40 protein-coding genes and 7 pseudogenes are annotated in these 45,943 nt (G+C 69.6%); 22 read left to right on the top strand and 25 right to left on the bottom strand.

The genetic code is table 11. From position 1 onward, the window contains the following. The first annotated feature begins 1,023 nt into the window (after positions 1–1,023). From ACIRPX_RS42100 to ACIRPX_RS42045, 12 genes are all read left to right on the top strand, one after another. Positions 1,024–1,302 carry a TetR family transcriptional regulator gene (locus ACIRPX_RS42100; protein WP_404205396.1) on the top strand — a complete coding sequence of 93 codons (279 nt, stop codon included), beginning with the start codon at positions 1,024–1,026 and terminating at the stop codon, positions 1,300–1,302. After that, positions 1,187–2,881 carry an FAD-dependent oxidoreductase gene (locus ACIRPX_RS42095; RefSeq protein ID WP_404205395.1) on the top strand — a complete coding sequence of 565 codons (1,695 nt, stop codon included), beginning with the start codon at positions 1,187–1,189 and terminating at the stop codon, positions 2,879–2,881. Before ACIRPX_RS42100 ends, ACIRPX_RS42095 begins: the two co-directional genes overlap by 116 nt. 108 nt (positions 2,882–2,989) lie before the next feature. Continuing rightward, positions 2,990–5,308: a CoA transferase gene (locus ACIRPX_RS42090; RefSeq protein ID WP_404205390.1), complete on the top strand. Its 2,319-nt coding sequence runs from the start codon at positions 2,990–2,992 to the stop codon at positions 5,306–5,308. Further along, complete coding sequence (locus ACIRPX_RS42085; RefSeq protein WP_404205389.1) at positions 5,308–6,876, top strand: class I adenylate-forming enzyme family protein; 1,569 nt, start codon at positions 5,308–5,310, stop codon at positions 6,874–6,876. The genes ACIRPX_RS42090 and ACIRPX_RS42085 overlap by 1 nt, the downstream gene beginning before the upstream one ends. A gap of 302 nt (positions 6,877–7,178) precedes the next feature. Beyond that, a complete protein-coding gene (locus tag ACIRPX_RS42080) occupies positions 7,179–8,444 on the top strand; it encodes an SRPBCC family protein (RefSeq protein WP_404205388.1) in 1,266 nt (421 codons plus the stop codon). A 73-nt stretch (positions 8,445–8,517) separates the two neighbouring features. Next, a complete protein-coding gene (locus ACIRPX_RS42075) occupies positions 8,518–9,624 on the top strand; it encodes an acyl-CoA dehydrogenase family protein (protein ID WP_404205387.1) in 1,107 nt (368 codons plus the stop codon). 47 nt (positions 9,625–9,671) lie between these two features. Continuing rightward, positions 9,672–10,868 (top strand): acyl-CoA dehydrogenase family protein, encoded by a 1,197-nt coding sequence (locus ACIRPX_RS42070; protein WP_404205386.1) that lies wholly within the window; start codon positions 9,672–9,674, stop codon positions 10,866–10,868. 28 nt (positions 10,869–10,896) lie between these two features. Then, on the top strand, positions 10,897–11,424 hold the full coding sequence (locus ACIRPX_RS42065; RefSeq protein ID WP_404205385.1) for an aromatic-ring-hydroxylating dioxygenase subunit beta: 528 nt from the start codon (positions 10,897–10,899) through the stop codon (positions 11,422–11,424). After that, a complete protein-coding gene (locus tag ACIRPX_RS42060) occupies positions 11,421–12,245 on the top strand; it encodes an SDR family NAD(P)-dependent oxidoreductase (RefSeq protein WP_404205384.1) in 825 nt (274 codons plus the stop codon). The genes ACIRPX_RS42065 and ACIRPX_RS42060 overlap by 4 nt, the downstream gene beginning before the upstream one ends. Positions 12,246–12,248: 3 nt before the next feature. Continuing rightward, on the top strand, positions 12,249–12,563 hold the full coding sequence (locus ACIRPX_RS42055) for a non-heme iron oxygenase ferredoxin subunit (protein ID WP_404205383.1): 315 nt from the start codon (positions 12,249–12,251) through the stop codon (positions 12,561–12,563). Between the two features lie 487 nt (positions 12,564–13,050). Then, positions 13,051–13,830 carry an IclR family transcriptional regulator gene (locus ACIRPX_RS42050; protein WP_404205382.1) on the top strand — a complete coding sequence of 260 codons (780 nt, stop codon included), beginning with the start codon at positions 13,051–13,053 and terminating at the stop codon, positions 13,828–13,830. 498 nt (positions 13,831–14,328) lie between these two features. After that, positions 14,329–15,366 (top strand): amidohydrolase family protein, encoded by a 1,038-nt coding sequence (locus tag ACIRPX_RS42045; RefSeq protein WP_404205381.1) that lies wholly within the window; start codon positions 14,329–14,331, stop codon positions 15,364–15,366. A gap of 240 nt (positions 15,367–15,606) precedes the next feature. On the opposite strand, the gene ACIRPX_RS42040 is transcribed toward ACIRPX_RS42045, so the two are convergent. From ACIRPX_RS42040 to ACIRPX_RS42030, 3 genes and pseudogenes are all read right to left on the bottom strand, one after another. Next, complete coding sequence (locus ACIRPX_RS42040) at positions 15,607–15,906, bottom strand: hypothetical protein (protein ID WP_404205380.1); 300 nt, start codon at positions 15,904–15,906, stop codon at positions 15,607–15,609. A 31-nt stretch (positions 15,907–15,937) separates the two neighbouring features. Then, positions 15,938–16,012, bottom strand: a pseudogene (locus tag ACIRPX_RS42035) (hypothetical protein); the annotation flags it as partial. Positions 16,013–16,029: 17 nt separating this feature from the next. Next, positions 16,030–16,269, bottom strand: a complete 240-nt coding sequence (locus ACIRPX_RS42030) for a hypothetical protein (RefSeq protein ID WP_404205379.1) — start codon at positions 16,267–16,269, stop codon at positions 16,030–16,032. Between ACIRPX_RS42030 and ACIRPX_RS42025 the strand changes: the two are divergent. From ACIRPX_RS42025 to ACIRPX_RS42015, 3 genes and pseudogenes are all read left to right on the top strand, one after another. Next, positions 16,251–16,644, top strand: a pseudogene (locus ACIRPX_RS42025) (aldehyde dehydrogenase family protein); the annotation flags it as partial. The gene ACIRPX_RS42030 and the pseudogene ACIRPX_RS42025 overlap by 19 nt on opposite strands. A gap of 222 nt (positions 16,645–16,866) precedes the next feature. Further along, a pseudogene (locus tag ACIRPX_RS42020) lies at positions 16,867–18,204 on the top strand (jacalin-like lectin); the annotation flags it as partial. A gap of 12 nt (positions 18,205–18,216) precedes the next feature. After that, complete coding sequence (locus ACIRPX_RS42015; RefSeq protein ID WP_404205394.1) at positions 18,217–18,624, top strand: RICIN domain-containing protein; 408 nt, start codon at positions 18,217–18,219, stop codon at positions 18,622–18,624. Between the two features lie 210 nt (positions 18,625–18,834). On the opposite strand, the gene ACIRPX_RS42010 is transcribed toward ACIRPX_RS42015, so the two are convergent. The 13 genes from ACIRPX_RS42010 to ACIRPX_RS41950 form a co-directional block, all read right to left on the bottom strand. Next, entirely contained in the window at positions 18,835–19,542 is a 708-nt protein-coding gene (locus ACIRPX_RS42010) for a FadR/GntR family transcriptional regulator (RefSeq protein ID WP_404205378.1), read from the bottom strand. Next, on the bottom strand, positions 19,533–20,588 hold the full coding sequence (locus tag ACIRPX_RS42005) for an aldo/keto reductase (RefSeq protein ID WP_404205377.1): 1,056 nt from the start codon (positions 20,586–20,588) through the stop codon (positions 19,533–19,535). The genes ACIRPX_RS42010 and ACIRPX_RS42005 overlap by 10 nt, the downstream gene beginning before the upstream one ends. Before the next feature lie 40 nt (positions 20,589–20,628). Beyond that, positions 20,629–21,678, bottom strand: coding sequence for a PfkB family carbohydrate kinase (locus tag ACIRPX_RS42000; RefSeq protein WP_404205376.1), 1,050 nt, complete (start codon positions 21,676–21,678; stop codon positions 20,629–20,631). Next, positions 21,675–22,304 (bottom strand): bifunctional 4-hydroxy-2-oxoglutarate aldolase/2-dehydro-3-deoxy-phosphogluconate aldolase, encoded by a 630-nt coding sequence (locus ACIRPX_RS41995; protein WP_404205375.1) that lies wholly within the window; start codon positions 22,302–22,304, stop codon positions 21,675–21,677. The genes ACIRPX_RS42000 and ACIRPX_RS41995 overlap by 4 nt, the downstream gene beginning before the upstream one ends. Beyond that, positions 22,301–23,071, bottom strand: a complete 771-nt coding sequence (locus ACIRPX_RS41990) for an SDR family oxidoreductase (protein ID WP_404205374.1) — start codon at positions 23,069–23,071, stop codon at positions 22,301–22,303. The genes ACIRPX_RS41995 and ACIRPX_RS41990 overlap by 4 nt, the downstream gene beginning before the upstream one ends. Then, a complete protein-coding gene (locus ACIRPX_RS41985; RefSeq protein WP_404205373.1) occupies positions 23,068–24,111 on the bottom strand; it encodes a zinc-binding dehydrogenase in 1,044 nt (347 codons plus the stop codon). Before ACIRPX_RS41985 ends, ACIRPX_RS41990 begins: the two co-directional genes overlap by 4 nt. Next, positions 24,108–24,326 (bottom strand): RbsD/FucU domain-containing protein, encoded by a 219-nt coding sequence (locus ACIRPX_RS41980; protein WP_404205393.1) that lies wholly within the window; start codon positions 24,324–24,326, stop codon positions 24,108–24,110. The genes ACIRPX_RS41985 and ACIRPX_RS41980 overlap by 4 nt, the downstream gene beginning before the upstream one ends. Beyond that, positions 24,326–24,544: an RbsD/FucU domain-containing protein gene (locus tag ACIRPX_RS41975; RefSeq protein ID WP_404205372.1), complete on the bottom strand. Its 219-nt coding sequence runs from the start codon at positions 24,542–24,544 to the stop codon at positions 24,326–24,328. Before ACIRPX_RS41975 ends, ACIRPX_RS41980 begins: the two co-directional genes overlap by 1 nt. Further along, entirely contained in the window at positions 24,535–25,440 is a 906-nt protein-coding gene (locus ACIRPX_RS41970) for an amidohydrolase family protein (RefSeq protein ID WP_404205370.1), read from the bottom strand. The genes ACIRPX_RS41975 and ACIRPX_RS41970 overlap by 10 nt, the downstream gene beginning before the upstream one ends. Continuing rightward, the gene (locus ACIRPX_RS41965) at positions 25,433–26,758 is read right to left on the bottom strand and encodes an L-fuconate dehydratase (protein ID WP_404205369.1); all 1,326 of its coding nucleotides are present in this window, start codon (positions 26,756–26,758) and stop codon (positions 25,433–25,435) included. The genes ACIRPX_RS41970 and ACIRPX_RS41965 overlap by 8 nt, the downstream gene beginning before the upstream one ends. Before the next feature lie 153 nt (positions 26,759–26,911). Then, positions 26,912–27,955, bottom strand: a complete 1,044-nt coding sequence (locus ACIRPX_RS41960; protein WP_404205368.1) for an ABC transporter permease — start codon at positions 27,953–27,955, stop codon at positions 26,912–26,914. Next, the gene (locus tag ACIRPX_RS41955; RefSeq protein WP_404205367.1) at positions 27,948–29,513 is read right to left on the bottom strand and encodes a sugar ABC transporter ATP-binding protein; all 1,566 of its coding nucleotides are present in this window, start codon (positions 29,511–29,513) and stop codon (positions 27,948–27,950) included. The genes ACIRPX_RS41960 and ACIRPX_RS41955 overlap by 8 nt, the downstream gene beginning before the upstream one ends. A 46-nt stretch (positions 29,514–29,559) precedes the next feature. Next, on the bottom strand, positions 29,560–30,621 hold the full coding sequence (locus tag ACIRPX_RS41950) for a sugar ABC transporter substrate-binding protein (protein WP_404205366.1): 1,062 nt from the start codon (positions 30,619–30,621) through the stop codon (positions 29,560–29,562). 598 nt (positions 30,622–31,219) lie between these two features. Here ACIRPX_RS41950 and ACIRPX_RS41945 point away from each other — a divergent pair. Beyond that, positions 31,220–33,157: an alpha-L-fucosidase gene (locus ACIRPX_RS41945; RefSeq protein WP_404205365.1), complete on the top strand. Its 1,938-nt coding sequence runs from the start codon at positions 31,220–31,222 to the stop codon at positions 33,155–33,157. Between the two features lie 689 nt (positions 33,158–33,846). On the opposite strand, the pseudogene ACIRPX_RS41940 reads toward ACIRPX_RS41945, so the two are convergent. From ACIRPX_RS41940 to ACIRPX_RS41920, 5 genes and pseudogenes are all read right to left on the bottom strand, one after another. After that, positions 33,847–34,108: pseudogene (locus ACIRPX_RS41940) on the bottom strand (nucleoside/nucleotide kinase family protein); the annotation flags it as partial. A gap of 113 nt (positions 34,109–34,221) precedes the next feature. Further along, on the bottom strand, positions 34,222–34,491 hold the full coding sequence (locus ACIRPX_RS41935) for a multiprotein-bridging factor 1 family protein (protein ID WP_404205364.1): 270 nt from the start codon (positions 34,489–34,491) through the stop codon (positions 34,222–34,224). 234 nt (positions 34,492–34,725) lie between these two features. Then, positions 34,726–35,241 (bottom strand): annotated as a pseudogene (locus ACIRPX_RS41930) (transposase); the annotation flags it as partial. A gap of 45 nt (positions 35,242–35,286) precedes the next feature. Continuing rightward, entirely contained in the window at positions 35,287–35,772 is a 486-nt protein-coding gene (locus ACIRPX_RS41925; protein WP_404205363.1) for a transposase, read from the bottom strand. Positions 35,773–35,874: 102 nt separating this feature from the next. Then, positions 35,875–36,849 (bottom strand): amidohydrolase family protein, encoded by a 975-nt coding sequence (locus ACIRPX_RS41920; protein WP_404205362.1) that lies wholly within the window; start codon positions 36,847–36,849, stop codon positions 35,875–35,877. Between the two features lie 143 nt (positions 36,850–36,992). On the opposite strand from ACIRPX_RS41920, the gene ACIRPX_RS41915 reads away from it, so the two are divergent. From ACIRPX_RS41915 to ACIRPX_RS41890, 6 genes and pseudogenes are all read left to right on the top strand, one after another. Then, complete coding sequence (locus tag ACIRPX_RS41915) at positions 36,993–37,439, top strand: MarR family winged helix-turn-helix transcriptional regulator (protein WP_404205361.1); 447 nt, start codon at positions 36,993–36,995, stop codon at positions 37,437–37,439. A gap of 491 nt (positions 37,440–37,930) precedes the next feature. After that, positions 37,931–38,134, top strand: a complete 204-nt coding sequence (locus tag ACIRPX_RS41910) for a hypothetical protein (protein ID WP_404205360.1) — start codon at positions 37,931–37,933, stop codon at positions 38,132–38,134. A 132-nt stretch (positions 38,135–38,266) separates the two neighbouring features. Beyond that, positions 38,267–39,198, top strand: a pseudogene (dapA, locus tag ACIRPX_RS41905) (4-hydroxy-tetrahydrodipicolinate synthase). A 39-nt stretch (positions 39,199–39,237) separates the two neighbouring features. Continuing rightward, entirely contained in the window at positions 39,238–40,731 is a 1,494-nt protein-coding gene (gene hpaE, locus ACIRPX_RS41900; RefSeq protein ID WP_404205359.1) for a 5-carboxymethyl-2-hydroxymuconate semialdehyde dehydrogenase, read from the top strand. Positions 40,732–40,820: 89 nt separating this feature from the next. After that, a pseudogene (locus tag ACIRPX_RS41895) lies at positions 40,821–40,961 on the top strand (3,4-dihydroxyphenylacetate 2,3-dioxygenase); the annotation flags it as partial. A gap of 179 nt (positions 40,962–41,140) precedes the next feature. Continuing rightward, positions 41,141–41,731, top strand: a complete 591-nt coding sequence (locus tag ACIRPX_RS41890) for a VOC family protein (RefSeq protein ID WP_404205358.1) — start codon at positions 41,141–41,143, stop codon at positions 41,729–41,731. 1,047 nt (positions 41,732–42,778) lie between these two features. Here ACIRPX_RS41890 and ACIRPX_RS41885 read toward each other — a convergent pair. The 4 genes from ACIRPX_RS41885 to ACIRPX_RS41870 all read right to left on the bottom strand — a co-directional run bounded on the left by ACIRPX_RS41885 (position 42,779) and on the right by ACIRPX_RS41870 (position 45,425). Next, a complete protein-coding gene (locus ACIRPX_RS41885; RefSeq protein WP_404205357.1) occupies positions 42,779–43,153 on the bottom strand; it encodes a toxin Doc in 375 nt (124 codons plus the stop codon). After that, a complete protein-coding gene (locus ACIRPX_RS41880; protein WP_404205355.1) occupies positions 43,153–43,392 on the bottom strand; it encodes a hypothetical protein in 240 nt (79 codons plus the stop codon). Before ACIRPX_RS41880 ends, ACIRPX_RS41885 begins: the two co-directional genes overlap by 1 nt. Before the next feature lie 95 nt (positions 43,393–43,487). Continuing rightward, positions 43,488–44,069 (bottom strand): Uma2 family endonuclease, encoded by a 582-nt coding sequence (locus tag ACIRPX_RS41875; RefSeq protein WP_404205354.1) that lies wholly within the window; start codon positions 44,067–44,069, stop codon positions 43,488–43,490. Between the two features lie 519 nt (positions 44,070–44,588). Continuing rightward, complete coding sequence (locus ACIRPX_RS41870) at positions 44,589–45,425, bottom strand: NAD(P)H-binding protein (RefSeq protein WP_404205391.1); 837 nt, start codon at positions 45,423–45,425, stop codon at positions 44,589–44,591. Positions 45,426–45,943: the final 518 nt, after the last annotated feature.

Here is a 45,943-nt window from a genome sequence, read left to right as displayed (position 1 = left end):
GGATGGTTCCCGATGTGCATCCGGAGGCGTTCGTGGCGCCCACGGCGGTTCTCGTCGGGGATGTCGTCGTCGAGGCGGGCGCGTCGGTGTGGTACCAGGGACCGGTCCGGCGAAAGCCGGTCCCGGAACAACTGCTGTGCAGGCGGACCGGGTTCGCGGCGGCCGCCGCACGAGGTCGGCCGATGGGATGTGGGCCGGCCTGCAGCCCTTCCACGAGCAGTTCGGTAGGCGGTCAGCGTCCACCGCGCGCTTGAGTGACCTTCCCGTGGAGCCTGCCGGGAGTTCGTCCACGATGGCGACGATCTGCGGACACGCGAAGGCGGCGAGCCGCCCGCGGGTGGACGCGCTGAAGACGCCGGGGAAGTGGGCGCGTCGGCCGCAGCCTCACCGCTGCGGCGACCTCCTCAACGTGCCTGGTACCGGGCATACCGATAACGGCTACCGGCCTTGTGTATGTGACGAGTCCGTCGTCGGAGCGCGGCAGCGGACGATCCGGCTGACGACGCGCGGCGTCCGTCAGTGAAGCGACCAGGGGCAGCCTCATGTCGTCTCCCCTTCTGCGTAGAGTCCTTCTGACAGGTCAGTCCTGCCAGAAGGACTTCGACAACTGCCGCCGCCCCGTCCGGGTCGCGACGTTGGCGAAGTCGCCGACCTGGGAGTCGAGTTCCTCCGGTGTGACGATCCGGTTGATCAGGTCGTGGGGCTGGGCCGTCTGGGCATCGAACAGCTGCCCGGTCAGGTTCCATTCCTTCGTCTTGCGTCGTCCCGTGAAACGCGCAAGACGTGTGCCCCGGCCCTAACGACGTGTGCCCCGGCCCCAACCCGGTGTGATCTTCCAGTCGATCTCGGGTATGCCCCACCGGCTGCGGTCGGTCGCCACGAAGTCACAGGTCAACGTGAGATCGAGTCCGCCGCCGGTGCAGACTGCGTCGACCGCGGCGATCGTGATCTGACCTGGTGACCTCCGCTCGCTCCGCCTCGTCACCCGTCGGCCCCCGCCGCCGGTCCCGTCCGTAGAACCAACTGGCCGACGTACGTGCGGCCGCGCTGTCGCCGTTCGCCGAAAACGGCTACCGGGCCACCGGCGTGCGGGACATCGCCGATGCGCCGGGCATCGGGCCACCAGCGTGTACAGCCATGTCAAGGGCAAGGGCGAGTTGCTGCGGGACATCGTCCCCCCCCGACGCTGGACGCCGCGATCGCAGGCCAACGGGATGCCATCGCCCGTACTCGCGCCCCCGTCGAACAGCTACGGCGTACAACCGAGGCGCTGGTGCGCTACTTCCTCGATCACCGTCGTGAATCCCTTGTCACCATCAGGGACTCCGCCGCGGCCGACGACGCCGACCTGCCTCGGATCCTGGAGCGCCGCCACCCCTACCGAGCGGGGATCGAGGACATCGTCGAGCGTGGTCTGGACATGGCTGTCTTCGCGGTCGACAACAGCAAACGGGCGTCGCTCGTCATCGTCGAGATGTGCGAGGCAGCCGTCGGTCGGTTCTATCCCGACGGCGAAGTCTTCGGGGACCGAGTCGCCTTCACCTACGGCGAGTACGCCGTGCGCATCGCCGGCGTGGTCCCCCGCCGCGGACGGCCGGACCCACGGTGGCCCCCGGAGTTCCGGCCACTGGCACTCGGCATTGTGGCGGCGGCCGTCACTTCCGACAGTGCCTGCATGACGGTTCTGATCATTGGCGCCTCGGTGGCCGGGGTGAGTACGGCGCAGGCCCTGCGCAAGAGGGGATTCCAGGAGCGCATCACGCTGCTGGGCGAGGAACGGCACCAGCCGTACGACAAACCGGCCCTGTCCAAGGATGTGCTGGCCGAGAACCTCCCTGGCAACCCCCCCACCTTGTTGACGAAGCAGCGGGCCGACGAACTCGATATCGATCTCATGCTCGGGGTGCGGGCGGAAGACCTTGACCTGCGCCGGCGCCGCGTGCAGACGGACAGGGGGGAGCGGCTGACGTTCGACCGGCTGGTTCTCGCGACGGGCGTGACCCCGCGCACCCTGCCCACCTCCCGGGAGCTGACCGGCGTATACACGCTTCGTACGCTCGACGATGCTCTGGCGCTCCGCGCCGAATTCGACCGCGGCCCACGAGTCGTGGTCATCGGGGCCGGTTTCATCGGGGCCGAGTTCGCTTCCGCCGCCCGGGCACGCGGGTTGGACGTGTCCGTCGTCGAAGCCCAACGCGTCCCGATGGCCCACCTGTTCGGCGAGCGGGTGGGCCGGATACTCGCGGGATTGCACCCCGACAACGGCGTCGCACTCGAGACCGGTGTGGGGTTCGACCGCTTCGCCGACGACGGACAGGGGCATGTGAGCGGCGTCGTCCTGGCCGACGGCCGGACGCTCCCCGCCGACCTGGTCGTCGTCGGCATCGGCGCGCGCCCCGCCACCGACTGGCTGGAATCCTCCGGACTCGAACTCGGCGACGGCGTGTCGTGCGACGCCGGCCTACGGGCCATGGGTGTCGGCGGATCCCGGGTCTACGCCGCCGGTGACATCGCGCGTCGGCACCATCCGCTGTACGGGAAACCCCTGCGCATCGAGCACTGGACCAACGCCGGGGAGCACGCGGAGATCGTCGCCGCCGACATCCTCGGGCAGCAGACGCCCCGAGCCCAGGTCCCCTACGTCTGGTCGGACCAGTACGGACGACGCATCCAGATCGCGGGCCGGCCCGCCGAAGGCAGGCTGAGCGCGCTTCGGGGCGGCATCGCCAACGGCACGATGACCGCCGTCTACGCCGATCCGGCGGGTACAGCGGTGGGCGCTCTGGTCGTCGACGATCCCCGCACCTTCATGTCCTGTCGCAAGGCGATCGCTTCCGGTGCGGACGTCGGTGGTCTCGATCTGGGGCCGGTGGCCGTGTGACCGATGGCCCCAGTGGGCCGCGGCTTCGTTCCGACCGGCGGAACCGCCGCTGCCCCGCGGCGGTCGGCCACGACATGGTGCAGGACACCATTGACGGGAGGATGGGACATGCTTCAGGACGTCACCGTGGTCGAGGTCGGGAGCCGCGTGTCGACCATGTACTGCGGAAGGCTGCTTGCCGATGCCGGCGCGGCCGTGATCAGGATCGAACCGCGCGACGCGGCCAGGGCTGCGGAACAGGAGCCGGGGTACGCGGCCTATCTGCGGCACCTGCGCCAGGGCAAGCGAGTGGTGCGGCTCGACGAGGAGGACCTGTGTGAGCAAGCCGGGGTGCGGGCCGCGCTGACCCAGGCGGTGCCGGATCTGGTCGAAGGAGCGGCGGTCGTGGTCTGTGACGACGACGTGCCGGACTTCCGGACGCTGATCAGTGTCCTGCGCCGGGAGAACCCGCGGCTGGTCGCGGTCACGGTGTCCGACTACGGTCTGGACGGGCCGCTCGCGGGAACACCGGCGACCGAGTTCACTCTCCAGGCCGAAGCCGGTGTCACGGTGCTGCATCCCAGGGGCGATCAGGCCCCGGTCGCCACGGCGGTTGAACTCGGCGAACTGACCGGCGGCGCCTGCGCGGCCGTGGGCGCCGTCACCGCGCTGCTGGGCGGCGAGACCGCGGAGGCGGGCGAGACCCCGGCGATCGACGTGGACGTCTCGCGGTTCGAGGCGTTGATCGGGCTGCTGCAGTTTCCCTGGCTGTTCCCCCAGCTCACTCCGCACATCGGTTACCCCATCCCGCAGAACACGGTTCCGGGCGTGGAGCGGGCCAAGGACGGCTGGGCCTGCGTCGTCGCCATCACCGACCCGCAGTGGAAAGCCTTCAAGAAGATGGCCGACGTACCCGAACTGGACGATCCCCGGTTCGACCTGTACGGCGACCGGCTTCACCTCGGCGCCGAGATCACCCCGCTGGTCCGCCGGTTCACCGAGCGGTACACGGTCGCCGAGCTCACCGAACTCGGTGTCCTCAACCGGGTGCCGGTCGTCCCGCTGACCGACCCAGACACGGTCGCCGACCTGCCGCCGTATGCCGAGCGGGAGACCTTCGTACGTCATGACGAAGCGGGTTTCGTCCACCCTGTACCGCCGTTCCGGATCACGCATCCGGCGCAGGCGACCGCTCCTGCGTGTGAGGGGGCCGATGCCACGCAGCCTCTGAAGGGCCTGCGTATCGTGGAGTTCGGCACCTTCCAGGCCGGACCGATGGCCACGGCCTACCTCGGCAGCCTCGGCGCCGAGGTGATCAAAGTCGAGGCGGTGAACCGCCCGGACGTGCTGCGTCTCACGGGCAATCCCATGACCGTGAACCGGATGTGGGAGCGCTCGGCCGCCTACCTCGGGGCCAACATCGCCAAACGGGACCTCACCCTCGATCTCAACGACCCGTCAGGCCTGGACCTGGCGAAACGGCTGATCGCCACCGCGGACGTGGTGCTGGAGAACTTCACGCCACACGTTCTCGACGAGCGGGGACTCGACTTCACCGGCATGCGCGACCTCAATCCGGGCCTCATCGTCGTGCGCATGCCCGCCTGGGGGCTCACGGGCAGCTGGCGCGACCGCCCCGGCTTCACCTTCACCGCGGAGGCGGCCGCCGGGCTCACCGAGATGGCGGGACACGCGGACGGCGAGCCGGTGCTCACCGGTACCGTCACCGACCCGTTCGCCGCACACCTCGCCTCCTTCGTCATGCTCGCGGGGGTTTGGCGACGCCGTGCCACCGGGCAGGCGGTCTGCGCCGAACTTGCGCTGGGCGACGTGGCCGCGCAGCTGACCGCCCGACCCGTCGTCGAGGCCTCGGCCACAGGCCGGCGCCGCACCCGTACCGGTAATCGCTCCCCGCTCGTGGCGCCGCAGGGCATGTACTCCTGCGACGACGGCGAGTGGATCGCGATCTCCGTCACGACCGACGAGCAGTGGTCGGCCCTGTGCCAGGTCCTGGGGCGCGCCGAGTGGACCGATGACACGGATCTCGCGACGCGCGAGGGACGGCAGGCGTGCCATGGGCGACTCGACGACGGCCTGGCGCGGGCCTGCTCCGAGCGGTCTGCCGACGAACTGGCGACGGCCCTGCGCGCGGCGGGGGTGCCCGCCGCCGTCATGGCGATCGGAACGGACTTCGCCGACCACCCCCAACTCGTCCACCGGGAAAGGGTCTTCACGGTGAACCACCCCGTCGTCGGCAGTGTGCGACACCTCGCCCCGCCCATGCGCTTCTCCCACGCGCCGCGGACGCCGGAGTTGCGACACGCCCCGCTCTTCGGTCAGGACAACCACGCCCTGCTGGCCGAGCTCGGCTGCACTGCCGACGAGATACGAGAGCTCAGCGACAAGGGGCTGGTCGGCGACAGCCCGTATGGAATTGCGTACCAGTGATGTCCGGCTCTGAACCCCGACAGGGCCGCTCCGGCAAACCGTCCGCCCTCGCGGCCGTCCCGCGGACCTGGGCGGCTCGAGCGCCCGAGGCCCCCTGCCTCACATACGGCGCCACGACCCGTGGCTGGCGCGAGGTGTACGAGCGCAGCTGCCGAGTCGCTCACGGGCTCACCGGCTTCGGTCACCCGGTCGGCGAGCGTGCGCTGTATCTGGGCCGCAACAGGCCCGAGTTCTTCGAGATCCTGTTCGGCGCGTCGATGGCCGGCTGGGTGAGCGTTGCCGCCAACTGGCGGCTCGCGCCGCCGGAGCTGCTGTTCGTCCTCAACAACGCCCGACCGAGAACGCTGTTCGTCTCCAGCGAGGTCCTGGAGAAACTCGAGTCGATACGCGACGAGTTGACGAGTGTGGAGTCCGTCGTGGTGATCGGCGGTGAGTGTGACGAGTACGAGAAGTGGCTGAGCTGCCGGCCCTCGCAGGAGCCCCCGGCCGTGACCGCGGACGCCGATCCCGCCTTCATGATGTACACCTCCGGAACGACCGGCGTGCCAAAGGCGGCGCTGTTCACCGGCCGGGCCCTGTACGCCACCTTCGGCGGCGCCGACGTCATGGGCATGACGCGGAACTCCGTCGTGCTGGCCGTCCTGCCGCTGTTCCACGCCGCGGGATTGAACACGGCCCTCGCGGCGCTCGCAGCCGGGGCGCACTGCGTCCTCGCCGAGGATACGAGCCCCCGCTCGATACTGGAGCTGGCTGAGCGTCACCGTGTGACCACGACCATGGTGGTACCCGCGCTCCTGAAAGCCATCGAGGCCGAGGACACCGACCGGTACGACCTCTCCGCTCTCGACACCATCGGCTACGCCGGCTCGCCCATCGACCCGGAACTGCTGCGGACCTGCCTGCGCCGCTTCGGTTCCAAGTTCGTCCAGCTCTACGGAATGACGGAGACCATCGGCATCACGGCGCTGCCTCCCGAGGACCACGACATGGCGGACGTGGGTGAAGGGCCGCTGTCGGCCGGGCGCCCGCTGCCGGACGTGACCGTACGCGTGGTCGATCCGGTGACCTGGGAGGATGTCGCCGAAGGAGTCGTGGGTGAGGTCTGGGCGAAGACCCCGACGGCCATGTGCCGGTACTGGGAGGCCCCGGAGGAGACGGCACACGTCCTGACCGCCGACGGGTTCGTGCGCACCGGCGACGCCGGCTTCCTCAGGGACGGCAACCTCTATCTGCGAGACCGGCTGAAGGACGTCATCATCACCGGCGGGGAGAACGTGTACCCGGCCGAGGTCGAGGGAATCCTCGCCGCCCACCCGGGGATCGCCGACGTCGCCGTGGTCGGGACACCGTCCGAGAGGTGGGGCGAGACGGTACGGGCCCTGGTCGTACGGACCGTCTCGTGTCCTTCTCTCGGGAAGGACGAGGTCATCTCGTACGCCAAGGAACACCTCGCAGGCTACAAGTGCCCGACCGTCGTGGAATTCGTGGCGGAATTGCCGAGGAATGCCTCGGGGAAAGTCCTCAGGCACAAGTTGCGACAGCCGCTCCGGATGGGGCGAGGCAGCTGATTCCCCGGTGCGAGTTCCGGTGCCTGGGACATTCCGTTCCGGGTCACTCGGTGTGGCGGGACAGTGCCCACGGAAACCGGCCGTGACGGAGGTGGGCACGTACGTCGCGAATGCGGTCGCGGATTTGAATCCAGTTTCCCTCTGCCGAATGCGACGAAACGGTTCCAGCCGCCGGAACCGCGGAAGCGGGCCGCGCGCCGAGCACGGCACGGTGGCTTTGTACAGGAAAGGACGGAACGCAGGTGTCTGAATACATCGAAGTCGACCAGGAGATGCCCCGATTCCGGGTGAACCGGAGGGTCATGACGGATCAGGACGTGTTCGCTGCGGAGCGTGAGCAGATCTTCGACCACAGCTGGCTCTACATCGGTCATGAGACGGAACTCGTCAAGCCCAACGACTATGCCACGCGCACCGTGGCCGGGCGCCCGCTGATCTTCGCCCGGGACGCCAAGGGGAAGACCAGGGTCTGGGTCAACTCCTGCCCGCACCGCGGTGCGATGCTGTGCCGCGACCCGAAGGGCAACGCGCGCTTCCTGACCTGCTTCTACCACGGCTGGACCTTCAACACCTCGGGTGAACCGGTGTCGATCCCGAGCGAGGAGGGCTACAGCCCCGACTTCGAGCGGATCGGGCTGGCTGCCCCGGCGAAGGTGGACTCCTACCGAGGTTTTGTCTTCGTCAGTTTCGACCCGGACATCGTGGACCTGCCCACCTATCTGGCGGGGGCGACCGAGTACCTGGACCTGGTGTCCGACCAGTCCGAGGTCGGCATGCGGGTGCTCCCGGGAACGCACGAGTACTCCGTCAAGGCCAACTGGAAACTGCTGGCGGAGAACAGCTACGACGGTTACCACCTGGTCTCCACCCACCAGCGCTACCTGGAGATGATCACCGCTGCCCACGGCAAGATCGACGTCTCGGCCGGCAGCGCCGGGGCGAGGGCGATCAACCTGGGAGGCGGTCACGCGGTCATCGCCGCCACTCCTGCCAGCGGCGCGCTGTTCGGGCGGCCTCTGTCGGAGGCCGCGAAGAGCGAGAAGGCGGAGCGCTTCCAGCGGTTCCGCGAGATGTACGGCGATGCGTGGGTGGACCGTATGGGCGGTTCCCGCAACATGGTGATCTTCCCCAACCTGGTCGTCATCGACCTGGTGATGGGCGTGGTGATCCGCAGGATCGAGCCGGTCTCGCCCGACTACATGGAGGTCAGCGCCTGGCACCTGGCGCCGCCCGAGGAGGGGGAGGAACTGCACAAGCAACGGCTGGACAACTTCCTCACCTTCTGGGGGCCGGGCGGGCTGGCCTCTCCCGACGACGTCGAGGCGCTTGAGACGTGCCAGCGGTCGTACGCGGCCCGGGGCGAGTTGCCCTGGTCCGACATCTCCCGCGGGATGCACACGCCGCTCAAGTCGGTCGGTGGCGAGTACCAGATGCGCACGTGGTGGGGCCGCTGGCACGAGCTGATCACAGGTGAGGCACTCCCCGAGGAGCCGCAGGCCCCGCTGGAGGACTTCTTCGCGGGCCAGCGGTCGCCGAAGCAGACCTCCGAGACCGTTCAGGCGAAGTAGCCGGGCGGGGCCGCCCGCCCTGACCGCCACACGGCGAGCTGAATGACCGAGAAGCCGAAGAGAAGAGAAGAGCATGGATCTGCAGCCCACCGAAGAGCACCTCGCCGTCGCGGAACTCACTCGCGCCATCGGGCTCGACGTCCTGGCTCCCGCGGCACGGAAGGCGGAGGAGGAGCGAGCCGTACCGGACGCCGTGTGGCGGACCCTGGCGGAGACGGGGCTGACCGTGCCCCTGCCCGAAGCGGTCGGCGGAGGCGGGATTCCCGACACCGCGACGCAGATGATCGCGGTCGAGAACCTGGCGTACGGTGATCCCGGCATCGCGATCGCGGCCGTATGGGGTGGCGCTCCTGCACTGCTTCTGTCCCGGCACGGCTCGCCGGAGCAGATCGCGAACCTGGCCCGCCTCGTGGACGATCCGAAGGCACGTGGTGCCGTGGCCCTCTACGAGGGGTACGGACGAGGCCCCGAGGAGTTCACCACCACCATCAGCGCCGAGCCCGGCGGAACCGTGCGGGTCAAGGGGCGCAAGGTCGCCGTACCGTTCGCGGAGACCGCCGACCCGCTGGTCGTGGTGGGCCGCGACGCGGAGAGCGGTGCGCTGCGCGCCGTACACGTGCCGGTCCCGGCCCGCGGGGTGACGGTGCGGGGCACCGGACCCGGCCTCGCGCTGGACGCCGCGGCGCCCGCCACCGTGGTGCTCGACGTGAGCCTGCCCGCTTCCTGCGCGATCGCGGATGGCGACGGGCTCGCCGGCACGGTGGACAGGCTTCGTCTGGCCGTGGCCGCCGCTCAGGTGGGTACGGCCACGCGGGCGGTGGAGTACGCCTCGGAGTACGCGACCGAGCGGGTGGCCTTCGGTCGGCCGATCGCCGGCTTCCAGGGCGTCGCCTTCCCGTTGGCCGAGGCACTGATGCAGATCCACGAGGTGCGCCTGGAGGTGACCGAGGCGGCCGTACTGCTGGACGAGGACCGGTACGCGGAGGCCGCGTCGGCTGTCACCCGGGCCGTCAACTACGCGGGAGAGGTGGCCGCCGAGGCCACCCGGACCGCCGTGCAGACCCTCGGCGGCCATGGCTTCATCCAGGAGCACCCGGTCGAGATGTGGTATCGGGCGGCGGCCGCGCTGTCCGCGCTCGACTTCGACCCGCTGCGCTCGGCCTTCACCCCCGCGCTCTGAGCGCCCCCCACACAACCCCGCACACGGATGACAGAGATCGAGGAGCCATGAGTCTGTCCTTCGAGATCAGCAAGGAACTGGCCGACTACGCCGAGACGGTGCGCGCGTGGTCGCTCGCCGAGTGCCGCCCCTACGCGCGTGAGGCCGACGAGAAGCATGCCCCGCCGGCGAACTGGGCGCAGATCCTGGACACCAGTCCGGTCCCGCTGGGCCGGGTCGACAAGCCCCAAGAGGACCCCTTGCCGGACTTCGCGGAGGGCCAGTACGTCTCCAAGGCGGTGATCACCGAGGCCCTCACCTACGGCGACGTCTGGGTCCCGCCTGTGCTGGGCGGCGGCATCGGCGAACTCGTCGTCGAAGCCATGGGGACTCCCGAGCAGATCGCCCGGTGGTACGACCCGATCGCGGCGACCGGTGGCACCACGGGCTTCGCGCTCACCGAGCCGGGCTTCGGCTCCGACACCTCGCTGGTCGCCACCACCGCGACCCGCGAGGGCGACACCTGGGTGCTCAACGGCACCAAGATCTTCTGCACCGGCGGTGCCACCGGCGAGTACGTCACCGTCTTCGCCACGGTCGACAAGTCCCAGGGGGCGAAGGGGATCAACTGCTTCGTCGTGCCCAGGGGAACTCCCGGATTCACCGTCCCCAAGGCGACCGAGAGCAAGCTCGGCATCCGCAGCTGGGTCACCTCCGAACTGCTCTTCGACAACTGCGCGGTCCCACTGGAGAACCGGCTCGGCTGGACCGCCGACGGGGCCGCCGAGGCGCGCCGCAGTGGCCGCAGCGGGGCGCTGGCCGCCTTGGTCCACAACCGCCCCCGGATGTCCTCCATGGCCATGGCTCTGGCCCGGGCCGCTCTGGACGTCACCAAGGAGCAGCTGGCCGGGCAGAAGACCGGGTTCGCTCCGCAGCGGTGGGCTCTGGTCGAGAACGAACTGGAGAACATGGGGCACGCGTTGGAGCGGGGCCGCAGGCTCGTGCTGCGCGCCCAGTACCTCGTCGACATCGGCAAGGAGGGTACGGACGTAGCTGCCGCCGCCGCGGCCAAGGCCTACGCGCCGCAGACCTGCGAGCGGATGATCCGGCGCTGCATCCAGCTGCTGGGTCCCGAGGGCTGGAGCAGGGAACTGCTGTTGGAGAAGTGGTACCGGGACGTCAAGATCATGGACATCTTCGAGGGCTCGGGCCAGATCCAGCGGATCATCGCGGGCCGCACGCTCATGGGCCGACTGGTCGGCTGAGCCGACCGCACACACGTAACAAGGAGTCATGATGGCCACCCAAGCCCCGAACCCGCCGTTCGCACCGGCGGACGTCCCCGACAGTCTGGTCCGCTCGGTGGAACGGTTCCTCTACGAGGAGGCCGAACTGCTCGACACCTGGCGGCTGCACGAGTGGCTGGAGCTCTTCGCCCCGCACGGTCAGTACCTGGTGCCCTCCACCGACCGGCCCGACGGCGATCCCACCCGGGACCTGTTCCTGATCCAGGACGACCGCTTCCTGCTGGAGCAGCGGGTGAACTCGCTGCTCACCAGGGCCGCGCACGCGGAGTACCCGCACTCTCGTACCCGCCACCTGGTCTCGAACGTACGGGTCACCGAGGCCGAATGCGACCGGCTGGCCGTGACCGCCAACTTCGCGGTGTTCCGAGTGCGGGCGGGGAGTGTCGACACCTACGTCGGTCAGTACCGGCACGTCCTGGTCACGGACGGCGGCGCGTTCCGCTACGAGATCCGCAAGGCGGTGCTCGACCTCGACGCGCTGCGCCCGCACGGCAAGGTGAGCGTGATCCTGTGAACCGCCTGCGGGACAAGGTCGCGATCGTGACCGGCACCGGCCCGCTCATCGGCGGGGCGATCGCGGCCGGCCTGGCCGCCGAGGGCGCCCGGGTGGTGTGCACGGGGCTGGACGAGGACGCGGTCAAGCCGTGTGTCGCGGCGATCGAGGAGGCGGGCGGCGATGCCTTCGCCGTCCTGGGCGATGTGACCGACGCCATACACGTCCAGGAGGTCGTGGAGCGGGCGGTGGACCGGTGGGGCCGGGTGGACGTCCTGGTCAACAGCGCCGTGTGGTTCCGCAAGCAGGGACTGCTGACGATGGCCGTGGAGGACTACCGCCGGCAGCTCGACGTCATCCTCGGCGGCGCGTTCCTCTTCACCCGAGAGGTTGCCCAGCACATGATCGGCGCCGGCACCGGGGGGAGCGTCATCAACGTGCTCTCCACCGCGGCCTGGCAGGGCGAGCCGGGCAACATCGGCTACTCCACCGGCAAGAGCGGCCTCATCAACTTCACCCGCTCGGCGGCGATGGAACTCGCCCGCCACGGCATCCGGGTCAACGGCTTCACTCCCACCGCGACCCTGCCCGACGACCCGGAACGGGCCCGTGCCCTGGCGGAGCTGATGGCCGCTCCGGGCGAGTATCAGATGGACTTCCAGGGGCTGTTCCCGCTGGGCCGGTTGCCCACGCCCGGGGACTACGTGCCGGCGGTGGTGTTCCTCGCCTCCGACGAGTCGTCGATGATCACCGGCAGCAACATCACGGTGGACGGCGGCGCCACCGCGAAGTACTGGCCGTGGCTGCCGGGAAACGGCGCTCGGCAGGAGAGGACGGCCTGAACCATGACGACCGAGCGCCGGTTCGCCTGCCTGGCCGAGGACCTGTCGCCGGGCGCGGCCATGACCGTCCCCGGCGACCCGCCGATCGCCGTGTACCGCACCGAAGCGGGGGATTTCCACGCGACCGCGGACACGTGCACCCACGAGAAGTGGTCACTCGGTTCCGACAGCGACCTGGAGGGCTGTGAGGTGACCTGCCCATTGCACATGGCCCGCTTCGACATCCGTACCGGTGAGGCGCTCTGCTTCCCGGCGACGGTCGCGCTGCGGACGTATGGGATCGAGATCGACGACGGAAAGGTCTTCGTCCTCGGTTGAGGGGTCGGGCCCACGGCATCGTGCCGTGGGCCCGACGGCTGTCGTGACAGCGCCTTCTCTCAGGTCCTCGACGCCACCCAGGACCTGCTGAACTGCTGGACCGGCACCTGCACCACCTGCCACCAACCCCTGCCCAGAACGTCCGGCACCAGCCAGAACCCAAGAGTCAGAGCAACCTGACGGAGTCCTACTGGTGCTGGATCATGGTGCTGAGGGCACGTCCGGGCCGTGACGAGGGCGAGCAGGCGATGATCCACCGCGTGGCGTCGGCCAGAAAGGTGCCGATTCCTCTTCCGGGCTCGTCGGCTGCTCACGAGCAGAACAGGCCGTTCTCCGTACGGTACGGGTCGGTGGCCAGTGCTGACACGGAATGTTCCGGTGGCCGGAACCTGGACCGTGGGGTGTCGGCAGCGGTTTCATACTGCTGGCATGCGGGCGAAACGTGGGCGTGTGGTCCGCTGTGTGCGCCGCGCCGAACGGAGGGCTCATGCTCATCGTCGAGACACCACCGTCGATCCTGTCCAAGGCGTTCGATCTGCTGCGTGCGTTCAACACTCATGAACGAGTGATGACGCTGAGCGAGTTGTCGGAGGCCTCGGGGCTGCCCAAGTCGACCGTGCACCGCCTGCTGGCCCGTCTGATCGAGCTGGGGGCGATCGAACACCACGGCGGCGGGTACCGGATCGGCATCGAGCTGTTCCAACTCGGCAGCACGACGCCTGCCGGCGCCATGCGCGACCTCGCCATGCCGCACATGGCGGCCCTGCACCGGTGGACGGGGCACACCGTCCACCTGGGGGTGCTCCGCCAGTTCGACGTCGTGTATCTGGAGAAGATGGCGCGCAACGGCAGACCGTCCGACCCGTCCGGTGTGGGTGCGCGGCTGCCGGCCTGCTGCACGGCCGTCGGCAAGGCGATGCTCGCCCACGAGAGCCTGGACGACCTGAAGCACTTCCTGCCCGCCCCCCTGCCCACGCTCACACCCCACACGATCACGGGAGTCGACCGGTTGATCGCTGAGCTCAGGCTGATTCGCCAGGGCGACCTGGCGCGTGAACACCAGGAGGCCAGGCTGGGCCTTGCCTGCGTCGCGTCGCCGATCGTTGTGAGGGGTTTCGCCGTGGGGGCCCTCTCGGTGGCCTATCCGGCCGACGCGGAGCTGGACCCCAGGACCGGGACCGCCGTCCGGGACACCACGGCCCAACTCGCCTCGGAGATCACACAGCGGCTCTCGGAGCACGGCGACTGGTTCCCGCACGAGGTGTGACCGAGCGGCCCTCGTGCCGGGGCGGTGTCACTGGTCAGACGGCGAAGACCTTGTCGGAGGTGTGGTCTTGGTCTGGACGAAGTCGCTCCATTCGAGGTCGAGATCAGGTTCCGAGGCGACACGGAGAGCAGAGCCAGTTTGAGCCTCTCGTACGGGTCGTCGCCCTCACTTCCGCTGGGTGGGTTCACTGTCAGTCGCGGATCTCCCTCCGGCCGACGGGGACGTCGAGGTCTTCGAGCGTGCTCTTGAGCAAATTCGTCACACGCGTGTCGGCACCCGCCGACGTCGGACACTGCGTGATGCCGAGGCCTGACATCCCGGCCATGGTCGTTTCCCCCGCGGTTCCGTACAAGGGGAGCCCGCGGCGCTTTCCTCTCGGCGGCCGTGGTCAGTGGCCCCGACTCCTGTGTACCTGTCCGAGGACCATGCGGCCATGGGGCGTTCTACTGCCCGGAACCCCCAGTTGGCCGGACGCCGGGCGGTCGACAGGCTGGCGGTATGTCTGATCTTCCCGCCACTCAAGGCCAACCGGTCGTGGACATCCACGCGCATCACCTTCCCGCAGCTCTGAGCCCGCCGGCCCGCGCGGCGGACGACCCCCGGTGGCCGCACCTGGTCATAGACGACGAGGGGGGCGCGGGACGGATCATGCGTGGGCCGGAGGTCTTCCGGCGAGTGAAACCCGCGTTGTGGGACGTGCCGACGCGGCTCGCCGAACTCGACAGGGCGGGGGTGGACGTCCAGGTGATCTCGCCCGTCCCTGTGACGCTGTCGATGTGGGCTGACGGCAAGGACGCGGCCGAGTACCTGCGTCGGCAGAACGACCTGTTCGCGGAAGCCGTGGCGGCGTCCGGGGGCCGACTGCGCGGCCTGGGTGCCGTACCCCTTCAGGACGTCGATGCCGCGATCGGTGAACTGCTGCGTGTCAAAATGGAGTTGCGCCTGGACGGTGTGGAGATCGGCACCCGGATCGGCGACCTGGAACTGGACGATCCGCGCCTGCGGCCGTTCTTCGCGGCGGCCGAGGAGGCGGGCGTTCCCCTCTTCGTCCACCCCACGGACGGTCCGCGGGTGATCCGCCGTGCCGAGCCCGGCTATACGTTCGGCGTGGGCATGCTGACGGACACCGCTCTGGCGGCCACCGCGCTGGTCTTCGGCGGCGTTCTGGACGACTTCCCCGGCCTGCGGGTCGCCCTGGCCCACGGCTGCGGCTCGTTCGCGTGGACGTATCCGCGCACCGCCTACGGCGACGCGCTGCTGCGCGGCGGCCCCGATCCGGAACGCACCGCGCGGCTCAAGCGCGTGGTCGGCTCGTTGTGGGCCGACACACTGGTCTTCGATCCGGAGCATCTGCGACTGGTCGCGGCTCGCCTCGGTGCCGGACATCTGATGCTCGGCACCGATCACCCGTTCCTGCACGCACCCCTGGAGACCGCCCTCGCCACCGTGACCGAGGCCGGCGACCAGAACATCCTCGGGCAATCGCAGGTGTCCGACATCTTTGGACGCAACGCACTGGATTTCCTGGGGCTGTGAGGCAGCGGGGCTGGAGGAGCATGCCGACGAGGCGGCGGACTCCCGCGACGGACAGGGGAATGAGGTTGGTTTGTCCTAATCGATCCCCCTTTTTTTCAACTCCTGGGCGCGGATCGCGGTCAGTACGGCGACTGCGGCCACGGCCAGGGTGATGTGCCGGTACCAGGCGTCGTAGCGGCGGACCTGGTAGTGGTCCAGGCCGCGCTCGTTCTTCGCGATCTGGAACGATTCCTCGATGGCCTACCTGGCCGCGTCGACCTTGACCGACCGGCGGGCCAGAACCCAGTGCCCGACACCGTCCTCCCACACCGGGCGGATCACCACCCGAGCCCAGTCGGAGAACCGTTCGCCGGGGAAACCCATGCCGCCGGACAGGCGCTTTTGCGCCTGCCGCGGCAGCGCGGCGAACAGCTGGTCCACCCGGACCTCGCGCCGCCCGGCCGTGATCACGGTGTCGTTGACCCAGGTGGCCATTACATAGCCGACGCCGCGTTGCTCCAGCCAGATCCGGAGGTGCTTGACCTGTCGCGTAGATCGCACGCTGCAGCATCCAGCGGAAGCGCTCGTTCTTCGTCGCGAACGGCACCTCGTCGGGCACACCGGCCGCGCGGCAGCGCTCGCGGTCGTCCGTCCACGAGGCCGGCACGTACAACTCCCGGTCGATCAGCGCGCACCCCTACGAGGAGGCGTAGGCCAAGAACGTACCCCAATGCCGAGGTCGTCCGCCTGAAGGCCAAGACCGCGGGGGTGCTCCGTCAGGTCAGGAAACGCGGTGTGCGCGGCTTCGATCGCGCTGTCGACGTCCTGCGGGGTGTCGGCGTACAGGCCGAAGGTATCCTCGCCGGTGGCCAGCGTGTCGCCCATGGCCCCGGCCAGGTCGACGCCGCGGCGCTCCAGCGCCACCGGTGCGCGCGCCGGCCCAACGCCTGGGCGAGCTGCTCGCCGAGCACAGGCAGGACCTCGCCGACCTCACGAGGCAGTACACCAAGTCACCGTCAAGGCCGGGAAGATCGGTTCCGAGGCGATGCGCGAAGCGCAGGAGATGATCGACATCTGCGACTTCGCCGTGGGCCCGTTCCGACAGCTCTACGGCCGCACCGTGCCGTCCGAGCGCCCCGGCCACCCGCTGATGGAGACCTGGCAGCCGCTGGACGTGGTCGGCGTGATCAGCGCGTTCAACTTCCCGGTCGCGGTGTGGGCGTGGAACGCCGTGCTCGCACTGGTCTGCGGGGGAACACCGTGGTGTGAAGGCCGCCGGAGCTCACCCCGCTGACCGCGCACCTGTGAGTTGGGCCGCGCTGTGTGACAGCGCTTACGCCGGAGACCTACTAGTGGGTACAGTCACGCCGTCCCGACTTTCCGTCGGAGACCAACTCCTGTTGCGAACGGTCGCTCTTTGACGATGCCGGCCGGTATGCCAGCAACCGGTGCGCTTCACGCATTGTCATGCACATTATTTCCATTTCGACTGTATCCATCCTCGCCCCGAAGGAGACATCCTTGCGGAGACTTCTCTCCGGACTGGCCACCGGAGCCCTCCTGATCGCCGGACTGGCCGGTGCCACCATCGCGGCGGCGCCCGCCGCCTCGGCCGCGGACTCCGGCACCTTCAACGTCCTGTCCTACAACGTCGCGGGCCTGCCCCAGGCCATCAACAGCGCCGACACGGAGCGGACGAGCGCCACCACGGCGATCGGCCAGCGACTCTCGCCGTACGACATCATCAACGTCGAGGAGGACTTCAACTACCACGCCTACCTCTACGCCGCCGACTCGCACCCCTACCGCACGCCCACCAGCGGCGGGGCCGGCATCGGGAGCGGCCTCAACACCCTGTCGAACTACGCCTACGACGAGGACGACTTCGAGCGGGTCGGCTGGGACTCCTGCCAGTACGACTCCGGGGACTGCCTCACTCCGAAGGGCTTCACCTTCATGCGTGAGCGTCTCGCCGAGGGCGTCTACATCGACTTCTACAACCTGCACACCAACGCCGGGACAGCCAGCGGTGACCTGTCGGCCCGGGCGGACAACCTCAGCCAGCTCACGGACTTCATCGCGACGCACTCGGCGGGCAACGCGGTCGTGGTCATGGGCGACACCAACACCCGGTACACCCGCTCCGGCGACACCATCGCCGAGTTCGTCGCGGACAACGGCCTGACCGACGCCTGGGTCAAGAACATACGGGGCGGAGTGGCGCCAGCCAAGGGCAGCGGCGCGCTCGTCTGTGACGAGGACGCGATCACCAACACCTGCGAGGTGGTCGACAAGATCCTCTACCGCAGCAGCAGGTTCGTCACTCTGAACGCCACGTCCTACAACAACGAGCACGCCAAGTTCCTGGAGGACTCCTCCGGGCTGATGCTCTCCGACCACGACCCCATCACCGCCGCCTTCACCTGGAAGACCAACCCTGCTTTCCAGCTCAGTGAACAGTTCGGGGGCCCGCACGGCGACTACTTCACCGATGTGAACAGCGTGCCATGGGGCGCCCAGGCGACCGCCGTCTCCTTGCGGGCCGGAGCCCGGGTGGACCAGGTCGGTGTGACACTGAGCAACGGAACAACGCTCACCCACGGTGGAACCGGGGGCACGGCTTCGACACTGACCCTGGGAAGCACCGAATACGTCACCAGCGCCTACCTGTGCCAGGCCAAGCACGACGGCCATACGAGAATCTTCTACGCGAAGTTCACCACCAGTCTCGGCAACACCCTTGCCGGAGGCTCCACCACTTCCGACTGTGTGACCCGCACCGCTCCGGCCGGCTGGCAGATCGCGGGGTTCCACGGCCGCAGCGGTGACGAGGTCGACAAGATCGGGTTCATCTATACCCCGAACGACTTCATGCTGGTCAACCGGGCAACCGGCAAGTGCCTCGACGTGAACGGCTGGTCGACCGACGACGGAGCCGATGCCCAGCTCTGGACCTGCCACGGCGGCGCCAACCAGCGCTGGCGGATCGAACCGCTCGCCGACGGCACCAGCCGAATCGTCAACACCTACAGCAACAAGGCACTCGACGTGGCCTCCTGCGGAACCGCCGACGGCACGGGCATCCAGCAGTGGACCTGGCTGGACAATTCCTGCCAGCGCTGGGCACTCACCTCGACCGACGACGGCTGGATGCGGCTGCAGAACCCCAACAGCGGCAAGGTCGCGGACGTCGCGGACTGCTCCAGTGCCGACGGTACCGACGTCCGCCTCTGGACCTGGCTGAACAACTACTGCCAGCAGTGGCAGACCCAGCCGTAGGGCCGTAACACGGACACGCCGGGGTGTGTGCCCCGGCGACGGTCGCCTGTGCGGTGCCCAGGCAGCACCGCACAGGCGACCCATGGCGGCGCGCCGGGCGCACCCGGCGCCGCCCGTCGGAGTGCGTACAAGCGGCTGCGAGGACCGCGTACGCCGACACCCGTCCCGGTTCCCGGGGCATCCGCTTGCCAGGGTCATGGCCCTGAGCGATCAGCGGTCGAACTCACCTTCCGCGGAGTCCGTGTGGTCGCGCAGCCAACGTTCCGTGTTGTGGACGTGTATCAGGGCGGTGGCCTGGCTGAGCCCGGCGTCCCGGGCGGCCAGAGCCGAGAAGATGGCCTCGTGCTCCGTGAGCGTGCGTCCGGCGGCCTGTGTGTCGACCAGACCGCGCCAGATGCGGGCCCGCAGGGTGCGCCCGGAAATGCCCTCGAGGATGGTCAGCAGCGTCTCGTTGCCCGTGGCGGCGACCACGGCGCGATGGAACGCCGCGTCATGGAAGTTCAGCTGTTCCACGTCATCGCGCGCCTCGCGCATCGCGTCCAGGTGTCGCTTCACCTCTGCCAGGCCTTCCTCGGAGATGCGTGTGGCGGCGAGCGCGGTGGCCATCGGTTCGAGCAGCCGTCGTACCTCCATCAGGTCGACGATGGCGCCGGCATCCCCCTGCAGCAGTTCCACCGCCCCACCCAGCCCCTCCAGCAGCAGGCTCGGCTGAAGGCTGGTGACGTAAGTGCCGTCCCCGCGGCGGACTTCCAGGACCCGGGCAACGGCCAGGGCCTTCACCGCCTCGCGCGCAAGGTTGCGAGACAGCCCCAGTTGGGCGGCCAGTTCCGGTTCCGGAGGGAGCTTCGAGCCCGGCGGCAGGGCACCCGACCTGATGAGTTCGCGGATCTGTTCGATGGCCTTGTCCGTCAGTGACAAAGGGGCCCCCTTCCGTGGGTGTGCTCGGCGTTCGGGCCCGCTCCGCCGGCCTCCGCGCAAGGAGCGGCGGCCGGGACGTCCGCGCGTATCAGGCCGCGGGCACGGAGATCCTCCCAGAGTTCGCTCGGCACGTGTGCACGGGCCAGGCCGATGTTCCGCTCGACCTGGCCCCCGTTGCGCATCCCGAGCGTGACGTTGACGACACTGGGATGGGTGAAGGGGAAGGCGATCGCCGCGGTGGGCAGCGTCGTGCCGTACCGCGCGCAGACCTCCGCGATCGCCCTGGCGCGGGCGACGAGCTGCGGGGGAGCGCTCTGGTAGTCGTACTTCATGCCCTCCATGGGCCGGTCCTGGGAGAGCAGGCCCGAGTTGAAGACGCCGACCGCGACGACGCCTCTGCCGAGTTCCCGCGCGGCGGGCAGCACGTCGTCGAGGGCCGACTGGTCGAGGAGGGTGTAGCGGCCGGCCAGCATCACCACGTCCGCCGGGGTCTCGCGGAGGAACCGGGCGAGCATGGCGGACTGGTTCATGCCGGCCCCGATGGCGCCCACGACTTCTTGGTCGCGCAGCGTGGCCAGGGTGGGCATGGCCTCCTCTGCCGCCTGCTTCCAGTGGTTGTCGGGGTCGTGCAGGTAGACCACGTCGAGCCGGTCCAGCCCGGTACGGTTCAGGGTGTCCTCGACGGAGCGCAGGACGCCGTCACGGCTGAAGTCCCACTGCCTGCGCAGGTCGTCGCGCACGACGAAGCCCTCGGTGTCGAGGCCGCTCGGCCGTTCGTTGGGCACGAGCAGCCGGCCCACCTTGGAGGAGACGACGTACTCGTCGCGCGGACGGTCCCGGAGGGCGGCGCCGAGGCGGTGTTCCGACAGGCCGAGTCCGTAGTGCGGTGCGGTGTCGAAGTACCTGACGCCGGCGTTCCATGCCACGTCGACGGCGCTCGCCGCCTCATGGGCGGAGGTGACCCGGTAGAGGTTGCCGATGGTGGAGGCCCCGAAGCCGAGCTCGGTCAGTCGGACGGGGGTGTTCGGGATCTCTCTGCGCCGCATGGGGTGCTCCTGTGGCGGGGTCGGGGACCGGTGGGCTGCCTCAGCGTGTGACATGGGCCGAACCACCAGCCATCAGTGCTTCGACTTCGGGGAGTGAGGCCATGGACACGTCGCCGGGTGTGGTCATGGTCAGGGCGCCGTGTGCGGTGCCGTAGGCGAGGGCGCGTTGCAGGCTCGTGCCGGTCAGCAGACCGTAGATCAGTCCCGCGGCGAAGCCGTCGCCGGAGCCGATGCGGTCCAGGACATGGAGGCCGGACATGTCGGAGCCGGTGACGAATCCGGTCCCGGGCGACCAGGCGGCCGAGGACCAGTCGTTGAGGCCGGCCGAGGGCACCTCGCGCAGGGTCGTCGCCAGGACCTTCGCGGCGGGGAGCAGGCAGGCCACCTCCGCGAGGGCGTCGGGCAGTCCGGCGGCGCTCACACGGTCTTCTCCCGGGCGTTTGCCCACGAGGCCGAGGGCCCCCACCACGACGTCGGCGTGCCGGGCGAGGCGCAGGTCGGTCGCACGGGCCCTGTCGGCTCCGCCCCGCCCGGCCCACAGGCTGGGACGGTAGTTGGGGTCGTAGGAGACGGTGACACCGTGCCGGTGCGCCGCCGCCATCGCCTCCTCGGCCACTTCCACGGTGGTGTCGGACAGACCGGCGAAGATGCCCCCGGTGTGGAACCAGCGCACACCACCGGCGAAGACCGCGTCCCAATCGATGTCGCCCGGCCGCAGCCGGGAGACAGCCGTGTGCGCGCGGTCACTTGCGCCGAGCGCGCCGCGGATCCCGAATCCGCGTTCGACGAAGTTCAGCCCGTTTCGGGCGGCGCGTCCGATACCGTCGTCGGGCGTCCAGCGGATCAGCGTGGTGTCCACGCCGCCCTGCAGGACCAGGTCCTCGACGAGCCGTCCCACCGCGTTGTCGACGAGAGCCGTGACGACCGCGGTGCGCAGGCCGAAGCAGCGGCGCAGTCCGCGTACGACGTTGTACTCACCGCCGCCCTCCCACACCTGGAAGGAGCGAGCGGTGCGGATCCGGCCCTCGCCGGGGTCGAAGCGCAGCATGACCTCGCCCAGGGCGATGACCTCCGGGCCGTGCGCGGTCATCCGGTGCTCCTCTCCACCGCGCGCGCGGTGAGCCGCCGGGTTCCGTCGTAGTCGCCGCGGTCCAGGTGGCCGGCGGTCGACATCCAGCTGCCGCCGACGGCGAGCACTGCGGGGATGGCCAGGTGGCCCGGCGCGGTGCGCGGGGCGATACCGCCCGTGGGCACGAACCGGGCCTGAGGAAACGGTGCGGCCGGCGCCCGCAGCAGGGCGGCGCCGCCGAGCGGTTCGGCGCGGAACAGCTTGACCGTGTCCAGGCCGGCGCGCAGGGCCCGCATGAGTTCGGTGGCCGTGCCGACGCCGGGGACGACGGGTACACCCGCCCGGGCACATGTGCGGACGGCTTCTCCGTCGAAACCCGGGGACACGACGAACCGGGCCCCGGCCGCCACGGCCCGCTCGGCCTGCTCCACGGTGAGCACGGTGCCCGCGCCGACGGCCGGCCCGCCGTGTGCGGCCATCACCTTGAGCACCCGCTCGGCGTCCGGCGTGCGGAAGGTGACCTCGGCACACCGGGCCCCGCCCGCCGCGAGGGCGTCGGCCGCCGGAGCGGCCGTCTCGGGGCGGGGCACGGTGAGCACCGGCACGATCCGGGTGCCGGACACAACGGAGTCCAGGACCCCGGTCACCGGCCCAGCCATCCGCCGTCGACGGGCAGGACGGTGCCGTGTACGTACGCGGCGGCGTCCGAGGCGAGGAACACGGTGGCGCCCGCGAGGTCGTCGGCCTCGCCCCAGCGGCCCGCGGGGATGCGGTCCAGGATCGCCGCGTTACGGGTCGGGTCCGCGCGCAAGGCCTCGGTGTTGTCGGTGGCGATGTAGCCGGGCGCGAGGGCGTTGACGTTCACGCCGTGCGGGGCCCACTCATTGGCCAGGGCCTTGGTCAGACCCGAGATGCCGTGCTTGGCCGCGGTGTAGCCGGGTACTGTGATGCCGCCCTGGAAGCTGAGCAGCGACGCGGTGAAGATGATCTTTCCGCGCCCGCGGGCCACCATCGCGGCGCCGACCGCCCGGGTCAGTTTGAACTGGGCGGAAAGGTTCACCTGGAGGACCAGTTCCCAGTCGGCGTCCGGGTGCCCGGCGGCCGGCGCGCGACGGATCGTGCCCGCGTTGTTGACCAGGATGTCCACCGGCCGCTCCCGCCCGGCGAGGTCCTCGCCGAGAGCGCGGACGGCACCGGGGTCGGCGAAGTCCGCGCGGATGGCCTCGAAGGTTCGTCCGGCCGCGGCGACATCCTTCTCGATGTCGCTGCCGGACTCCTCCAGGTTCGCGCTGACCCCGATGACGTCAGCGCCCGCCTCGGCCAGCGCGCGGGCCATGGCCCGGCCGATCCCGCGCCGTGCTCCGGTGACCGCGGCCAGCCGGCCCGTCAGGTCGAAGGGGTTCGCGGCGCTCATGCGGTGGCTCCAGGGGTGTTGTCGGCGCAGTCCACGAGGATCTTCATCACGTCTCCGCCGGACTCCAGGGCCTCGAACGCGGAGGGCGCCTCGGCGAGCGGTACAACCTTGCTGATCAGCCGTTCGGCTCGCAAGGACGGATCGGCGACGAGGCAGACGGCGGACTCGAAGTCGGAGCGGTCGTACAACCGGGCGCCGACCAGGGTGAGTTCGCGCCAGAAGAAGCGGTGCAGGTTCACCTCGCGCGGGCGGGGGTGGATGGCGACCAGGCACAGTCGGCCCCGCACCCCGAGCACCTCCACGGCCGTCTCCACACCGGCCGCGGCGCCGGACACCTCGAAAGCCACGTCGGCGCCCGCGCCGTCGGTCCACTCCCGGACCCGTTCGGGCACGTCGTCGGACGCCGGGTCCCAGACGTCCAACCCCAGTTCCCGTGCCAGCAGGCGGCGGTGTGCGCTCAGCTCCACCACCCGGACGTCGGCTCCGGCGTTCCGTGCGACGAGCGCGATGAGGATGCCGACCGGGCCGCCGCCGACCACGGCGACCCGCTCGCCCGCGCGGACCCGGGCGCGGCCGACGTCGTGGACGGCGACCGCCGTGGGCTCGACGAGCGCCGCCCGGTCCAGGGGAAGGGTCTCCGGCAGGCGCACGAGCGTCGAGGCGGGCACGGTCCAGCGCTGCTGGAGCGCTCCGGGGGAGTCGATGCCGATGAAGTCGAGGTGCTGGCAGATGTGCTGGTGACCGGCACGGCAAGCCGGGCAGGTGTCGTCCCAGCGCAAGGGCATCACGGTGACGGCGTCTGCGGGTCGCCAGCCGGTGACGTCCGGTCCCACGCGGACGATCCGGCCGGACATCTCGTGCCCGAGCACGGCGGGCCTGCTGACCCGGGCGTCCATGTCGCCGTGGAAGATGTGCAGGTCGGTGCCGCAGATGCCGACGTAGGCGGGGGCGATTTCCACCTCGCCGGGACCGGGGGGCGCGTTCTCGGCTGGTGCGGTGTCCAGGGTGCGGGGGGCTGTGTAGCGGACGGCGAGTGTCATCGCGGGGTCAGTGTCCCTTCAGCGCGGACGCCGATGGTCAGCAGCAGGTTGGCGTAGGTACGGACGTCGGCGGTGACGACCGCCAGCGCCAGGTCGGGGGAGCGGGCGGCGTCGTAGAACTCGAAGCGGCCGAGGGGCTGCACCGGGACGGGCGTCAGCCGGGAGCGGTACCCGGCGATCGCGGGGGGTTCCGGCTCGCCCTCGGGAGCCACCATCACGTGGCCGACTCGACGGGGAAGGCGCCCAGGAGGACGTCCAGCACGGTGCCGACGTCGAGGAGGCCGGGGGCGAGGTTGAGATGGACGGTCCTCGCCCGCTCTCCGACGGCTGTACTGGCGGGGAAGTGGCCGTCGGCGAGCAGGACTCGGGCGCCGTGGCCGGCGCCGGCCAGGGACGCGAGGATGCCGGGGTGCAGGAGATCGGTCAGGAGCACGGGAGCGGCGCCTCCTTCGTCTTGGTGTGCCGCAGGTCGTAGAAGTCCGCCGCGGTGGCGTTGAGGACGGCTTCGGTGTCGCTCGGCGAGCAGCCGTGCAGCAGCTCGTCGACGGTGACCGCCCACCGGCTCCAGCCACCCGCCAGGACGCAGACCGGCCAGTCCGAGCCGAACATCAGCCGCTCCGGCCCGAAGGCGGTGAGCAGCACGTCCCACACCGGACGGATGTCGGCGAGGGTCCACTTCCCCTGGTCGGCCTCGGTGATCAGGCCCGAGAGTTTGCAGCGGACCTGAGCATGTCCGGCGAGGGTCCGCACCATCCGCTCCCATTCCGCCAGCCCGGGGCGGCCGACGGGCGGTTTGCCCGCGTGGTCCAGGACCAGGGGGAGGCCGGGAAGATGTTGGGCGAGACGGATCGCCTGCCGGAACTGGTGGGTGCGGATGAGAACGTCGTACGCGAGTCCCCGTTCCTGGAGTGTGCGCAGCCCCCTGTCCACGTCGGGGCGTTGCAGCCAGTCCGGGTCCGTCTCGTCCTGGACCAGGTGGCGCAGGGCCCGCAGGTACCTGCCCCCCGGTCCCTGACGCAGTTCGTCCAGGACGTCCCCGATGGCCGGTGAGCTCAGGTCGGCCCAGCCGACGACCGCCCCGACCAGGGGGTCGGCGTCGGCCAGGGCGAGGAGTTCGCGGGTCTCGTCCACGGACGCCACACACTGCACGGCCACGGTGGCCGTCAGACGGCGGCCGGCGATCGGCCGACGCGCGGCATCGCGCAGGTCCCCGAGCCCGAAGGACCGGTTGATCGGTGTGTGGGCCGGGACGTCCAGCCACGGCTGGGGACGGCGGGTGAGATCCCACACGTGATGGTGGGCGTCGACCAGTGCCGGAGCGTCAGACACGTGCGGTCCAGGCGGGTCCGTCGGGATAGGCGTACTCCTTCAGGGACGCCTGGTGCATCTGGGCGCTCAGGCCGGGCAGGGTGGGGGCGAGGTAGCGTCCGTCGGCTGTGCGGACCGGGTCGACGAAGTGCTCGTGCAGGTGGTCGACGTACTCGATGACCCGGTCCTCCAGGGTGCCGGAGACGGCGACGTAGTCGAACATCGACAGGTGCTGGACCATCTCGCACAGGCCGACGCCGCCGGCGTGCGGACAGACCGGGATCCCGAACTTCGCGGCCAGCAGGAGGATCGCGATGTTCTCGTTGACCCCGCCGACCCGCGCGGAGTCGATCTGCACGATGTCGACCGCGCCCGCCTGCAGGAGCTGCTTGAAGACGACGCGGTTGGCCACGTGTTCTCCGGTGGCGACCTTGATGGGGCTGACGGCCTTGCGGACGGCCGCGTGGCCGAGGATGTCGTCCGGGGAGGTGGGCTCCTCGATCCAGTACGGGTCGTAGGGGGCCAGGGCGCGCATCCAGTCGATGGCCGGCTGGACGTCCCAGCGCTGGTTGGCGTCGACGGCGATACGGATGTCGTCGCCGACAGCCGCACGAGCGGTGCGCATACGGCGTATGTCGTCCTCCAAGGACGCGCCGACCTTCAGCTTGATCTGGGTGAAGCCGTCGGCGACGGCCTCTGCGGCCAGGCGGGTCAGCTTCTCGTCCGAGTAGCCGAGCCAGCCGGGGCTGGTCGTGTAGGCGGGGTAACCGCGCTCCAGCAGCCGGGCGGTGCGCTCCTCGCGGCCCGGTTCTGCCCGCCGCAGGATCTCCAGGGCGTCCTCGGGGGTGAGGGCGTCGCTCAGCCAGCGGAAGTCGACCTGGGCGACCAGATCCTCGGGGGTCATCTCGGCGAGGAGACGCCACACGGGCTTGCCGGCACGCTTGGCAGCCAGGTCCCAGGCGGCGTTGACGACGGCGCCGGTCGCCATGTGGATGGCGCCCTTCTCCGGTCCGAGCCACCGCAGTTGCGGGTCGTGGACCAGGGCCCGGGCGAAGGCGCCGAGGTCGGCGCAGACCTCCGCCACGGACAGCCCGACCACATGCGGGGCGAGGGTCGCGATGGCGGCGGCCTGGGCGTCGTTGCCGCGGCCGGTGGTGAACGCGAGGGCATGGCCCTCCAGGCCGTCACCGGCGTCGGTGCGCAGGATCACGTAGGCGGCCGAGTAGTCGGGCTCGGGGTTCATCGCGTCCGACCCGTCCAGATGCTCGGATGTGGGGAACCGCACGTCCAGGACGTCCAGGGCGGTGATGCGGGCGGGTGAGGGAACAGAGGAGGACATGACGGCAACTCCTGTGGAGGCGGGCGGGGAAGAAGCCCGCTGCGACGGGGCGATGACGACGGCTGCGGGTGGGCCGGTACGGACGGTGCAGGTCCTGGCGGAACGGGGTGTCCGGTGGCGGGCGCGACCGGACCGAGAGGGGTGCCGTGGGGCTCATTCCTGGACCTTGCCGCCCGTGATGCGGGAGATGGTCAGCGCGACGAGGATGATCAGGCCGTTGAGGGCGCCGATCCACTGGGCGGGCACGCCCGCAAGGGTCAGCACGTTCTGGATCATGAAGAGCAGCAGGACGCCGCTGAAGGCGCCGAAGACGGTTCCCCTGCCGCCGTTGAGGCTGATCCCGCCGATGACGGCGGCGGCGAAGACGGTGAAGATGTAGCCGTTGCCCTGTGCGGAGGCGACCGAGGCGAGCCGTCCGGACAGCAGCAGTCCGGCCAGTGCCGCGAGCACGCTGCCGGTGACCAGGACGATCCACAGCACGCGGTCGGTGCGGATGCCGGCCGCCTTCGCGGCGTCCACGTTGCCGCCGATGGCGTACAGCGAGCGGCCGAAGCTGGTCCAGCCCAGGACGACGACGGCGACGGCGAACAGCGCCAGGCAGATCCAGATGGAGGCGGGCATCCCGAGCCATTCGGCGGTGCCCAGGTAGAGCATCGACTGCGGCAGCCGGAAGAAGGTCTGGCCGCCGGAGATGCCGGTGAGCACGCCGCGCAGCACGATCAGCATGCCGAGGGTGACGATGAACCCGTTGAGCCCGAAGCGGATGATCAGGACGGAGTTGACGACCCCGACGAGGGCGCCCACCGCGAGCGTGACAGGAATCGCCCAGGCCCCGGGCAGGAGGCCCAGCCCGTGTCCCGCCCCGGCCGGAACGACCAGCCAGGCCGCGACACCGGGCGCGAGGCCCATCGTGGACTCCAGCGACAGGTCCATCTTCTTGACGATCAGGATCATCGTCTGGGCGAGGACCAGCAGAGCCATCTCGGACATCGTCTGCAGGACGTTGACGAGATTGTCGGCCTGCAGGAACACCGGGTTGACGATCTGTCCGACGATCGCGATGACCACGATCGCCGGGACCAGGGCCAGGTCGCGCAGCCGCGCCAGCGGGATCCTGCCGCCGAGCAGTCCGGGCCGCCCTCGAAGTGTTTGCGCGGCGTTCGGGGCGGGCTTGTCCGCGAGGACGGTCTCAGGCATTGATGTCCACTCCTTCCATCGCGGCCACGAGGTCGTGGTCGTGCCAGCCGCGGGCTGTCTCATGGGTCACCCGGCCCTGGAACATCACCAGGATCCGGTCGCACATGCGCAGGTCGTCGAGTTCGTCGGAGGCGATGAGCACTCCGGTGCCGGCTGCCGCCGTCTCCTCGACCTTGGCGAGCAGGAACTCCTTGGAGCGCACGTCGACCCCCGCGGTCGGGCTGATCAGCACCAGCAGCCGCGGGTCGTCGGCCAACGCGCGTGCCATGACGACCTTCTGCTGGTTGCCTCCGGACAACGCGGAGACCGGGAGGTCGGGACCGGGCGTCTTGATCTCCAGGTTCTCGATCATGTCCCCGGCGAGCCGGTCCCGGCGGCCGGCGCTGATGAAGCCGTGTGCGCCCAGCCGTCGGGGCACCGACAGCGTGGCGTTGTCGGCGATCGACATGTCCGGTACGAAGCCCTGGTGATGGCGGTCCTCGGGGACGAACCCGGCCCCCGCCGCCAGCGCGCCGGGCACGCTGCCCGGTCCTGGCCTGCGGCCGGCGATCAGTACGTCCCCGCTGTCCGCGGCGCGTAGGCCGACGACGGTCTCGGCGACCTCGGTCCGCCCGCTGCCGGCGGCCCCGGCCAGGCCGACGATCTCGCCGGCGCCGATCCGGAAGGAGACGTCCCGGTAGGCGCCGTCGCCGGAGAGCGCGCTGACCTCCAGCGCGGTCGGCGCGGTGGGGTCGAGGGAACTCGGCCGTTCGCGGTACTCGGCCGAGTCGGCCTCGCCGGTCATGGCGGCGACCAGTTCGGCGCGTGGCAGTTCGGCGACCGGGGCGGTGACGATGTGCCGGGCATCACGGAAGACCGTCACCATGTCGCAGATCTCGTAGACCTCCTGGAGATGGTGGCTGATGAACAGGAAGGTCACGCCCTGTCGTTGGAGGTCGCGGATCCTCTCGAAGAGGCGGCTGATGGCCGCGCCGTCGAGTTGGGCGGTCGGTTCGTCGAGGACGATGAACCGTGCGCCGAACGACAGGGCGCGGGCTATCTCGACGAACTGCCGCTTCTCCACGTTGAGTTCGCCGGCCATGGTCTGTGGATCGACATCCACGGACCAGGCCGACAGCAGTTCCCGGGCCCGGCTGCGCACGCTCTGCCAGCTGATGAGCCGGCCGGGGCCGCGGTCATGGCGGTTCAGGAAGAGGTTCTCGGCCACAGTGAGGGTCGGTATGACCGTCGACTTCTGGTAGACGCAGGCCACGCGCCGCCTCCAGCCGTCGCGGTCCGCGAGCCGCGGCGCGGGGCGGCCGTCGAAGGTCACCGTGCCCTCGTCCGCGGCCTGCAGACCGGTGAGGACCGACACCAGGGTCGACTTGCCGGCGCCGTTGCGGCCGACGAGCGCGTGGGTCTCGCCCGGCCTGATGGTGATCCCGGCGCCGTTCAGGGCCACCGTGGAACCGAATCGTTTGACGATGCCCGTCGCCTCGACGACGGGCGGACCCTCCGGGTTCCGCCCGTCGTCCGCCGGGGCGGACGCGGGGCGTGTCGCTTGCTCCCCGTCACTCATTTCAACCGCCTTGTTCTGGTACGTCGTCGGGTTTCCGGTCGTGGCGTCAGCCGAGGTTGTTGCCCCACAGGGACTTGTCGTCGCTCGTCACGCTGGGCACACCGCCGTAGGTGGCGCCGTCGGCGGTGACCAGCGGGGCGGAGAGCTGGTCCTCCAACAGGCCGTCGCGGACCTGGATGACGGTGCTGTCGTGGTCGGTCTTGCCGGGTTTGAACGTCTTGCCCTCGATGGCGGCCTTCAGGTAGTAGAGGGCGTACTTGGCGTAGAGGTCGGCCGGCTGTGAGACGGTGGCGTCGATCTTGCCCTCGGCGATGGACTTCAGCTCCTCGGGGATGCCGTCGTTGGAGACGACGAACACGTGCTTCTTGTCCTTCGGGCCGACGAGGAGGCCCTTCTGCTTGAGCATCTGGAGAGTGCCGGCCAGTGCGAAGCTGGACTCCATGTAGACGCCCTTGATGTCCGGGTGGGCTGTAAGGTCCGTCTGGAGCTTCTGCGCGGCGACGGCGCCGTCCCAGTTGGTGGCCTCGCCGAACACCGTGATGTCCGGGAAGTTCTTCTTCATGCACGCGTTGAACGCCTCGGTGCGGTCACGGCCGTTGATCGAGTCCAGGCCGCCCTCCAGCATGACGACCTTGCCCTTGCCGGCCAGCTCGGTGCCGAGGTACTGGCACGCCTTCTCGCCGTAGGCGCGGTTGTCTGCGCGCACCACCATGAAGACCTTGCCGGTGTCCGGGCGCGTGTCGACCGTGACGACCGGGATCTTCTTCGCGGCCAGCTGCTCCAGGGCCGGGGCGATGGCCGCCGTGTCCTGCGGGGCCATGGCGATGCCCTTGACGCCCTGGCTGATGAACGTCTGCACGTTGGCGGTCAACTTGGCGACGTCGTTCTGCGAGTTGGTGGTCTTGAGCGAGAGACCGAGCCGCTTGCCGTATTCGGGCGTGTACTTGATGTAGGAGTTCCAGAAGTCGGTGTCGGAACGCGGGTAGTCGACGCCTACCAGTGGCTTGTCGCTGGACGTTGCAGCCGTGCCGGAGCCGCCGCAGGCGCTGAGGAGCGTCAGCACACACAGGGCGGAGCCGGCGGAGCAGAGGGCGGTTCTGAGTCTCATTGGATTCTTCCTCGTGCCGAACCGGGGGACGACGGGTCATCGGTCACATGGGCGACGGATGCGGCGCCGCATGGAGAGATGGGATGTATGTATAGGCCGCTCGACAGTGTGCTGTCTAGCTCTGTGCGTCGGATCCCGTGAAGTTGCAGTTGGGCGGGTAGCGGAGACCCTTGCGTAACCTCTGCTCGGGTGGAGATCCATCCCATTAATGCTGTCCTTTTGTGATAGTTGGGTTCCTTGGCCCGGAAGGCGACCAGTGCCTGGTGGGATCCCTCGCGGTCTGGGTGGATCGGCGCCAGACATTCCATGTCTGGTAGTTCGTATGCCGGAAATATGAGGAAATTGCTCTCAAGTTCTCCAGGGATGAAGGCTTTTCATCCCTGCACAGCCGTTGACATGGACGGGTTACATGCTCGAACTTCGTGCGTAACATCCGGCGCCCGACACCCATGCGTTCCGCATCAGCGGTGCGTTGTCGGTTCCTGGGACCCGCTCCCGGCGACAACGGCGCAAGGTTGCCTCCTGCCGGCCCCGCCGGGGATCCAGAACCCGTGGAGAGGGCGCACGGCGCCGGCACCACACGGAACAGGGAGTGAGCATGTCGTCAGGAAGACTGTCCCGCCGCACTTTGCTCGGGGCCGCCGGCGCGGCCGCCGCGGCGAGCGCTCTGCCGGTGGTTCCGGCCTTCTCCGGCCTGGTGTCGGAAGCGTCCGCCGCCGATGCGCAGACCAATCTCGCCGCTCTGGTCGAGATGCGGTTCGGTATGTTCAACCACTTCAACATGGGTACGTTCACCAACGAGGAGTGGGCCACTCCCGACCAGGACCCGGCGCTCTTCGCGCCCACCGCCGTGGACTGCGCGCAGTGGGCGGCGGCGGCCGCGGCGGCGAAGATGAGCTACGGGGTGCTGACGACCAAGCACCACGACGGGTTCTGCCTGTGGCCTACGGCGGACAACGACTACAACGTGGCCAACAGCTCCTACCCTCACGACATCGTCGCCCAGTACGTCGACGCGTTCCGCGCGGCGGGTCTGAGGGTGGGGCTGTACTTCTCGATCTGGGACCGCAGTTACGACGTCCAGGCCTACGACACCAGGCATGGCGTGGCAGCGGACCAGGAGATCGTTCCCGGTGACCTGACGTACATCCTGAACCAGATCACCGAACTGCTGACGAACTACGGCACGATCGACATGTTCGTCACGGACGGCTACGCCTGGCAGATGGGCCAGCAGGCGGTCTCCTACCAGCGGATCCGGGAGCACGTGAAGTCGCTGCAGCCGGACATCGTCATGATCGACCACGGCGGGCTCTCGGTGCCGTTCCTCGGTGACGCGATCTACTTCGAGGAGCCGCTGGGGGTGACCTCGCCGACCGGTAACACGTTCGCCTCGCTCCAGGGGCAGACGATCAGCAACGGCTGGTTCTGGCACCCCTCCACGCCCACCACGGACCCGATGAGCAAGGCGTCCATCCTGTCCCATCTGGCGGATCTGGAGCCAAAGTACACGTCGTTCATCCTCAACTGCCCGCCCAGCAGGGCCGGCATGCTGGACACGAACATCGTGAACCGGCTGGCCGAGGTCGGCGCTGCGTGGAGCCCGGACACCACACGGGCACCGCTGCCCACGCAGATGCCGCGTGCCGAGCATCCGGTGACCCCGGTCAGCGCGTACGCGACCGGATTCCACACGGGCGAGGGCCCGATGAACGCGATCGACGGGCTGAGCGACAAGGGTTTCGAGACCTGCTGGTCGACCTGGAGCCTGACACTGCCGCACTCCATCACCATCGATCTGGGCGGGGTCTGGAGCAACGTCTCCACCCTCGAGTACCTGCCCAAGCAGTGGAGCCGGACGAACTCGACGGACGGCGACATCACCGCGTACACGATTTCCACGAGTACGGACGGGACGTCCTTCGCCCAGGTCGCGGCCGGGACCTGGACGGGGGACCGGGTGACGAAGACCGTGGAGTGGACCGCGCGGGACGTGGGATTCGTGCGGATCGCGGTGAGCGCGGGAACCGGGGGCTACGCGAACATCGGCGGTGTACGGATCGGGGGCCGGACGGCGAAGCCTGTGCTGGTCGGCAAGGTGCTGCCGGGTGACTCGACCGTCTACCGGTTGGTGAACCGCAACAGTGGCGAGGCGGCCGACGTGAGCGGTGGCGGAACCGCCAACGGCACCGACATCCTGCAGTGGCCCTGGCTGGGCCAGTCGAACCAGAAGTGGACCTTCGTCTCGACCGGGGACGGCTACTACAAAATCAAGGGTGTCGGCAGCGGCAAGCTGATGGAGGTGGCCGGGCTCTCACGGGTGGACGGCGGCAACGTCGGGTTGTGGTCCGACGCGAGTGTGCCGCAGCAGCACTGGGCCGTGACGCCGACGGGCGACGGTTACCACTACCTCACCAACCGGCTCAGCGGGCTCGCGCTGGCGGTCGCCGACTCGTCCACCGCCGACGGGGCCAACATCGAGCAGCGGACCTACACGGGCGCCGCCGCTCAGCAATGGCGCCTCACCGCCTCGTGACGAGCGCGGCGCCGAGTGGCCCGCACGCTCGAACCACCGGCCGTTGAGCCGCGTTCCGCCGTGTGGCGCAGCCGGACCGGGGACCGAAGAACTCGGATGTGCCCGTCCGGGTCTCGCCCCCGGCCGGAGAGCGCTTCGTACTCCGCCGGAGGGGGCGAGCGCGGTCGGCCATCGGGGGTTCCCGCCGGAGGGGCGGGGCAGGGCACCTGACCGGTGGCCGGGCGAAGCGGCCCCGAAGGGTGCGCCTGGGCTCAGCGGCCGGGCTTGTGACCAGACGGCTGTGTGCCCCGACTCTCCCCGGTCCGCTCCGCCGCGGCAGGGCGCCGCCCTCTCCCCGGCGTTGTTCGCTCCGTGCCGGTCCGCAAGCGCCGTCGTCCCGTCCGTCCGTGAGCCGGGCAGGAGGCCTGGCGGACGGACGGTGTCCATGAGTCCGCCGCAGGGCGGAGCGATGCGGGAGGCGGCCGACTGGTCCGGCCGTCCGGCGCCCCACGGCGGGCCACGTCCGCACCCGTGCGGCGCGCGTCCGATACGGCGAGAGCCACACAGGCGACGGACTCGTCATGTGTCTCATCGGGCGATGCGACGAACTGTGTCCCGTGTGCGTGGCAGACAGCTGAGAAGCGTCGACCAACTGGCGCCGTCGACCGCGCTGGTCCCTTGCTCGTCGAAAGCCGGACCGGGATGTCCGGCGCGGCGGGAGGCACGACGAGGTCGGCCCGGTCGCGGGTGGCGGCGACCAGGTCCGCGTGCGCTGGTCGGTGCCCAGGACCCAGGCGAGGGCGGCGTCGTGGTCCTTGCCGAACTCCTCGTGGCGCCGGACGCGCCGGCGAACCCGTTCCTCCTCGTCCAGTTCGCAGAACCACACTTCGTCCAGGAACGGGCGAAGCCGCGGCCAGGGACCGGAGTCCAGAGCGGGTAGTTGCTCTCGGCCACGACCAGCCAGGCGGCGGGCCCGCCTGAAGCTCAAGCGGCTGACCGACCGCGGAATCCTGGCCGAAACCGAGCCGGGACTGTTCACCAGGCCACGACCGCAATCGCCCGGAGTTCAGCTCTGACCAGCACGCCTACTCGAGGTCCACGGCCGAGTCGGCCGATGCCTCAGGGCCCATCGCCTCGGACGGCGCGGTCTTGATGCTGCCCGGAGGCCAGCCGAGGAGTTCCTCGAAGCTTCGGGCAACGGTCGGGGTGGGCAGGTCCCCACGGCCGCGTTCGAAGGTCCTGATGGTCGCCTCACTCAGCCAGGTGCGGCGCGCGAGTTCACGTTCCGAGATGCCTTCGGCCTCACGGAACTCGATGAGGGCTCTCGCCAGCCGTGTCGAATCCTCTCCAGTCATGACCGCAGTATGTCGCCGAGCCCGGCCCGGGATGGCCCGCTTGCTCGGTCCCAGGCCAGGGCGCCGGGCCGCGGCAACACGCACGCCAGGCCGAATCCCAGTCGAATTGTTCGTCCTCGCCATGCAACCGGTACTCCTTATCAACCCTGATCTGCACGCCAAACCCGTAGCAGAGTCGGACATGAGGCAACTCGCATACCGCCCTCTCGCATTCGATGGTGACGGAGTGTGCCGTCATCCGAGGAGGCTTGAGTGGCGGAGGAGCGGGAACCGTGCTCGGGTGTGCATCTGGCGCGCGATCCGCTTGGTCTTGGTGTGGACACCTACGGTGGTGCCGTTGCTGTACGGAAGTGTGAGTGCGGCGTTCATGGCGTCGCGGTCTCGGCCCAGGCCCCGGGCGAGGGCGTGCAGTTGAGGCAGATCGGCTGAGCGAGCCTCCACGATCCAACGCGAGAGCCCGTCGGCATTTCCTGCGCAAGGCGTCGGGAGCTTGGCGAAGCTCCCGACAACGGCGGCCAGTTGGGTCATCTCGGGGCAGCTGGCGGTGAGCCGTACCAGAAGATCGTGATGTTCGGCCTTGAGGTTGCCGGGCCTGGTGAGGATCATCCGGGCGAGCCTGCGCGGGGAGACGTGGCTGCGGTCGGCTTCCGCGCGGCCCTGGTTGATGAACTTGTGCAGGTGGAACACTTCTGCCACCCGCTTGTTGAGGTCGTTGATCTCCTCGGTCAGGTGCTGGATGCGGCGGGCCGGCAGCCTCAAGGTGTGCCGCGCGGCGTCTGCTGGCCCGGAGACTTCCTACTGAACGAGCCGAGCGCACTGTTGGAACAGTTGCGGGTTGCTCTTCGCCAGCTTGAACAGCCGCAGCATCTCCATCGGGCCGTCGCTCGTCTTCGCTGCGGCGGTGGTGGGACCGGACAACACGGCGCGGGCGGCGGATTCGGCATCAATGGCGTCGGTCTTGCCGTGGCGCTGTCGGGCGGCCTTGTCGGGCTGGTTGCCCCTCGATGTCCTCGGCCCGCAGTGCCGCGTCAGGGCTGCGCAATAGGGTCTGGTGTACTCGCCCCGGCTCCGCCGTAGCATGCTGAACAAGCGTGTCCAGGACGGGAGTTGACGATATCCCTCGGCGGTCTCCGGGAAGCCGCGGCCGTCCGGAGCGACACCGGGCGTGGTGATGACGTCCGCGGCGTGGACATCCTTGTGGGTGTCAACACCGAGCAGGATGTCCTCCTCGGCTTCGGCCGGAACGTGACATGGCACCGTGGGCTGCATGATGCTGGACAAGGTCGCCTGTCCCCTGATCGCCTCGGGTGTCGGTGGTTGTTGTATCCCGCAGACCCGCCCCTCTGGCGCAGATGGACAGATTCGCTGACTGTCATGCCCTGATCAGAGTGCTAGGCCAAAGAGCGCCTCTGCGTTGGCGGAGGAGAACTTCTCTCGGTCTTCGTCGGACGTGAAGTGTCCGAGGAAAGTGTTGATCTCGTCCTGGGTCGGGTGTTGGAACGGGTAGTCGGTGGAGAAGATCAGCCGGTCGATGGTGGTGACGGACAGTGCGTGGTGGAGCAGCGCGGGGTTGAACATGCCAGATGCGGTGATGTGGAAGTTGGTCCGGACGTAGTCTGAAACGGGTCGTTGCAGGCTGGCGAGGCGGGAGAGGCTGTCGGCCCGGTCGAGCCAGAACAGCAGCATCTCACCCCAGTGGCCGAGCACGATCTGCAGGGCGGGGTGGCGGTCGAAGGTGCCGCGCAGGATGAGCCGGAGTGCCGCTGTCGCGGTGTCGAGGTGCCAGCCCCATCCGAAGGTGGCCAGGGCGAGGTCGGTGAGCTCGCCTAGGCCTCGGTAGGAGGCGTCGCGCACCGCGTCCGAGGGGATCTGTGGGTGGATGAAGACCGGCTGGCCGAGTTCCGCCGCGGCGGCGAAGAGCTCGTCGTAGGCCGGGTCGTCGAGGAAGCGGTCGCGGCAGCGGCCGTACACCATTGTGCCGACGTGGCCCATGTCTTTCGCGCGTACGAGTTCGTCGACTATGTGCTCCGGGGAGGACATGGGCAGGGTCGAGAGCGCCCGGAACCTCGTCGGGTTCTTGGCGACGGCTGCGATGGCCGTGTCGTTCGCGGCGCGGCTCAGGTTCCGGGCATGCTCGGGGGAGAGCGGTTGGGTTCCGGGCGGGGTCAGGGCGAGGACCGAGATGTCGATGCCCTGGGCGTCCATCACGGCGATCCGATCCTTGCCCAGGTCCTCCAGGCGGTGCAGATGGTCGCCCATCTCGTTGAAGGCGAGGCTCTCGTCGGGCCGCGGCAGGGCTTTGAGAGCGGACGTGAGGTCTGGGGTGACCCAGTGTTCTTCGATGGCGATGAGGGTCATGGCCTGCGTCCTTTGATCGGGCGGGTGGTGCGTCCGCCGGCTTCGTTCCAGCGATACTTGTCAGTTGACAGTAAAGCTAGCGCACGGACTAAAGTAGCTGTCAACTGACAGTAATCAAGGAGCGGCGACGGAGGCCATGACGCATGGACGCGGAACAGACCTCGAGGCTGTTCGAGCTCGCCGACCGGATCTTGGCGGTGGGCCGCCACATCGGCGCGTCGAAGGAGGGTGAGGTCGAGTCGGGCACGCCCCTCCAGGGAGCGGTGATGCGCTATATCGATCGCCACCCGGGCACGACGGCCGGCGCGGCTGCCGAGGCCACCCAGATGATCTCGAGCAACTTCAGCCGAGCGGTGAGGGGCCTTGAGCAGGCGGGTCTGGTCCGACGTGACACCGATCAGCACGATGCGCGGCGGGTGCGCCTGTATCCGACCGAGAAGGCCCAGGAGAACCTGCGACGACTGCGTGAGGTGTGGAGCCGCCTTCTCGAGGAGGCCGTGACCGATTCCGACGACATCGACGCCACGATCTCGACCTTGCGCAACATCGAGACCAGGCTGGTCGGCCGAGCCCGCCCCTTGGGCCGGTAGATCCTGCGAACCTGCTCCGCGTCGATACGTGGCCGAGCCGTCGCGGCAGACGACCTCGACGCCCGGATGCTCGCGCAGCCATACCTCTGGGGTGTTGCGAATGACGGTGCGATGACGGTCGCGTGTCCGCGCGAATGGAGTCGGGAGACTGTGGAACGTCGCGGAGAAGACCGGAGGTGAGGTCGGCCTGACGAGGGCGCTCCAGGGCCGGGGCGTGGGTGGCGCACAAGCTCTCCTGGGTGGGGTTGTGCCGGGCATCCGCAACCCCACACGGCCTCACGGCCATTCAGCCCGTCCGCGCACTCCTGCCTGCCCAACAGCAGACGGGAACCAGAAGAAGCGCGAACAAGACACCCTCTCGACCGACCCCACTCCTACAGGAATGACACACCCGGACCTGGCGGTCCGTCCTGGGTCCACGACCATCCCGATGGCACCCCGCCTGCCTGAAGGCGGGCTCTTCTACGGCGAGGAGAGCTGGCGGCGGCGCCGTGCAGGACGCGCCCTTCGCCGTACGCCTGGCGGCCTCGCCGCTGCTCACTGCCCTGTACCTGGACGCGGCGGCCGCGGACGGCTACCGGCGTGACCAGAACGTCTTCGGGCCGGGCGTGACGATCGAGGACGACATGGCCGTTCTCGTGCGCTACACGTCCGGGGTCACGCTCACCCACCACCTCACGGAGTACTCCCCGTGACAGGGATGCCGCGTCTGCTTCAACGGCAGCGAGGGGCGCCTGGAGCTTCTGGTCGAAAAGTCCACCTGGACCCGGCTCGAGGCGCCGGTCCAGGGCGACACGCGGTGGTGCACGGGGACGTGGAGAACCCGCATGAAGTTCCGCAGCGACCCCTCGACGATCCGGAGATCCATCGCCCCCGTGGTCACCCCCTTCACGGACGGCGGCGACGTCGACCTCGACAGCCTGCGCGGCCTGATCCGCTTCCAGCTCGACGCGGGCTCGCACGGCATCTCGCTCGGCGGGTCCACCGGCGAGCCCAGCGCCCAGACCACCGCCGAGCGCATCGCGGCGATCCGCGCGGTCGCCGACGAGATCGGTGACCGGGTCCCCTTTCTGCCCGGCACCGGCTCCCACAAGCTCCCCGAGACCCTGGAGATCACGGCCGCCGCCCAGGATGCCGGAGCCGACGTGCGCTCGTCATCACCCCGTACTACGCCCGCCCGACCCAGGAGGCCCTGTACTCCTGGTACGCCACGGTGTGTCGGGAGTTCCCGGACCTGCCCGTCGTCGCCTACAACGTGCCCTCGTGCACCGCGGTCGACATCGCCCCGGAGACCGTCGGCCGGCTCTTCCGCGACTTCGACAACTTCGTCGGCGTGAAGGAGACCACGAAGGACTTCGAGCACTTCTCCCGCGTCCTGCACGAATGCGGCCGCTCCCTGCTCGTCTGGTCCGGCATCGAACTGCTCTGCCTGCCGCTGCTCGCGCTCGGCGGAGCCGGCTTCGTCAGCGCCGTCGCCAACATCGCCCCGCAGGCCGTGGCGCGCATGTATGAGGCCTGGGAGGCGGGTGACTTCGAGACCGCGCGCGATCTGCACTACCGGCTCCACCCGCTGGTCGACCTGCTCTTCGTCGAGACCAACCCAGCGCCCGCGAAGTGGGTGCTCCAGCAGCAGGGCCTGATCGCCTCGGCGTACGTGCGTCCGCCGCTGATCACCCCCACCGACGCCGCCCTGCCCCGCATCCGCGAGTTTCTGCGGCAGGGCGGAGACCTCACCCAGCAGCGCACCGAGCACCCCTGACCCGCCCGCGCGCACCGGGACCAGGAGAGACACCCCACCATGACCGCCCCGCACCGCCCCGACGGCCTGCCCGACGCCATCCAGCACTGGATAGCGGGCGACACCGTGCCCAGTGCTGACGGACGCACCTTCGATGTTCTCGACCCGGTCTCCAACCAGCCCTACGCCCAGGCCGCCCGCGGCGGCGCCGACGACGTGGCCCGCGCGGTCGCCGCCGCGAAGAGCGCGTTCGCGGTCTGGTCGCAGTACGGCAACCGCCGCCGCGCCCAGGTCCTGAACAAGATCGCCGACGTCATCGAGGCGCGCCACGACCGGCTTGCCGAGTTCGAGTCCTTCGACTCCGGTCTGCCCATCAGCCAGGCCCGCGGCCAGGCCCGCCGCGCCGCCGAGAACTTCCGCTTCTTCGCCGACGTGATCGTCGGCCTCGGCGAGGAGGCATTCCGCCAGGGCGCCGAGCAGATCAGCTACGTGGTCCGCACCCCCGTGGGCGTGGCCGGCCTGATCACTCCGTGGAACACCCCGTTCATGCTGGAGAGCTGGAAGCTCGCGCCGGCCCTGGTCGCCGGATGCACGCTGGTGCTCAAGCCCGCCGAGTGGACGCCGCTGTCGGCTTCGCTGTGGCCGGAGATCCTCGCCGAGGCAGGGCTGCCGGCCGGTGCGGCGAACATCGTGCACGGCATCGGCGAGGAAGCCGGCCAGGCCCTGGTCGATCACCCGGACGTCCCGCTGATCTCCTTCACCGGCTCCACCGACACCGGTCGCCACATCATCCGCTCCTCCGCCCAGGAGCTGAAGGCCACGTCGATGGAGCTGGGCGGCAAGTCCCCCGCGATCGTCTTCGCCGACGCCGATCTCGAAGCCGCCCTGGACTCGGTCGTCTTCGGGGTGTTCTCCCTCAACGGCGAGCGGTGCACTGCCGGTTCACGGGTGCTTGTCGAACGGCCGGTGTACGAGGAGTTCACGATCTGCCTGGCAGCCCGGGCTGCGAACGTCCGCGTGGGCCTGCCCTCCGACCCGGCCACCGAAGTGGGCGCCCTCGTCCACCCCGAGCACTACGAACGCGTCATGAGCTACGTCGAGATCGGCAAGAAGGAGGCGCAGCTGGTCGTCGGCGGCACCCGCCCCGACCACCTCGCCGAGGGCAACTACCTCCAGCCGACGGTGTTCGCCAAGGTCGAGCGCGACGCCCGCATCTTCCAGGAAGAGATCTTCGGCCCCGTAGTCGCCGTCGCCCCGTTCGACACCGAGGAGGAGGCGATCGAACTGGCCAACGCCACCCAGTTCGGGCTCGCCGCCTACATCTGGACCTCGAACCTCAAGCGCGGCCACCGCATCACGCACGCCGTCGAGTCCGGCATGGTGTGGATCAACTCCCACAACATCCGCGACCTGCGCACCCCGTTCGGCGGCGTCAAGGCCTCTGGGGTTGGCCGGGAAGGCGGCGCGCACAGCATCGACTTCTACTCCGACTGCAAGATCGTCCACGTCGCGCTCGGTGACGTCCGCACCCCCCGCTTCGGAGCCGCGCAGTGACCGTCCTCACCGCACCCGACGTGATCCGTTCCGCGTACGCCCAGCTCGTCGTCACCGACCTGGCCGCCTCCCGCTGGTTCTGGGTGGACATGCTGGGCTTCCACGTCCAGTACGAGGACGTGGAGACCCTGTGCCTGCGTGGCAGCGACGAACTCACCCACCACTCCCTGGTGCTGAGGAACGGTGAGCAGCCCGCGCTCGACCACATCGCCTACCGGGTGCGCACCCCCGAGGATGTCGACCGGGCGGAGGAGTTCTTCCGCCACCTCGGCCGCCCCGTCAAGCGTGTACTGAAGGGCGAGGGCCGCCCGGTGTCGGCGACGCCGTCCGCGTCATCGACCCGCTGGGCTTCCCTGCCGAGTTCTTCTACGACATCGAGCGTGCCGAGCGCCTCATTCAGCGCTACGACATGCGCCACCGCGCCGAGGTGGCCCGCCTGGACCACTTCAACGTCTGCACCCCGGACATCCCCGCCGCCTACGCCCACCAACAGTCCCTCGGTTTCGGCTGCTCGGAGACCATCGAGGGCGACGAGCACGAGCTGTACGCGGCCTGGATGTACCGCAAACAGACCGTCCACGACGTCGCCTTCACCGGCGGCGCCGGGCCCCGTCTGCACCACCTCGGCGTCGCCACCCACGAGTCCCACCAAGTCCTGCGCGCGGCCGACCTGTTCGGCTCGCTGCGCAAGGAGCACCACATCGAACGCGGCCCCGGTCGGCACGGCGTCTCCAACGCCTTCTACCTGTATCTGCGCGATCCCGACGGCCACCGCGTGGAGATCTACACCTCCGACTACTACACCGGCGACCCCGACCACGAGACGCATCGCTGGAACGTTCATGACGACCGCCGCCGGGACTTCTGGGGCAACGCGGTCATCGAGTCCTGGTATAAGGAGGCCACCCCGGTTCTCGGACTGGACGGCGCACTCCAGCCGGTCACGGACTCTCTCCTGGACGAGTCGGCCGTACAGGTGGGTGCGGACGGTCTGGGCTGATGGCCGGCGCATCGTCGGCCTGTGAGGGCTCGGTCCGTGTGAGGCCGGTCACTCGTTCCGACTGATGTTGAGCCGTTGGGTGTTTCTCACGTATGACCATCCTGACACCCGAACCGGACAGTCGTCCGCTTTGGTCAGGTCTTTGCTCCGAGAGGACCGCAAAGGGGCACGGACTGAGGCAGCGAGGCCATCGGTCTCGGTGCGGGGCGCGGTGCAACGGGGTCCCGCACCGTCGCGGTCCTCTGCGCGAACGCCCGCGCCCTGTAATACGATGACGGCCCGGTCAGGATGGGCGCGCAGCCCCCGTTGTGACGTGCTGGCGAGGAGCTGGAGCCTCGGCATGCGCCCGGACGCGGCGGGTCACACCGCAATCTGCAGATCAAAAGCAATTGCAGCACGGGCAGCGTAAATTTTTTGGAGACCCTTCAGCTTGACCTGTGCCCACATTCTCTGAATCAATTTAAATTCTCGACGCAATTCTTTGCGGATTCAACTGACAGCATTGTTGAGGATCGGCGCACGGTTCCGGGTCCACAAGGCGACATGGCGGTGGCCGGGACTGCCGGTGACCGGAGAGTCCCTTGCCGGGGCCTCCACCAGCCTCGTGCAGTGGCTGGCCACCGTTGCGTACGCGAGGAGGTCCGTGATCATGCGGCAGGCATGGGCGTGGTGGCGCGCCTGCTGGCACCACCGCCAGCGCCGCCGCACCCCGCTCCCGGCCGGCGGCCGGGGCCTACGGACCCCGCGGCAGCCCCGCGGTCCGCGCACTGACGCTCCCGGCCGGCATGGCGAGTGATCGTCCGCCGGCCGACTGGGGGCGCCGCACCGGTGCTCGGCGCCCCCGGCCGTCTCCGCCGCCGCGCTTCCCAGGCCTTCTGTGAGCGCTGGGGGCCGAAAGCAGCGACGGCGGCTGCCGGTTCACGCCGCAGGAAGCCGTCCGTGATTCCTGGCGGACCAGTCCCGGTGACCGGCCAGGGCTTCATCTCATCCGCCCGCGGACCGCGCCGCCCTTGTCGGTGCGGCTGTGAGTGCGCCGGCGCGCCGTTCTCAGATGCGCCAGGTACGGATCCGCTCCGTCGCCTGGAAGACGGTGGCTTTGCGGGCCCGAATGTCCCGGACGAGTTCGACCAGCGCCCCGTAGGGCGGGTCGATCCCCTCGTCGGAGGCGTTCATGTAGGCGACGGCGACCTGGCAGGCGTACAGCGAGTTCCGGTACGGCAGGGGCTCGAGCCGCACGATGGTGTGCAGGAGCGAGGCGGCCCGCCAGGAGGCGTCGGGCTGCGGGATGTCGGGCCGGGGGATGCGGGTCTTGTGCCGGGCGACCGCGGCGACCAGGGCCGAGTAGTCCGCGACGCTGACATCCTCGGGCACTGCCTGTTCCTGGACGTCGAGCAGCCAGGACACGTCGATGTGGAGCACCATCAGGCGGCTGCAGCTCCCTGGTGGTGACCGGCCGGGGGGACCTCGTCGGGGAAAGCGTCGTCGAACTCGGCGCGGTGCTGCTCGCCCCACTCGACAGCTACGCGCACAAACTGCTTGCGCTGGCGTTCCCGCAGCGGGAGGTCGTGAACGTACTGCTTGAGAGACTGGCCGGCGGCGGCCGCGGCGGCGCGGACCTCCGCCATCTCGTCTTCGGTGAAAGTGATGTTCAAGGACGGCATACCCGGATGGTACCTAATAGGTACCATATTGGCCAGGCGCCCACTGTGGTGTAGCTGTTCCGCCTGCTTAATGATCTTGCCTGTGGTGTTGGTGATTACCGGACGAGGCGGGGTAGGTCGATGTGGATGTCGAAGGGGACCGCGGTTTTGATGCGGTCGCGGTAGATGCCGGTGGCGACGTATGCGTGTGTGGTGTCGTCCAGTTCGTATGTGTGAATGACGGGGAGGCCGTTTTCCTCCTCGACGCGCCAGTAGTGCGGGATACCCGCCTGCGCGTACTTGAGGGGTTTCAGGGATCGGTCCCGGTGGGCGGACTCGTCTGAGACGACTTCGATGGTGAGGGCGACCTGAGTGGGGAGGTAGCGCGTACGGTCCGGGTCGTAGGGGACTGTGACGGCAAGGACGTCAGGCTCGGGGCGGTTCTTCTCGTTGAGCTTGACCGTCATTTCCCGGTCGATCACGAATCCCTCGGCGGCCTGGTTGTCCAGTGCAGTCGTCAGTCGGGTGACGACGCGGGCGTGCCAGGACCGCTGCGGGGACATCATGAAGATCAGCGCTCCGTCGATCAGCTCGGTGTGGCGGGGGAGGTCGGGTGCGTTGTCGAGGTCATCGGCTTCCCACCCGCTCGGCCGGGGCGGCAGCATCCAGGGCGGCAGCACGTCCCAGGCAGTCGTCATGGTGTCCTCCTTCGGGTGCCCTGCCAGCTTATCCATTGGTTCCGCGGGGCGGTGGCGGGTGCGGGCCGTGATCAGCGCGGGTACGGGGCGGCCTGGGGGCGCGCGCCGGGCTACCGTGCCGTCCTTCTTGGCCTGGACGTCGGTAAGAGCCACCACTACGGCCAGGGGTGTGTTTCGTGCCGGTGTGGTCCGTAGGCCGGTGCCGTCCGATGCGGGCGGCGTCGGTTCCTGCGGGCGACGGGTGTGTGGTGTGTTGGTGGGGCCGGGCCCGTTTTGAGTACCGGGGCGGTCCGTGTGCCGGTGTGTTCCCGCATGTCTCGTGTACCGGCGGTTCGCTGCGTGCTGTTCCGGCGTGTCCTGGGCGCCGGTACGTCTTGGTCAGGGGTGTGGTCCGGCCTGTGTGTAGGCCCGGGGTGGGGGTCTTGGGGCCTGTGCTGGGTGGGCGGTGCGTGTACGGCGTGGCGGTCAGGTGCCTGGCGGCGGCGTGGGTTGGTGTCTGTGTGTTTGGGGTGTGTTGGTTTAGGTGAAGTGGGTGAGGTGGTCGGTGGCCCAGGTGGTGTAGGTGCGGGCGGGGTGGCCGGTGGTGTGGGTGATGGTGGTGGTGTGGGTGTGTGTTTTGGTGCCGGCTTGTTGGCGGCGGGCGCGGTGGAGGAGGGCTTGGACGATGGGTTCGGGGTAGGTGGTGCGCCAGGTGGTGCGGGCGTTGTGTTCGCCTTGTTCGTGGCAGTGGAGGGGGTGGCCGAGGAGGTGGGCGAGGGTGGTGGTTTGTTGGAGGGGGGTGAGGGGGGTGGGGCCGGTGAGTTGGTAGGCGTGTCCGGTGTGTTGGGGTTGGGTGAGGGTGTGGGCGGCGACGTCGGCGATGTCGCGGGGGTCGATGCAGGCGACGGGGGAGGTGTGGTGGAGGGCGTGGACGGTGTGTTGGGTGCGGATGGTGTGGGCCCAGGTGAGGGTGTTGGACATGTAGGCGCGGGGGCGGAGCAGGGTCCAGGCCAGTCCTGAGGTGCGCAGGAGGTATTCGCAGGTGCGTTGGCGGCGGGTGATGGTGTCGTCGGCGCCGGGGTCCAGGACGGCGGCGGCGGAGAGTTTCACCACGTGTTCGACTCTGGCGCGGTGGGCGGCGTGCAGGAAGCGTTCGTCCCATCCGGTGGTGAGGGGGCTGGTCACCAGGAAGGCCGCGGTCACGCCGCGGACGGCGCGGGCGAGTGAGTCCTCGTCGGTGAAGTCGCCGCCCACCACCTGCGTGCCGGGGCGTGTGTGGCGGTAGGTGTCGGGTCGTCGGGTCATCACCCTTACCGTGTGTTGGGGCGGGAGGCGGCGTACGACCTCGCGTCCCACCGTTCCCGATGCCCCTGTCACCAGGATCACCTGGTTCCCTCCTTCTTCGTCGGCTCGGTTCGTGCGCTGCTCGGCCGGTGGGCTGTCCGGCCGCCGCCCGGTCCGCCGGCGGGCCGGGCGGCGGCCGGCGGCGGTCGGGTGCGGCTCCCGGCCGCCGTTCGGGTGCCTGGCGGGCTCTGCTCCTGCCGCGCGGGCCGGTGCAGGCCGCCGGCGCGGACACCGGCCGGCCCGGCCCGCCGGGGCGGCCCGGGCGGGTGTCCCCGTTCCCGGTTGATGGCCCGCGGTCCGCGGCCTGTGGGCGGCGGGCGGTGGGCGGTGGTCCTGTGCCGTCCCCGGCCGGGAGCTGGGTGCCGGTGGGAGCGCGTTGCGGGTTTCGCGCGCCCGGCGCCCTTTTGTGCAGGCCGGTACCGGCCGCCGGGGCCGGGGCCCGCCCGGCCCGGGGCCCGGCCGGGGCCCGCCCCCGGCCCCCGCCCCATATCCCGCTGCGGCACGGGTTACCCCCGTGGGTACTCGGCGGCGGGGGGGGGCCCGGCGGGGCG

This window comes from Streptomyces sp. NPDC101225, from assembly GCF_044767585.1.
GTDB lineage: Bacteria > Actinomycetota > Actinomycetes > Streptomycetales > Streptomycetaceae > Streptomyces.
The sequence above is the reverse complement of the archived record's forward strand: the minus strand, read 5'-3'. Positions and strand labels throughout refer to the sequence as shown.

Bases quoted from the DNA above. Each gene is read 5' to 3' on its own strand.
- ACIRPX_RS42090 (WP_404205390.1), top strand. From the start codon at position 2,990: ATGCTTCAGGACGTCACCGTGGTCGAGGTCGGGAGCCGCGTGTCGACC.
- ACIRPX_RS42085 (WP_404205389.1), top strand. From the start codon at position 5,308: ATGTCCGGCTCTGAACCCCGACAGGGCCGCTCCGGCAAACCGTCCGCC.
- ACIRPX_RS42080 (WP_404205388.1), top strand. From the start codon at position 7,179: ATGACGGATCAGGACGTGTTCGCTGCGGAGCGTGAGCAGATCTTCGAC.
- ACIRPX_RS42075 (WP_404205387.1), top strand. From the start codon at position 8,518: ATGGATCTGCAGCCCACCGAAGAGCACCTCGCCGTCGCGGAACTCACT.
- ACIRPX_RS42070 (WP_404205386.1), top strand. From the start codon at position 9,672: ATGAGTCTGTCCTTCGAGATCAGCAAGGAACTGGCCGACTACGCCGAG.
- ACIRPX_RS42065 (WP_404205385.1), top strand. From the start codon at position 10,897: ATGATGGCCACCCAAGCCCCGAACCCGCCGTTCGCACCGGCGGACGTC.
- ACIRPX_RS42055 (WP_404205383.1), top strand. From the start codon at position 12,249: ATGACGACCGAGCGCCGGTTCGCCTGCCTGGCCGAGGACCTGTCGCCG.
- ACIRPX_RS42050 (WP_404205382.1), top strand. From the start codon at position 13,051: ATGCTCATCGTCGAGACACCACCGTCGATCCTGTCCAAGGCGTTCGAT.
- ACIRPX_RS42045 (WP_404205381.1), top strand. From the start codon at position 14,329: ATGTCTGATCTTCCCGCCACTCAAGGCCAACCGGTCGTGGACATCCAC.
- ACIRPX_RS42015 (WP_404205394.1), top strand. From the start codon at position 18,217: ATGCTGGTCAACCGGGCAACCGGCAAGTGCCTCGACGTGAACGGCTGG.
- ACIRPX_RS42005 (WP_404205377.1), bottom strand. From the start codon at position 20,588: ATGCGGCGCAGAGAGATCCCGAACACCCCCGTCCGACTGACCGAGCTC.
- ACIRPX_RS42000 (WP_404205376.1), bottom strand. From the start codon at position 21,678: ATGACCGCGCACGGCCCGGAGGTCATCGCCCTGGGCGAGGTCATGCTG.
- ACIRPX_RS41990 (WP_404205374.1), bottom strand. From the start codon at position 23,071: ATGAGCGCCGCGAACCCCTTCGACCTGACGGGCCGGCTGGCCGCGGTC.
- ACIRPX_RS41985 (WP_404205373.1), bottom strand. From the start codon at position 24,111: ATGACACTCGCCGTCCGCTACACAGCCCCCCGCACCCTGGACACCGCA.
- ACIRPX_RS41980 (WP_404205393.1), bottom strand. From the start codon at position 24,326: ATGGTGGCTCCCGAGGGCGAGCCGGAACCCCCCGCGATCGCCGGGTAC.
- ACIRPX_RS41965 (WP_404205369.1), bottom strand. From the start codon at position 26,758: ATGTCCTCCTCTGTTCCCTCACCCGCCCGCATCACCGCCCTGGACGTC.
- ACIRPX_RS41960 (WP_404205368.1), bottom strand. From the start codon at position 27,955: ATGCCTGAGACCGTCCTCGCGGACAAGCCCGCCCCGAACGCCGCGCAA.
- ACIRPX_RS41955 (WP_404205367.1), bottom strand. From the start codon at position 29,513: ATGAGTGACGGGGAGCAAGCGACACGCCCCGCGTCCGCCCCGGCGGAC.
- ACIRPX_RS41950 (WP_404205366.1), bottom strand. From the start codon at position 30,621: ATGAGACTCAGAACCGCCCTCTGCTCCGCCGGCTCCGCCCTGTGTGTG.
- ACIRPX_RS41945 (WP_404205365.1), top strand. From the start codon at position 31,220: ATGTCGTCAGGAAGACTGTCCCGCCGCACTTTGCTCGGGGCCGCCGGC.
- ACIRPX_RS41935 (WP_404205364.1), bottom strand. From the start codon at position 34,491: ATGACTGGAGAGGATTCGACACGGCTGGCGAGAGCCCTCATCGAGTTC.
- ACIRPX_RS41920 (WP_404205362.1), bottom strand. From the start codon at position 36,849: ATGACCCTCATCGCCATCGAAGAACACTGGGTCACCCCAGACCTCACG.
- ACIRPX_RS41915 (WP_404205361.1), top strand. From the start codon at position 36,993: ATGGACGCGGAACAGACCTCGAGGCTGTTCGAGCTCGCCGACCGGATC.
- hpaE (WP_404205359.1), top strand. From the start codon at position 39,238: ATGACCGCCCCGCACCGCCCCGACGGCCTGCCCGACGCCATCCAGCAC.
- ACIRPX_RS41890 (WP_404205358.1), top strand. From the start codon at position 41,141: ATGCGCCACCGCGCCGAGGTGGCCCGCCTGGACCACTTCAACGTCTGC.
- ACIRPX_RS41885 (WP_404205357.1), bottom strand. From the start codon at position 43,153: ATGGTGCTCCACATCGACGTGTCCTGGCTGCTCGACGTCCAGGAACAG.
- ACIRPX_RS41880 (WP_404205355.1), bottom strand. From the start codon at position 43,392: ATGCCGTCCTTGAACATCACTTTCACCGAAGACGAGATGGCGGAGGTC.
- ACIRPX_RS41875 (WP_404205354.1), bottom strand. From the start codon at position 44,069: ATGACGACTGCCTGGGACGTGCTGCCGCCCTGGATGCTGCCGCCCCGG.